This window comes from Nocardia sputi (assembly GCF_023501985.1).
Genome location: NZ_JAMFLC010000005.1, coordinates 344,602 through 401,583, shown reverse-complemented (window position 1 = coordinate 401,583; position 56,982 = coordinate 344,602). Strand labels below are relative to the sequence as shown.

Annotated in this window: 50 protein-coding genes, 2 tRNA genes and 1 rRNA gene (1 of these 53 only partly in view); 16 read left to right on the top strand and 37 right to left on the bottom strand. The window is 68.0% G+C overall.

Annotation, left to right across the window (positions count from 1 at the left end; translation table 11 throughout):
- From M8859_RS11115 to argS, 24 genes are all read right to left on the bottom strand, one after another.
- Window positions 1-100: ribosomal RNA gene (locus M8859_RS11115) — 16S ribosomal RNA — on the bottom strand; the annotation flags it as partial.
- A 503-nt stretch (window positions 101-603) separates the two neighbouring features.
- A complete protein-coding gene (gene murA, locus M8859_RS11110) occupies window positions 604-1,863 on the bottom strand; it encodes a UDP-N-acetylglucosamine 1-carboxyvinyltransferase (RefSeq protein ID WP_159930779.1) in 1,260 nt (419 codons plus the stop codon).
- 217 nt (window positions 1,864-2,080) lie between these two features.
- The gene (locus M8859_RS11105; RefSeq protein ID WP_159930780.1) at window positions 2,081-2,662 is read right to left on the bottom strand and encodes a cob(I)yrinic acid a,c-diamide adenosyltransferase; all 582 of its coding nucleotides are present in this window, start codon (window positions 2,660-2,662) and stop codon (window positions 2,081-2,083) included.
- Window positions 2,663-2,719: 57 nt separating this feature from the next.
- Window positions 2,720-3,142, bottom strand: a complete 423-nt coding sequence (locus tag M8859_RS11100) for a DUF2550 domain-containing protein (RefSeq protein ID WP_195071584.1) — start codon at window positions 3,140-3,142, stop codon at window positions 2,720-2,722.
- Between the two features lie 260 nt (window positions 3,143-3,402).
- On the bottom strand, window positions 3,403-3,780 hold the full coding sequence (locus M8859_RS11095) for a F0F1 ATP synthase subunit epsilon (RefSeq protein WP_249644177.1): 378 nt from the start codon (window positions 3,778-3,780) through the stop codon (window positions 3,403-3,405).
- A 6-nt stretch (window positions 3,781-3,786) separates the two neighbouring features.
- Complete coding sequence (gene atpD / locus M8859_RS11090; RefSeq protein ID WP_159930782.1) at window positions 3,787-5,235, bottom strand: F0F1 ATP synthase subunit beta; 1,449 nt, start codon at window positions 5,233-5,235, stop codon at window positions 3,787-3,789.
- Window positions 5,236-5,314: 79 nt separating this feature from the next.
- Window positions 5,315-6,286, bottom strand: a complete 972-nt coding sequence (locus tag M8859_RS11085) for a F0F1 ATP synthase subunit gamma (protein ID WP_159930783.1) — start codon at window positions 6,284-6,286, stop codon at window positions 5,315-5,317.
- 131 nt (window positions 6,287-6,417) lie between these two features.
- The gene (gene atpA, locus M8859_RS11080; protein WP_249644176.1) at window positions 6,418-8,055 is read right to left on the bottom strand and encodes a F0F1 ATP synthase subunit alpha; all 1,638 of its coding nucleotides are present in this window, start codon (window positions 8,053-8,055) and stop codon (window positions 6,418-6,420) included.
- Between the two features lie 54 nt (window positions 8,056-8,109).
- Window positions 8,110-8,919 carry a F0F1 ATP synthase subunit delta gene (locus M8859_RS11075; protein WP_159930785.1) on the bottom strand — a complete coding sequence of 270 codons (810 nt, stop codon included), beginning with the start codon at window positions 8,917-8,919 and terminating at the stop codon, window positions 8,110-8,112.
- Window positions 8,920-8,938: 19 nt separating this feature from the next.
- On the bottom strand, window positions 8,939-9,499 hold the full coding sequence (locus M8859_RS11070; RefSeq protein WP_159930786.1) for a F0F1 ATP synthase subunit B: 561 nt from the start codon (window positions 9,497-9,499) through the stop codon (window positions 8,939-8,941).
- A 5-nt stretch (window positions 9,500-9,504) separates the two neighbouring features.
- Window positions 9,505-9,753: an ATP synthase F0 subunit C gene (locus M8859_RS11065; protein ID WP_039796339.1), complete on the bottom strand. Its 249-nt coding sequence runs from the start codon at window positions 9,751-9,753 to the stop codon at window positions 9,505-9,507.
- 78 nt (window positions 9,754-9,831) lie between these two features.
- Window positions 9,832-10,659: a F0F1 ATP synthase subunit A gene (atpB, locus tag M8859_RS11060; protein ID WP_500797162.1), complete on the bottom strand. Its 828-nt coding sequence runs from the start codon at window positions 10,657-10,659 to the stop codon at window positions 9,832-9,834.
- A 290-nt stretch (window positions 10,660-10,949) separates the two neighbouring features.
- A complete protein-coding gene (locus tag M8859_RS11055) occupies window positions 10,950-11,405 on the bottom strand; it encodes a Cg1360 family ATP-synthase-associated protein (protein ID WP_249644175.1) in 456 nt (151 codons plus the stop codon).
- An 11-nt stretch (window positions 11,406-11,416) separates the two neighbouring features.
- Entirely contained in the window at window positions 11,417-12,574 is a 1,158-nt protein-coding gene (locus M8859_RS11050; RefSeq protein ID WP_043688213.1) for a glycosyltransferase family 4 protein, read from the bottom strand.
- Entirely contained in the window at window positions 12,571-13,242 is a 672-nt protein-coding gene (locus M8859_RS11045) for an L-threonylcarbamoyladenylate synthase (RefSeq protein ID WP_159930789.1), read from the bottom strand. Before M8859_RS11045 ends, M8859_RS11050 begins: the two co-directional genes overlap by 4 nt.
- Window positions 13,243-13,338: 96 nt before the next feature.
- Complete coding sequence (prmC, locus tag M8859_RS11040) at window positions 13,339-14,217, bottom strand: peptide chain release factor N(5)-glutamine methyltransferase (protein ID WP_249644174.1); 879 nt, start codon at window positions 14,215-14,217, stop codon at window positions 13,339-13,341.
- A gap of 25 nt (window positions 14,218-14,242) precedes the next feature.
- Window positions 14,243-15,313 carry a peptide chain release factor 1 gene (prfA, locus tag M8859_RS11035; protein WP_159930791.1) on the bottom strand — a complete coding sequence of 357 codons (1,071 nt, stop codon included), beginning with the start codon at window positions 15,311-15,313 and terminating at the stop codon, window positions 14,243-14,245.
- An 81-nt stretch (window positions 15,314-15,394) separates the two neighbouring features.
- Window positions 15,395-15,625, bottom strand: coding sequence for a 50S ribosomal protein L31 (rpmE, locus tag M8859_RS11030; protein ID WP_039796334.1), 231 nt, complete (start codon window positions 15,623-15,625; stop codon window positions 15,395-15,397).
- A 744-nt stretch (window positions 15,626-16,369) separates the two neighbouring features.
- Window positions 16,370-18,430: a transcription termination factor Rho gene (gene rho / locus M8859_RS11025; protein WP_372492900.1), complete on the bottom strand. Its 2,061-nt coding sequence runs from the start codon at window positions 18,428-18,430 to the stop codon at window positions 16,370-16,372.
- 329 nt (window positions 18,431-18,759) lie between these two features.
- On the bottom strand, window positions 18,760-19,713 hold the full coding sequence (gene thrB, locus M8859_RS11020) for a homoserine kinase (RefSeq protein WP_195071587.1): 954 nt from the start codon (window positions 19,711-19,713) through the stop codon (window positions 18,760-18,762).
- A gap of 25 nt (window positions 19,714-19,738) precedes the next feature.
- Complete coding sequence (gene thrC, locus M8859_RS11015; RefSeq protein WP_159930799.1) at window positions 19,739-20,800, bottom strand: threonine synthase; 1,062 nt, start codon at window positions 20,798-20,800, stop codon at window positions 19,739-19,741.
- An 83-nt stretch (window positions 20,801-20,883) separates the two neighbouring features.
- On the bottom strand, window positions 20,884-22,242 hold the full coding sequence (locus M8859_RS11010) for a homoserine dehydrogenase (protein ID WP_308221184.1): 1,359 nt from the start codon (window positions 22,240-22,242) through the stop codon (window positions 20,884-20,886).
- Complete coding sequence (gene lysA / locus M8859_RS11005) at window positions 22,239-23,660, bottom strand: diaminopimelate decarboxylase (RefSeq protein WP_195071588.1); 1,422 nt, start codon at window positions 23,658-23,660, stop codon at window positions 22,239-22,241. Before lysA ends, M8859_RS11010 begins: the two co-directional genes overlap by 4 nt.
- A 103-nt stretch (window positions 23,661-23,763) precedes the next feature.
- A complete protein-coding gene (gene argS / locus M8859_RS11000) occupies window positions 23,764-25,422 on the bottom strand; it encodes an arginine--tRNA ligase (protein WP_159930796.1) in 1,659 nt (552 codons plus the stop codon).
- Between the two features lie 93 nt (window positions 25,423-25,515).
- Between argS and M8859_RS10995 the strand changes: the two genes are divergently transcribed.
- The 3 genes from M8859_RS10995 to M8859_RS10985 all read left to right on the top strand — a co-directional run bounded on the left by M8859_RS10995 (window position 25,516) and on the right by M8859_RS10985 (window position 27,518).
- Window positions 25,516-26,424, top strand: a complete 909-nt coding sequence (locus M8859_RS10995) for a thioredoxin-like domain-containing protein (RefSeq protein WP_159930797.1) — start codon at window positions 25,516-25,518, stop codon at window positions 26,422-26,424.
- A 227-nt stretch (window positions 26,425-26,651) separates the two neighbouring features.
- Window positions 26,652-27,338, top strand: a complete 687-nt coding sequence (locus tag M8859_RS10990) for a DUF305 domain-containing protein (protein ID WP_159930800.1) — start codon at window positions 26,652-26,654, stop codon at window positions 27,336-27,338.
- Between the two features lie 107 nt (window positions 27,339-27,445).
- Window positions 27,446-27,518 (top strand) — tRNA-Arg (locus M8859_RS10985).
- 253 nt (window positions 27,519-27,771) lie between these two features.
- Here M8859_RS10985 and M8859_RS10980 read toward each other — a convergent pair.
- Entirely contained in the window at window positions 27,772-29,580 is a 1,809-nt protein-coding gene (locus M8859_RS10980) for an outer membrane protein assembly factor BamB family protein (RefSeq protein WP_159989360.1), read from the bottom strand.
- Window positions 29,581-30,135: 555 nt separating this feature from the next.
- Here M8859_RS10980 and M8859_RS10975 point away from each other — a divergent pair.
- Together M8859_RS10975 and M8859_RS10970 are read left to right on the top strand one after the other, a co-directional pair.
- Complete coding sequence (locus tag M8859_RS10975; protein WP_249644172.1) at window positions 30,136-30,759, top strand: L,D-transpeptidase family protein; 624 nt, start codon at window positions 30,136-30,138, stop codon at window positions 30,757-30,759.
- 1,169 nt (window positions 30,760-31,928) lie between these two features.
- A complete protein-coding gene (locus M8859_RS10970; RefSeq protein WP_159930666.1) occupies window positions 31,929-32,381 on the top strand; it encodes a hypothetical protein in 453 nt (150 codons plus the stop codon).
- A gap of 83 nt (window positions 32,382-32,464) precedes the next feature.
- Here the strand turns inward: M8859_RS10970 and M8859_RS10965 are convergent, their stop codons facing one another.
- Complete coding sequence (locus M8859_RS10965) at window positions 32,465-33,148, bottom strand: hypothetical protein (protein ID WP_159930667.1); 684 nt, start codon at window positions 33,146-33,148, stop codon at window positions 32,465-32,467.
- Between the two features lie 197 nt (window positions 33,149-33,345).
- The gene (locus tag M8859_RS10960; protein ID WP_159930668.1) at window positions 33,346-33,720 is read right to left on the bottom strand and encodes a hypothetical protein; all 375 of its coding nucleotides are present in this window, start codon (window positions 33,718-33,720) and stop codon (window positions 33,346-33,348) included.
- Between the two features lie 149 nt (window positions 33,721-33,869).
- On the opposite strand from M8859_RS10960, the gene M8859_RS10955 reads away from it, so the two are divergent.
- The 6 genes from M8859_RS10955 to M8859_RS10930 all read left to right on the top strand — a co-directional run bounded on the left by M8859_RS10955 (window position 33,870) and on the right by M8859_RS10930 (window position 40,175).
- Window positions 33,870-34,271, top strand: coding sequence for a nuclear transport factor 2 family protein (locus M8859_RS10955; protein WP_159930669.1), 402 nt, complete (start codon window positions 33,870-33,872; stop codon window positions 34,269-34,271).
- Between the two features lie 129 nt (window positions 34,272-34,400).
- The gene (locus tag M8859_RS10950) at window positions 34,401-35,015 is read left to right on the top strand and encodes a nuclear transport factor 2 family protein (RefSeq protein WP_249644171.1); all 615 of its coding nucleotides are present in this window, start codon (window positions 34,401-34,403) and stop codon (window positions 35,013-35,015) included.
- A gap of 148 nt (window positions 35,016-35,163) precedes the next feature.
- Window positions 35,164-36,441, top strand: coding sequence for a purple acid phosphatase family protein (locus tag M8859_RS10945; RefSeq protein WP_236565782.1), 1,278 nt, complete (start codon window positions 35,164-35,166; stop codon window positions 36,439-36,441).
- 106 nt (window positions 36,442-36,547) lie between these two features.
- A complete protein-coding gene (locus tag M8859_RS10940) occupies window positions 36,548-37,570 on the top strand; it encodes an iron ABC transporter substrate-binding protein (protein ID WP_159930670.1) in 1,023 nt (340 codons plus the stop codon).
- A gap of 2 nt (window positions 37,571-37,572) precedes the next feature.
- On the top strand, window positions 37,573-39,126 hold the full coding sequence (locus tag M8859_RS10935) for an ABC transporter permease (RefSeq protein ID WP_159930671.1): 1,554 nt from the start codon (window positions 37,573-37,575) through the stop codon (window positions 39,124-39,126).
- The gene (locus M8859_RS10930) at window positions 39,123-40,175 is read left to right on the top strand and encodes an ABC transporter ATP-binding protein (RefSeq protein ID WP_159930672.1); all 1,053 of its coding nucleotides are present in this window, start codon (window positions 39,123-39,125) and stop codon (window positions 40,173-40,175) included. Before M8859_RS10935 ends, M8859_RS10930 begins: the two co-directional genes overlap by 4 nt.
- A gap of 139 nt (window positions 40,176-40,314) precedes the next feature.
- On the opposite strand, the gene M8859_RS10925 is transcribed toward M8859_RS10930, so the two are convergent.
- A tRNA-Cys gene (locus M8859_RS10925) sits at window positions 40,315-40,386 on the bottom strand.
- 113 nt (window positions 40,387-40,499) lie between these two features.
- Here M8859_RS10925 and M8859_RS10920 point away from each other — a divergent pair.
- Window positions 40,500-41,051 (top strand): MarR family winged helix-turn-helix transcriptional regulator, encoded by a 552-nt coding sequence (locus M8859_RS10920; RefSeq protein WP_249644170.1) that lies wholly within the window; start codon window positions 40,500-40,502, stop codon window positions 41,049-41,051.
- A gap of 125 nt (window positions 41,052-41,176) precedes the next feature.
- Window positions 41,177-42,223 carry a DUF7159 family protein gene (locus M8859_RS10915; protein WP_159930674.1) on the top strand — a complete coding sequence of 349 codons (1,047 nt, stop codon included), beginning with the start codon at window positions 41,177-41,179 and terminating at the stop codon, window positions 42,221-42,223.
- 49 nt (window positions 42,224-42,272) lie between these two features.
- Here M8859_RS10915 and M8859_RS10910 read toward each other — a convergent pair whose 3' ends face one another.
- The 6 genes from M8859_RS10910 to M8859_RS10885 form a co-directional block, all read right to left on the bottom strand.
- Complete coding sequence (locus M8859_RS10910) at window positions 42,273-43,100, bottom strand: enoyl-CoA hydratase (RefSeq protein ID WP_159930675.1); 828 nt, start codon at window positions 43,098-43,100, stop codon at window positions 42,273-42,275.
- A gap of 3 nt (window positions 43,101-43,103) precedes the next feature.
- Window positions 43,104-43,997 carry a 3-hydroxyisobutyrate dehydrogenase gene (gene mmsB, locus M8859_RS10905; protein ID WP_249644169.1) on the bottom strand — a complete coding sequence of 298 codons (894 nt, stop codon included), beginning with the start codon at window positions 43,995-43,997 and terminating at the stop codon, window positions 43,104-43,106.
- Complete coding sequence (locus tag M8859_RS10900; protein ID WP_249644168.1) at window positions 43,997-45,061, bottom strand: enoyl-CoA hydratase/isomerase family protein; 1,065 nt, start codon at window positions 45,059-45,061, stop codon at window positions 43,997-43,999. The genes mmsB and M8859_RS10900 overlap by 1 nt, the downstream gene beginning before the upstream one ends.
- Before the next feature lie 220 nt (window positions 45,062-45,281).
- Window positions 45,282-46,421, bottom strand: a complete 1,140-nt coding sequence (locus tag M8859_RS10895) for an isobutyryl-CoA dehydrogenase (RefSeq protein ID WP_159930363.1) — start codon at window positions 46,419-46,421, stop codon at window positions 45,282-45,284.
- A 3-nt stretch (window positions 46,422-46,424) separates the two neighbouring features.
- Window positions 46,425-47,924 carry a CoA-acylating methylmalonate-semialdehyde dehydrogenase gene (locus tag M8859_RS10890; protein ID WP_159930398.1) on the bottom strand — a complete coding sequence of 500 codons (1,500 nt, stop codon included), beginning with the start codon at window positions 47,922-47,924 and terminating at the stop codon, window positions 46,425-46,427.
- A 198-nt stretch (window positions 47,925-48,122) separates the two neighbouring features.
- Entirely contained in the window at window positions 48,123-49,106 is a 984-nt protein-coding gene (locus M8859_RS10885; RefSeq protein ID WP_159930364.1) for a DUF2157 domain-containing protein, read from the bottom strand.
- 244 nt (window positions 49,107-49,350) lie between these two features.
- Between M8859_RS10885 and icmF the strand changes: the two genes are divergently transcribed.
- From icmF to M8859_RS10870, 3 genes are all read left to right on the top strand, one after another.
- Window positions 49,351-52,569, top strand: a complete 3,219-nt coding sequence (gene icmF / locus M8859_RS10880; RefSeq protein WP_249644167.1) for a fused isobutyryl-CoA mutase/GTPase IcmF — start codon at window positions 49,351-49,353, stop codon at window positions 52,567-52,569.
- A 194-nt stretch (window positions 52,570-52,763) separates the two neighbouring features.
- Entirely contained in the window at window positions 52,764-53,834 is a 1,071-nt protein-coding gene (locus tag M8859_RS10875) for an amidohydrolase family protein (protein WP_159930366.1), read from the top strand.
- Between the two features lie 58 nt (window positions 53,835-53,892).
- On the top strand, window positions 53,893-54,300 hold the full coding sequence (locus M8859_RS10870) for a DUF3224 domain-containing protein (protein ID WP_195071598.1): 408 nt from the start codon (window positions 53,893-53,895) through the stop codon (window positions 54,298-54,300).
- Here the strand turns inward: M8859_RS10870 and M8859_RS10865 are convergent.
- The 3 genes from M8859_RS10865 to M8859_RS10855 all read right to left on the bottom strand — a co-directional run.
- Window positions 54,285-55,082 carry a helical backbone metal receptor gene (locus M8859_RS10865; protein WP_249644166.1) on the bottom strand — a complete coding sequence of 266 codons (798 nt, stop codon included), beginning with the start codon at window positions 55,080-55,082 and terminating at the stop codon, window positions 54,285-54,287. The two genes, M8859_RS10870 and M8859_RS10865, sit on opposite strands and share 16 nt — an antisense overlap.
- A gap of 271 nt (window positions 55,083-55,353) precedes the next feature.
- Window positions 55,354-56,118, bottom strand: a complete 765-nt coding sequence (locus tag M8859_RS10860; protein WP_159930368.1) for an SWIM zinc finger family protein — start codon at window positions 56,116-56,118, stop codon at window positions 55,354-55,356.
- Window positions 56,115-56,982, bottom strand: partial view of a DEAD/DEAH box helicase gene (locus M8859_RS10855; protein ID WP_159930369.1) — the end only. Its footprint extends 1,964 nt past the window's final position; the window shows 868 of its 2,832 coding nt (coding positions 1,965-2,832); its start codon lies beyond the right edge, outside the window — the gene reads right to left on this strand; its stop codon occupies window positions 56,115-56,117. The genes M8859_RS10860 and M8859_RS10855 overlap by 4 nt, the downstream gene beginning before the upstream one ends.

Sequence of the window (56,982 nt, the reverse complement as noted above, 5' to 3'; positions counted from 1 at the left end):
GTTCGCCGCTCGTGTACCCCGAAGGGCCTTACCGCTCGACTTGCATGTGTTAAGCACGCCGCCAGCGTTCGTCCTGAGCCAGGATCAAACTCTCCGTTGAAGACTCACAACCACACCCCCGAAAGGGTGCAATCAGATCAAAAACTAGAGTCCGAAAACCTAGCAAAACAATCGCCAGCAAAAGCTGACAAAAAATGCCCGACCCTCCACACGGGGAGTGCAAGAGCCGGAACCAAAAAATATTTGGCACTGACATTCATCGACACACTATTGAGTTCTCAAAGAACACACGCACACACCATCGCCCGGTGTGAACCGATTGATCGGTGAAGCAACTTTTCCAGCTTAGCTCAGCCGTGAACCCAGTCGCAAACCGGGGTCGCGTTCAAGCCAGTGTGATCGTCAGGCGCTCCTCGTACTACCTCGTTTCCCTGGCCTCTCGCTCAGCGTTTCCGCTCAGCTCCTGGGCCCCGGGTCGGTGTCCGTGTCGCTCTGACTTGGAATAAGTTACGTGTCTGCGTGAACGATGTCAAATCGCCTGGTCAGTACGCATTTTCGTGAAACCGTTGCGTAACGTGCCGGCGACGAAGATCGAATCGGCGCTCAATCCCCGGCGCCGACCCGCACTACGTCGCCGCCCAACGCCTGCAGCTGCTCGACGAAGTTCGGATACCCGCGATCGATGTGGAAGACGTCGTGCACTTCGGTGGTCCCGTCGGCGACCAGTCCCGCGAGGACCAAACCCGCGCCGGCCCGAATATCCGACGACCACACCGGAGCGCTCGACAACCGCGGAATCCCGCGCACCACCGCATGGTGCCCGTCGGTACGCGCGTCGGCGCCGAGCCGGATCATTTCTTCCACGAAGCGGAAGCGGGCCTCGAAGATGTTCTCGGTGATCATCGAGGTTCCGTCCGCGATGGACGCGAGCCCGATGGCCATCGGCTGCAAGTCGGTCGGGAAACCGGGGAACGGCAGCGTCGAGAAGTTCACCGCACGCGGACGCTCGGCCTGGATCACGCGGAAGCCGTCCTGCTCGAACGAGATGCGCGCCCCCGCGGACCGCAGCTTGTCCAGTACCAGCGACAGATGCTTGGGGTTCACGCCGGTGACGCGGATGTCCCCGAGGGTCATCGCGGCGGCGATCCCCCACGTCGCGGCCACGATGCGGTCCCCGATGACGCGATGGGTGGTCGGCGACAGGCGCTCGACCCCCTCGATGGTGAGCACCGAGGTGCCCGCGCCGCTGATTCGCGCGCCCATCCGGACGAGCATGTTGCACAGGTCGACGATGTCGGGTTCGCGCGCGGCGTTGTCGATCACCGTCTCCCCTTCGGCGAGCACCGCGGCCATGAGGATGTTCTCGGTCGCGCCGACCGAAGGGAAGTCGAGGCGGATCCGGGCGCCTTGCAGTTCGTCCGCCTTGGCCACCACGCAACCGTGCTCGATCTCGCTGGTCGCGCCGAGCAAGCGCAGACCGGCCTGGTGCATGTCGAGCGGACGGGAGCCGATCGCGTCACCGCCGGGCAGCGCGACGACGGCGCGCTTGCACCGCGCCATCAACGGACCCAGTACACACACCGACGCGCGGAACTGGGTCACCGCGGGGAAGTCCGCGTGATACTTCGGTTCGGCAGGCGTCGTGATGGTGACCACCCCGCCGTCGATGGACACGTCGCAGCCGAGACCGCGCAGCACATCACCCATCAGTGGCACGTCGAGGATGTCCGGGCAGTTCGTGATCGTGGTCGTGCCCTCGGCCAGCAACGCAGCGGCCATCAGTTTGAGGACGCTGTTCTTGGCGCCCCCCACCGTGACCTCACCGACGAGTCTGTTTCCGCCGGTAACCAAAAACCGTTCCATGCCGCCTCTCCGCGTATTCGGCGCACTGTTGGTGCAAGGATAGTTGGGGCGGCGCACTACGGTGCCGCCTCTCCACGACTCCCCTCGCCTCCGAACGTTTTCGCTGTTCGAGCGAGTGCCGCGGGATGGGCGTTCTGCGGCCGACGGGGTGGAGGCCCCGTTGCCTTGCTGGCCATACCCGGTGATCGCTCGGCTAGTCGCCTCCGGTGCCACGCGATCAGTCGCTCGGCCGTTCTCCGCCGGGTTTCCACAGGATATCGCCGCCGGGATTGGCCACCCGACTCAGGATGAACAGCAGGTCGGACAGGCGATTGAGGTACTTGGCCGGCAGGATGTTCGTGTCCTCCGGATGGGCCTCGATCGCGGCCCACGCCGAGCGCTCCGCACGCCGGGCGACCGTACGGGCGGTGTGCAGCAGGGCCGCGAGCGGAGTACCGCCGGGCAGGATGAACGAATTCAGCGCGGGCAGTTCGGCGTTGAACTCGTCGCACCATGCTTCGAGCCGGTCGATGTAGGGCTGGGTGACTCGCAACGGCGGGTACTTCGGCTCCGCGACCACGGGTGTGGAGAGGTCTGCCCCGGCATCGAACAGGTCGTTCTGTACCCGGCGCAGCACCGCGAGCATTGTTCCTTCCGCTCCGCCGAGGGCGATCGCCACACCGATCGCGGCGTTGGTCTCATCGCAGTCGGCGTAGGCGACCAACCGGGGGTCGGTCTTCGCGACCCGGGAGAAGTCGCTCAATCCCGTGGTCCCGTCATCGCCGGTCCGGGTGTAGATCCGCGTCAGATGCACGCTCACAGCACCACCCTAACGGGCGCGGCGGGAAGCAGTCCGCCAAGCGGCCGAGCGCGGGTGTTACAGGCCCGGCATCCGCCGGGTGCGGTCGGACGGGCGGGACTCCACCCAGGAGAGGAAGGCGGTCAGGGAGTCGCGATCCAGCGCCAGCTCGAAATCGCCCGCGCGGTCCGCTACCGCGATCACAGCGATGTCGTCGGTCATGATGTCGAATTCGTCGCCGCGCGGGCCGCGGCGGTCACCGATCTCGATACCCTGACGCCCGATGGTGGAATCCGGGCCGAGTTTCAGGCTGGTGAGTTTGAAGAAGACGAGACGATCCTCGTCGTAACGGATCAGTCCGTGCCGCCACCCTTGCCCCCCACGAGCGGGGAGGACGCGCAGAATCGCGGCGGTTCCGCCGCGGCGCAACATGATCAGGCGGTAAGTCGAGGCGAGCGCGAGGAACACGAGCGTGAGCACCAGAATGATCAGCAGAACCATCCCGGTGTGCAATGCCGTTCGTCCCTTCGCTCGCGCCACCATGTCTTCGACACGGCATTCGATTGGCGGTGATCACAGGCTCTTCGTTGGTGCGCAGGCTTCCGCCTCCGACCCTGATGCTCACACCGCGTGCGGCCATTCAACCACGGCCGCGAGTTTACAAATGGCCCGGCCGTGTCCGACTCGCCTGAAAGACGCTGTCGGCGGTGAAGGAACCCTTCACCGCCGACAGCGATTGCTCTCGATGACAGGTTGTTCGCTTACACGTTCGCGTTCTGTTCGACCGCGCGCACCCGGGCCTGAGCGGCCTTCTGCTGCTCGTCGCTGGCCTCCGAGTCGGCCAGTACCCGGCGGGCCGCCTCGAGGTCCACCTCGTCGGCGAATTCCGCCGACTCGGCGAGTACCCGAACCGAGTTCGCGGTCACCGAGAAGAAGCCCCCGTGGACCGCGGCGACGATGCGCCGACCGTCGGTGTCCACGATCGTCACGGTGCCGCCCTCGACCAGCTGGCCGAGCAACGGCTCGTGCCCGGCCATGATGCCGATCTGGCCCTCGGTGGTCTGCGCGCTGACGAACGACGCCTGGCCGGACCAGAGCAGTCGCTCGACCGCGACGAGATCCACTGACATTTCCGCCATCGGTGACTACTTTCCGAGGATCTTCTTCGCGGCCTTCTCGACATCGTCGAGACCACCGCAGCTGTTGAAGGCCTGCTCCGGGTAGCTGTCGAACTCGCCCTTGCAGACCCGATCGAAGTCATCGATGGTCTGCTCCAGCGGCACGACCGAACCCGGCTGACCGGTGAACTTCTCGGCCACGATGAAGTTCTGGCCGAGGAACTTCTCCAGACGACGGGCACGACCGACGAGGACCTTGTCCTCTTCCGACAGCTCGTCCATACCGAGGATGGCGATGATGTCCTGCAGTTCCTTGTACTTCTGCAGGATCCGCTTGACCTCGTTGGCCACCCGGAAGTGCCGGTCGCCGACGATCGAGGCCTCCAGGATGCGGGAGGTCGAGGTCAGCGGGTCGACGGCCGGGTAGATGCCCTTCTGCGAGATCGGGCGGGAGAGCTCGGTCGTCGCGTCCAGGTGGGCGAAGGTGGTCGCCGGCGCCGGGTCGGTGTAGTCGTCGGCGGGCACGTAGATGGCCTGCAGCGAGGTGATGGACCGACCACGGGTCGAGGTGATGCGCTCTTGCAGCTCACCCATCTCGTCGGCCAGCGTGGGCTGGTAACCGACGGCGGAGGGCATGCGGCCGAGCAGGGTCGACACCTCGGAACCGGCCTGGGTGAACCGGAAGATGTTGTCGATGAACAGCAGCACGTCCTGGTGCTGCACGTCGCGGAAGTACTCGGCCATGGTGAGGGCCGAGAGGGCGACGCGCATACGGGTGCCCGGCGGCTCGTCCATCTGACCGAAGACGAGGGCGGTGTCCTGGAGGACGCCCATCTCCTCCATCTCCAGGTGCAGGTCGGTGCCCTCACGGGTGCGCTCGCCGACGCCGGCGAACACGGAGGTACCGGAGAACTCCCGTGCGATACGGGTGATCATCTCCTGGATCAGAACGGTCTTGCCGACACCGGCGCCACCGAACAGACCGATCTTGCCGCCCTTCACGTACGGGGTGAGCAGGTCGATGACCTTGATGCCCGTCTCGAGCAGCTCGGTCTTGCCCTCGAGCTGGTCGAACGACGGCGGCTTGCGGTGGATGCCCCACTGCTCGCCGTCGCGGCCGAGGCCGGGGGTGTCCAGGCAGTCGCCCAGCGCGTTGAAGACGTGGCCCTTGACCACGTCACCGACCGGCACCGAGATCGGCTTGCCGGTGTCGGTGACGGTGGCGCCGCGGACCAGACCGTCGGTCGGCTGCATCGAGATGGTGCGCACGATGCCGTCGCCGAGGTGCTGGGCGACCTCGAGGGTCAGGGTCTTGGCCACCGAGGTCAGGGCGATCTCGGCGTGCAGAGCGTTGAACAGCTCGGGAATGGCTCCGCGCGGGAACTCCACGTCCACGACGGGGCCGATGACCCGGACGACGCGGCCTGCGGCGCCGCCGGTCCGGCTCGTGTTGTCTTGAGTGACAGCTGCGGTCATTGGTGTTGGTTCTCTCCGTGTCGATGTGCGGCCTTCGGGGGCCTTACTACGTGCCCGTCGCTCAGGCCGCGTATGGCGCTCAGTCGCGGTCCGAGCTCGACGCCAGCGCGTTCACGCCGCCGACGATTTCGCTGATTTCCTGCGTGATCTGGGCCTGACGCACCGAGTTCGCCTCGCGCTGTAGCACGCTCGCGAGTTCGTTGGCGTTGTCGGTGGCGGCCTTCATTGCGGTGCGCCGAGCCGCGGACTCGGATGCCGCTGCCTCGAGCAACGACGCGTAGATACGCGTATTGACGTACTTCGGCAGCAGCGCCGCCAGCAGCACATCGGCGTCGGGCTCGAATTCGTACTGGGCGTGGACGTCGGCGGTCGGCGAATCCGACACCATGTCCTCACCCAGGTCGAAGTTCTCGTCGACGTAGCTCACCTGGATGGGCGCCAGCCGGCGCACCTCCGGGGTCTGCGTCAGCATCGACACGAAGCGCGTGTAAACGACGTGCAGCTCATCGACACCTGCGATGTCACCCGTCCCGTTCGGAGCGGGAACCGCCCCGTCGGAGCCGACCATGAAGGCGTCCACCAAGTGGTTGCAGGCGGCCGAGGCATCGGTGTACTTCGGCTGCTGCGAGAACCCGGTCCACGCCGACACGTACGGGCGGTCGCGGAAGGCGTAGTACGTCAGGCCTTTGTTGCCCATGACGTAGAGCACCGGCTCCTTGCCTTCGTCGCGCAGGGTGGTCATCAGCTCTTCGGCGCGCTTGAGCACGTTCGAGTTGTAGCCACCGCACATGCCGCTGTCGCTGGTGATGACCAGCACGGCGGCCCGACGCGGGTTGGGGCGCTCGGTCAGCAGCGGGTGCGAGAGGTTCTTCGACGCGCTCGCCAGCTCGCTGAGGACCTTGGTGATCTCCTCCGCGTACGGCTTCGCCGCCGCGACCCTGGCTTGCGCCTTGGAGATTCGCGAGGTCGCGATCAGCTCTTGGGCCTTGGTGATCTTCTTGATCGAATTCACACCACGAATGCGGGAGCGCAATTCACGCAAACTTGCCATCAGCGGTTCACACTCCCTTCATTCCCTGCGTTGGATTGGCGGCATTCGCGGGGCACCAGGTGGTCGCGTACGCGTCCTCCTTCGTGCCCCTCGCTCCTGCCGCGGATCGAATAGCGCATTGCGAGCTCGCGTTACTTCTCGACGTGCTTGCGGGTGACCGACAGCGACTCGACCTCTTCGTGGTCGAGCTGGCCCGCGTCGGCCTCGTTCACCACGGGAGTGCCGTCGGAGGTGAGGAAGGTCCCAAGGAACTTCTTGGTGGCCGCCTCGATCTGCTCGGCAGCCTCGCCGTCGAGCACCTTGCCGCCCTCGATCGCCTTGAACGCGTCGGCGGCGCTGCGGTGCAGCTCCTCGAGCAGTTCGGCGTTGAAGCGGCGGATGTCGCCGACCGGGATCGCGTCGTAGTGGCCACGGTCGACCAGGTAGATCGAGATGATCTGGTCCTCCACCGGCACCGGCGAGTACTGGTCCTGCTTGAGCAGCTCGACCCAGCGGGCGCCGCGCTCGAGCTGAGCCAGCGAGGCCGCGTCGAGGTCGGAGGCGAACGCGGAGAACGCCTCCAGCTCGCGGTACTGCGCCAGCTCCAGGCGCAGCGAGCCCGCCACCTTCTTCATGCCCTTGGTCTGGGCGGCGCCACCGACGCGGGAGACCGAGGTACCGACGTTGATCGCCGGGCGGACGCCCTTGTTGAACAGGTCGGACTCGAGGAAGACCTGACCGTCGGTGATAGAGATGACGTTGGTGGGGATGAACGCCGAGATGTCGTTGGCCTTGGTCTCGATGATCGGCAGACCGGTCATCGATCCCGCACCCAGCTCGTCGGACAGCTTCGCGCAACGCTCCAGCAGCCGGGAGTGCAGGTAGAAGACGTCACCCGGGTAGGCCTCGCGGCCCGGCGGGCGACGCAGCAGCAGCGAGATGGCGCGGTAGGCCTCGGCCTGCTTGGTCAGGTCGTCGAACACGATGAGCACGTGCTTGCCCTGGTACATCCAGTGCTGGCCGATGGCCGAACCGGTGTAGGGGGCCAGCCACTTGAAGCCGGCGGAGTCGGAGGCCGGGGCGGCGACGATGGTGGTGTACTCCAGCGCGCCGTGCTGCTCCAGCGCGGCCTTCACGCCCGCGATGGTGGAGCCCTTCTGGCCGATGGCGACGTAGATGCAGCGCACCTGCTTCTTGGGGTCGCCGGACTCCCAGTTGGCCTTCTGGTTCAGGATCGCGTCGATGCAGACCGCGGTCTTACCGGTCTTGCGGTCGCCGATGATCAGCTGACGCTGGCCGCGGCCGATGGCGGTCAGCGCGTCGATCGCGGTGATGCCGGTGGCCAGCGGCTCCTCGACCGGCTGGCGCTCCAGCACGGTCGCGGCCTGCAGCTCGAGCACGCGTTGTTCCTCGGACTCGATCTCGCCGAGACCGTCGATCGGCTGGCCGAGCGGGTTCACCACGCGACCGAGGAAGTTGTCGCCGACCGGAACCGAGAGCACGTCACCGGTCCGGCGGACCTCCTGGCCCTCCTCGATCTCGGCGAACTCGCCGAGGATGACCGCACCGATCTCACGGTCCTCGAGGTTCAGCGCGACGCCGAGCACGCCGCCCGGGAACTCGAGCAGCTCGTTGGCCATCGCCGAAGGCAGGCCGCTGACGTGCGCGATGCCGTCACTGGTGTCGGTGACCACACCGACTTCTTCGATGGAGGTCTCGGGGGTGTAGCTCCGGGTGTAGCTCTCGATCGCGCTACGGATCTCGTCGGAGGAGATCGTCAGCTCCGCCATGTTCTTCCTGCTCTCGCTGTCTGGGTCTGGAATGTCGGGGGTGGTGGAAGCGCGCTAGGCGAGTGCCCGGCGCAGCTTCTCCAGTCGGCCGATGGCGCTGCCGTCGATCACGTCGTCACCGACGCGCACCACGACTCCGCTCAGCAAACTCGGGTCGACCTCGATGTGCACCGTGGTCGCCTTGCCGTAGATGCGCCGCAGGGAGGCGGCCAGCCGGTCACGCTGCTGTTCGGTGAGCCCGATGGCGGCGCGCACATGCGCGACGATCTGATCGCGGCGAGCCGCCGCGAGGTCGGCCAGTTCGTCGAAGGCGGCGCCGATACTCGTCCGCTGCCTGGTCACCACCTGCTCCGCCAGGGTCAGGGTGATGGCCTCCGTCTTGCCCGCGAGCAGCCCGTTGAGCAGCTCGCGCTTGGCCGAAGCCTGCTGCGACCGATCCGACAGCGCCTGATCCAACGCCGAGTTGTCGCTGATGATCCGGCCGAGCCGGAACAGCTCGTCCTCGACCGCTTCGAGCCGGCCACGCTGGGCCGCCGACTCCAGCAACGCCTCCTGGCCGAGCAGCACCAGAGTGGCCACCAGGTCGGAGGTGCGCGACCAGTTCTGGGCCACGGCGGTGGTCAGCACTGCCAGCGTGGCAGCGCTGACCTTGCCGCTGAAGACCCGCTCGCAGAGTTCCGCGCGCGCGGAACCCGGCACCGACACGTCCGCGAGCGCCACACGCAGCGAACGCTGGTCGTCCAGCACGGCGACAACGGCGAACAGTTCCGACCCCGTCGTGGCCGCGGCACTGTCGCTTCCGGTCAGAGCGGCCCGAAGCGCCTCCCGAGACCGGGCACTGGCCTCGCGGCTCGCTGCGTACATGCTTCTCACTTTCGCGTCGTTACCTTCCGACCCCGATGCCTGCGTCCGTCTGGTCGAGCTCATCGAGGAACCGGTCGATCGAGGAGGCCTGCTTGGCCTCGTCCGAAACCGACTGTCCGATGATCTTCTCGGCCAGATCGACGGCCGTGCGGCCGACTTCCGAGCGCAGCTCGGTCAGGATCTGCTGGCGCTGGGCTTCCAGCTGGGTGTGGCCCGCCGCGATGATGCGGTCGGCTTCGGCCTGGGCCTCCGAGCGCATCTGCGCGAGGATCTCCTGGCCCTGGGTGCGCGCGTCCTCACGGATGCGAGCGGCCTCGAGCCGGGCGTCGGCCAGTTGCTGCTGGTACTGCTGCAGGGTGAGCTGAGCTTCTTCCTGCGCGGCTTCGGCGCGTGCGATGCCGCCTTCGATCTTCTCGGAACGCTCGTCGAGTGTCTTCATCAGGCGCGGAACCACGTACTTGTAGAACAGGATTCCGATGATGACGACGCAGACGATCGACCAGACGATGTCGTACGTTTCGGGGACGAGAGGATTCACTTCCTCTCCCTCCGCCGCGGCGAGCAAAACTGACTCGTACATCGGAATCAGAAAATGAAGCCGGCGACGAGACCGATGAGGGCCAGGGCTTCGGTGAACGCGATACCGAGGAACATGTTGGTACGGATGGTGCCCTGCAGCTCAGGCTGGCGCGCGATGCCCTCGATGGCCTTGCCGACGACGATGCCGACGCCGATGCCGGGGCCGATGGCGGCGAGACCGTAGCCGACGGCGCCCAGGCCCTTGAAGGTGCTCTCGTTCGTCGCGGCTTCCTGGGCCAGGTAAGCGAGGCTCATGAGTCTTCCATTCCCTTTCTGTTGCTCACCCGCCGGTCGGCGTGGTGCAGCAGGTTTCCGGTATTAGTGTCGGTCAGGTCAGTGATCGGCCGCGTGCTGTGCGAGTCCGATGTATACGGCGGTCAGCAGCGCAAACACGTAAGCCTGCAGGAAGATGACCAACAGTTCGAAGAGCGTGAATCCGAGTCCCGCGATCAGCGAGAACGGCGAGAACACCTTCATCCACGCGGCGGCGTCGAACAGGAAGAACCAGGTCGCGCTGAAGAACAGCACCAGCATGATGTGGCCGGCCAGCATGTTCGCCATGAGTCGGACGGTCAGCGTGAACGGTCGCAGGATGAAGGTCGAGACGAACTCGATCGGAATCAGCAGCACGTGCAGCGCGGGGGGAACATTCGGAACGACGATGCTGCTGCGCATGTAGGTCAGGAAGCCGTACTTCTTGATACCGACGTAGTTGAACGCCAGGTACGCGACGACGGCCAGCACCAGCGGCATGCCGATTCGGGCGTTCGACGAGATGTTCAACCCCGGGACGACGCCGGAGAAGTTCAGGAAGAGGACCGTGAAGAAGATCGTCGCGATCAACGGGAAGTACTTGCGCCCGGTTTCCTTGCCGAGGACCTCTTCGCAGATCTGCTCCTTGACGAAGACCAAACCGATTTCGGCGACATTCTGCAGGCCGCGCGGCACGATCCTCGGCGAGCGGAAGGCCAGCAGCATCACGCCGACCAGAACGAACGACATCAGAATGCGGATCAGCATCAATCGATCGAGTTCGAACGGTGTTCCCTCGAACAGCACAGCTGGAGGGAAGAAGTCGGTAAGCGACGGCGCGTGGAACTCGGCCGCCAGAGTGGTGACGCTCAGCGTTCTCTCCCGTGTTCGGGCCGCGGGTACGGTCATTCCCGCGGTTCGATCGGACATTGACGATCAATTTGGTCGACTCAGGTCGGCTCGAAGTTCGTCAGCAGCTGGGCGGTGGTTTCATTTCCACCAGGCGTCTGTACGTGTGTCGGCGACATTCGTCGACATGCAGAACCGGAACAACCCCTGGGAGCCCGGCACGGCAGTAAGCATAGCGGCCCAGGCGGTGGATCTCGGCGGTGACCCCTCATCGATCCTCGACTTGGTCGCTTGCTTACCAACACTTTACCAAGTCATCTACGACAGCGTGTAGGGGGTGGGTGTTTTCGTTACTCCCGAGTATCTGGAGCGCTCTGGGCGTCGGTCGTCGTCACGTACGGAACCTTCTGCCGCACAACCCCGTACGTCTCCGCGCCGAGCACGATGACCAGGGCTCCGACGACCGTGAGGAACAGGACGACCCGGTCGTAGAAGTCGAACCGCTGCAGGATCGCGACGACGATCAACGCCACCAGCACCTTGCCCACCCAGCTGACCAGCATGATCAGTCCGGCCGTGCTGGGCGGCAGTTTCGCGCCGAACAGCACGACGGCCGCGGTGGTGAGGATGAAGCCGCCGCCGATCGCGGCGCCCAGCAGCGCACCCCACACTCCGGGAATGCCCGCGACGGCCGCGCCGAGCGCGACGGCCAGGACCACCAGCACCCCCAGGCCGATCAGTCCGTAGCGCAGCGCGGACCGCAGCGGCGCATCGGGGCCGGGGACGGGTTCGGGTGTGAAACTCACAGCCGCCGACTTTACCCGGACGCCGATCCGTCCCCCGCCGGGTCCCCACGCCGCAGCCCCGGAATCGCGGTGATCACCAACGCGAAAACCAACCCGCCCGCCATCAGCAACACCACGAGCGTGCGATCCATCAGCGAGGTGCCGACCGCGCCGAACGCGAGCACACCGACCCACAAATAGATCAACAGCACGACGCGGCGGTGGGAATGGCCGATCTGCAGCAAGCGATGATGCAAGTGCATCTTGTCCGGCGTCGAGAAACTCACGCCCGCCCGGACCCGGCGCACGATAGCGAGCAACAAATCGAGCACCGGAATGAACATCACCGCACCGACCAGCAACAACGGGGAAAGCAGACCGACGATGTCGCGCGGGCCGTAACCCTGCAGGGGGATTCGGCCCGAAGCGCCGGTCGAGACCGCGGCGAGCATCAATCCGATCAGCATCGAGCCGGAGTCACCCATGAATATGCGGGCGGGCTGGAAATTGTGCGGCAGGAATCCCAGGCATCCGCCCGCCAGCGCGGCGGCCAGCAGCGCGGGCGGGTAGGTGTCGACCGAGCCGCCCTGCTCGTTCATCAGGCCCAGGCAGAACACGAAGACCGCCAGCGCCGCGATCAGGCCGAGGCCCGCCGCCAGACCGTCCAGCCCATCGACGAAGTTCATGGCGTTGACCAGCGTGACAGTGACCGCGACGGTGACCAGGCCGCCCTGCAATCCGTCCAGCACGACCGTGGTGTTGCTGAACGGGTTGTAGACGACGTACCAGCCCAACCCCATGACCGCCATCACGCCCGCCGCCGTGACCTGCCCCGCGAACTTCGTCAGCGCGTCGAGGCCCCAGCGGTCGTCGACGATGCCGACCAGCACGATGACGGTGCTCGCCACCAGCACGGCGATCGGGATGTTGGGTTTGTAGTCGAACCCACTGCGCAGCGCGGGTAGCTGGTGGGCGAACAGCACCGCGGCGACCACACCGATGTACATGCCGACGCCACCCATGCGCGGAATCGGCTTGACGTGCACATCGCGGTCACGCGGCACGGCGACCGCGCCGAAGCCGATCGCCAGCACCCGCACTCCGCCGGTGGCCAGGAACGTCACCACCGCCGAGATCAGCAGGACGACGAGCAGCTCGCGCAGGGGGACGACAGCGCTCGAACCCATCATCCGAGCTGCTGCGCGGCGCCGCTGAGCGCTTCCGGCGACATCCCGAGCACCTCGGCGATGTCGGCGACGGACACCGCGCCCACGCGCAGGACCCGCGGCTGATCGGCGGTCAGATCGACGATCGTGGAGGCGACCGCGTGCTCGGCGGGCCCTCCGTCCAGGTAGACACCGACCAGCTCGCCGAGCTGGTCGCGTGCCTCGGCCGCGGTCGTCGCCGGCGGCCGGCCGGACACGTTCGCGCTGGACACCGCCAGCGGGCCCACCTCACGCAACAGTTCGAGAGCGACCGGGTGCAGCGGCATACGCAGCATCACCGTCCCACGCGTGTCACCGAGATCCCACGCGAGCGAAGGAGCTTGCTGCACAACCAGACTGAGACCGCCGGGCCAGAACGCCCGGATCAGCTCGCGCGCCTGGGGACGCACCGAGAACACCAGTCCGTCGATCGTGTGCCAGGAGCCGACCAGCACCGGCACCGGCATGTCCCGGCCGCGGCGCTTGGCCGCGAGCAGCGAGCTCACCGCCGTGGAATCGAACGCGTCGGCGGCCAGGCCGTACAGAGTGTCGGTGGGCAGCACGACCAGCCGTCCGGATTTCAGGGCGCTGGTGGCCGCGGACAGTCCGGCGGCGCGCGAGTCGGGATCCGCGCAGTCGTAGACGGTACTCACGCCGACCATCCTGGCATCTGTGCCGCCTCTCCGGGTATTCAGGCCGTACTAGTGGGGTGACGCGGGATACACGTTCAGTGCGGAGCAGCCCGCGGGTCAGGTGTGGATGGCGGCTACGAAGCGGGGTTTGCCTGCCAGGTCGGGGTGCTCGACGACGTCGGTGAAGACGCCGGTGGCGGTGAGGAGAGCGGCTACGCCGGAGCCGTTGGTGTCGTCGTGCTCGATGGCGGTGGCACCGCCCGGCCGCAGCAGTCTGGTGATGTTCGGGATCATCCCGCGGATGACGTTCAGCCCGTCGGGGCCACCGAACAGGGCGACGGACGGATCGTGCTCGGCCACCTCGGGGTCGAGGTGCGCGCCCTCCGGGATGTAGGGCGGATTGGACACCACGATGTCGACCCGGCCGTCCAGGTCGGTGAGCAGTCCCGGATCGGTGGCGTCGTCGGCGTAGAGCGTGATCGGGGTGTCGCCCGCGGCGATGCGGTCGTCGGCGTTGCGCCTGGCCCACACCAGTGCGGCGGGATCGAGTTCGACGGCGCGCACGTCCGCGTCGGGGCGCGCGTGCGCGACGGCCAGCGCGAGCGCTCCCGATCCGGTGCACAGGTCGACGAGGATCGGCGCGTGATCGTGCGGCAGGGCCTCCAGTTGCGCCAGCGCCCACGCGTACAGCAATTCGGTCTCGGGACGCGGCACGAAGACACCGGGGCCGACCGCGAGGTCCAGCGCACCCATCACGGCGGTGCCGGTCAAGTGCTGCAACGGGATTCGCCGCGCCCGGCGGGCCACCAACGCACGGAACTCGTCCAGCTTGTCCGGCGGCACGAGCGGGGTCAGCGCCAGCCTGGTCCGTTCCACGCCCAACACGTGCGCCGCCAAGTGCTCGGCGTCGGCCTGCGGACTGTGCACCCCGGCGGTCCGTAACGTCTCGATGGCATCGTTGATGGCGGGGCGCAACGCGACTCGGGTGGTAGACATGGCACCGACTCTGCCGGAAAGACGATCATTCCGCCGCCATACGCGCTTCGCGATCCGCCTTTCCCAGAGCATCCAGCAGCGCGTCGAGGTCGCCGTCGAGCACGGAGTCGAGGTTGTGCGCCTTGAAACCGATCCGGTGATCGGTGATCCGGTTCTCCGGGAAGTTGTAGGTGCGGATCCGCTCGGAGCGGTCCACGGTGCGGATCTGGCTGGCCCGGCCCGCCGCCGCCTCCTGGTCGGCCTGTTCTTCCGCCAGCGCCTGCAACCGCGCCGCGAGCACCTGCATGGCGCGCGCCTTGTTCTGCAGCTGGGAACGCTCGTTCTGGCAGGTGACGACGATGCCGGAGGGCAGATGGGTGATGCGCACCGCGGAGTCGGTGGTGTTGACGCCCTGTCCGCCCTTACCGGAGGAGCGGTAGACGTCGATGCGCAGGTCCGACTCATCGATCTGCACCTCTTCGATCTCGTCGGGCTCCGGATAGATCAGCACGCCCGCGGCCGAGGTGTGGATGCGGCCCTGCGATTCGGTGACCGGGACGCGCTGCACCCGGTGCACGCCGCCTTCGAACTTGAAGCGCGACCAGACACCGTCGCGGGCGGCGTCGCGGCTCTTGATCGACAGCGTCGCCTCTTTGTAACCGCCCAGGTCGGACAGGTTGACGTCGAGAATCTCGACCTTCCAGCCGTGCCGCTCGGCATATCGCACGTACATGCGGGCCAGGTCGGCGGCGAACAGCGCGGACTCCTCACCGCCTTCGCCGGATTTCACCTCGAGCACGACGTCGTCCCCGTCGTGCGGGTCGCGCGGGGCCAGGAGGTCGGCGAGGGCCTGTTCCAGTTCCTCCACCTGCCGTTCCAGATCCGGGATCTCCGCGGCGAACGCCGAGTCGTCGGCGGCGAGTTCCCGGGCGGCGGACAGGTCGTCACGCGCCGTCTCGAGTTTGCGGTAGGTTGCCATGACCGGCGCCAGCTCGGCGAACCTTTTGCCGACCCGGCGCGCGGCGCCCGCATCGTTGTGCAGCGACGGATCGGCCAGCTGCGTCTCCAGGCCCGCGTACTCGGCCAGAATGTCGTCGATGGCGGACGGTTGCGTCACAGTGCTTCCTTCTCCTGGTACCAGTCCATACAAAACACCGACGCCCGGCCTGCGCAGCAGGACCGGGCGTCGGCGAGGAAGCTACTTGGCGTCGGCCTTCTTGCCGGCACGCTTGCCGTAGCGGGCCTCGAAGCGGGCCACGCGACCACCGGTGTCGAGGATCTTCTGCTTGCCGGTGTAGAACGGGTGGCACTGCGAGCAGACCTCGACGGTGATGTGTCCCGACTCCTTGGTGCTGCGAGTCTGGAAGGTGTTGCCGCAACCACAGACGACCGTGGTGTCGACATACGTCGGGTGAATTCCTGCCTTCATGGGTGTCCTCTCGAGTTTGGTCGCCGGGTCGCCCACGCGAATTCGCGCGGAGCGTGAACCGGAACCGACTAGGCGGGAGCTCTGCTCACCTGAGCAGACGCAACGACCGTTCAGTATGCCAGAACTGCCGTTACGCTCCCAAAACGCCCCCGGCGAGTGGTTTGTTCCCGCCCTGCGTACTCCCCCGCCGTTCGCGCCCCTGGAAGTCCTGGCACGCGAATCCCCACCGACTCCGGGACCCTGAAGTCGGGTAGTCCGCTACTCAGGAATGCGAACAGATTCGTTCATAGAGTTGCGTACCTGGTGCACATCGGCGTGCCGAGACAGGAAGGAGACCCCGTGAACATCCGAATCGCGTCCGCGATTTTCGTTCTACTGACTCTCGCGGTCGCCATCGGTTTGTACGCACTTCCCGATCCGCACTATCCGGCACCGGAGAATGCCGTACACAGTCAGACTTCGGATTCCACCGCGCCCGACCCCGGCGACGAGCCCTGCGCACTGATCCTCGGTCTCCTGATCAGTGGCGCGGCCACGATCGGAATCGCTTTCTTCGCCCCGGCAACGCCGAGAGGGTCCCGCTTGTGCGGGACCCTCTCGGCCGTTGTCATGGCGACAACTGATTTGGTAACTCGTCGGGCACGCCCAGAACCCGCCGAGATGCTTTTGGTCGGCCCCGCACGCGAACTCCGCGGCACCCGACCAGTACGGCCTGAATACTCGAAGGGGCGGACGAGCCCGAGCCTATTCGTCGAGCGCGCCCGGCGCGGTCTTGCTCACCGACATCAAGAATTCGAGGTTGGTCTTCGACTTCTTCAGACGGTCGATCAGCAGATCGATCGCCTGGTGGGAGTCCAGGCCGGACAGTACGCGGCGCAGCTTGTGCAGTACCGCCGCCTCGTCGGGGCTGAGCAGTAACTCGTCCTTGCGGGTACCGGACGGGTTGACGTCCACCGCGGGGAACACGCGCCGCTCCGCGATCTTGCGGTCCAGCTTGAGCTCGGCATTGCCGGTGCCCTTGAACTCCTCGAAGATCACCGTGTCACCGGTCGAACCGGTCTCCACCATCGCGGTGGCGATGATCGTCAGCGAGCCGCCGTTCTCGATGTTGCGCGCCGCGCCGAGGAACCGCTTGGGCGGGTACAGCGCGGTGGAATCGACACCACCCGAGAGAATCCGGCCCGAGGCGGGCGAGGAGTTGTTGTACGCGCGCCCGAGCCGGGTGATCGAGTCGAGCAGCACGACGACGTCCTTACCCATCTCCACCAGGCGCTTGGCGCGCTCGATGGCGAGTTCGGCGACCGAGGTGTGGTCCGACGGCGGACGGTCGAAGGTCGAGGAGATGACCTCGCCCCGGACCGAACGCTGCATGTCGGTGACCTCTTCGGGACGCTCGTCGACCAGCACCACCATGAGGTAGACCTCGGGGTTGTTGGTCGCGATCGCGTTCGCGATGTCCTGCAGGATCGTGGTCTTACCGGCCTTCGGCGGCGACACGATCAGGGCGCGCTGGCCCTTGCCGATCGGCATGATCAGGTCGATCACGCGGGTGGTCAGCTTGTTCGGCTGGGTCTCCAGCCGCAGGCGCTGATTCGGGTACAGCGGGGTGAGCTTGCCGAACTCCGGCCTGCGCTTGGCCGCTTCGACTTCGCCGCCGTTGACCGTGTCCAGCCGCACCAGCGGGTCGAACTTCTGGCGCTGGTTGGCCTGTTCGCCGTCGCGCGGAGCGCGCACCGCGCCGGTGATCGCGTCACCGCGGCGCAGGCCGTTCTTGCGGACCAGGTTCATCGACACGTAGACGTCGTTCGGCCCGGCCAGGTAACCCGACGTGCGGACGAAGGCGTAGTTGTCCAGCACGTCGAGGATGCCCGCGACCGGCTGCAGGACGTCGTCCTCGCGGATCTCGAGCTCGCGGGCCTCGCCGCCGCCACTCTCGCGGTCACGCCCACGACGACGCTCACGGAAGCGGCGTCCGCGCCGTCCGCGACCGCCCTCTTCGTCGTCGCCGCCACGGCCGCCCGCGCTGCCGTTCTGGCTCTGGCCGCGCTCGTCCTGGCCACGCTCGCTCTGACGCTCACCTTGGCCACGGTCACTCTGACGGTCGCCCTGGCCACGGTCACTCTGACGCTCGCCTTGGCCACGCCCGCTCTGACGCTCGCCCTGGCCACGCTCGCGGCGACGCTCGCCGCCCTGTTCGGCGTCCCGCTTCGGCTCGTCGGCACGCGTTTCGGCGGGCGCGGTGTCGGCGGCGGATCGCGCCTGGTCACGGCCACGCCGCTGCCTGCCGCGGCCACGCTGGCCGCTCTCCCTGCCGGACTCCTCGGAGGTCTCGGTCGCCGTGGACGACGCCGACGCGGCGGCGGGCGCGGAATCGGCGGGGGCCGTCTTCGCCGGGGCGGGAGCCTCGGTGGGCGCAGCCGAAGCCGCGGGCGTCACGTCGAGGGTCGCCTGCTCGGCCTTGGCCGGCGCCGGCGCAGCGGGAGCGGCGGTCTTGGCGGGGGCATCGGCCTTGGCTGTTGCCGCGGACTTGGCCTCGCTCTTGGCGGGCTTTTCCGCCTTCGCTGCTTTTCCGGCCTGATTTTCCTTGATGGCGGCGATCAAATCGCCCTTGCGCATTCCGGAGGTGCCTCGGATACCGAGCTCCCCCGCAAGCGCGCGCAACTGCGGCAACAACATTCCAGTCAGCCCCGATCGTGCGACGTCGGTGTGTTCGCTCATCTTCGAAATCTGTCCGGATTCACTTTCGCGGTCGCCCGTCGGGTTCGATTCCACGCCGGGTGTCGCGAGCAGGTCCGTATCTGTCACGGAAATCCTTTCCTTCCCTCGATTGCCGTGTGCTGTGTCGAGGGTTCGTCCCGCAGCCCGGGCATTCTGCCGGACTGGGATGCGTCCGTCCGGGCGCTGTGTGCCGTATCACCTGCCCCGCCGGCCCGGCGGCTTCTCCACCATTGGTGAAAGGTGGGGGAGAGATCATTCCAGTTGCGCAGCTACGCAGCACCCCCATGGCCTGGAGGCTCGAGCCTGGAGCCTGCTGGAGCGATTGCCCTGATGAAGCACCGGCGTCTGATGCGCACGATGTACGGACTTGCCCAGGATAGCTGTCCATTGCGAATCTCGGCAAGACAGACTCGCCGTCAGTCGACCAGGACGCCCTCGGCGATTCCCGGCTCCACCACGCGCAGGCCGTCGGCCGCCGCCAGTTCGCGAAGTTCCGCTGGAAATTCGCTGGTCGCCAGAGCCAGGATGGTGGGGCCCGCGCCGGAGACCGTGGCCGCGATCCCCGCCGCGCGCAGGCGGGTGATCCAAGCGGTGGTCAACGGCAGCGCGGGAGCACGCTGAGCCTGGTGCAGGCGGTCGGCGGTGGCCGGCATCAGCAGGTCGGGTCGCTGGGTGAGTGCTACCACCGCCAGCGCGGCGCGGCTGACGTTGAACGCGGCATCGCCGTGCGCCACGATCTCGGGCAGCAGGCCGCGGGTGTGTGCGGTGGACGAGCGCTCCTCGGGGATCAGTACGACCGGGCGCAGCGCGGGATGGGCCTCGAGCCGCACCGCGCGGTAGGCACGGCCGTGGTACTCCGTCACCGGAGCCTCGTCGGCGTTGCGTTCGCTCTCGGTCCAGGAGACCACGATTCCGCCGAGCACGCTGGCCGCCGCGTTGTCCGGGTGACCCTCGAATTCCGCGGCCAGCTGGACCATTCGGTCGGCCGACGTGGCCAGCGCCGGGTCCAGCTTGCCCGCCAGGGCACAGCCCGCGGCGAGTCCGCCGACGACCGCGGAGGCCGACGAGCCGAGCCCGCGCGAATGCGGAATCACGTTGCGGCACACCACATCGAGGCCATCGGCCCACACCCCCGCCGACTCGAGGCCGCGCTCGATCGCGCGGACCACGAGATGCGAAGGGCCCCAAGGTACATCGTCGGCGCCCTCGCCCTCGACCCGGATGGTGAGCCCGGAATCCGTAGTGCGCACCTGGATCTCGTCGTAGATACCCAATGCCATGCCGAGCGAGTCGAACCCTGGGCCGAGGTTCGCGGTGGACGCCGGTACCCGCGCGGTCACGGTGAGACCTGCGGGCAGGGTCGCGGTCATGAGCTGGCTGTCGCGGGAATCCAACTCAGGCCAGCTCTAGTTCGGCGGCGACCGCGACCGGGTCGACCGAGATCGGCTGCACCTGGGGCATGCCCGACAGCGCGGTGTCGGGGTCCTTCAGACCGTTGCCGGTCACCGTGCACACCACGGTGAGTCCGGAATCCAGCCAGCCCTCCTTGCGGGCGGCCAGCACACCGGCCACGCTTGCCGCCGACGCGGGCTCGACGAACACCCCTTCGGTGGCCGCGACCAGGCGGTAGGCGTCGAGGATCTCCTCGTCGGTGGCGGCGCGGAACGCTCCACCGGACTGCTCCTTGGCCTCGACCGCGCTGTTCCAGGAGGCAGGCGCGCCGATCCGGATCGCGGTGGCGATGGTCTCGGGATCCTTCACCGGGGCGCCGTTGACCAGCGGGGCCGCCCCCGCGGCCTGCACCCCGAGCATGCGGGGCAGACCGCCGGTGATGCCGTCGGCGTGGTACTCCCGGTAGCCGCGCCAGTACGCGGTGATGTTGCCCGCGTTCCCGACCGGGAGCGCGTGCACGTCGGGAGCCTTGCCGAGCACGTCGCAGATCTCGAAGGCCGCGGTCTTCTGGCCCTCGATACGCGCCGGGTTGACCGAGTTCACCAGGCCGATGCTGGGGAAGTCGGCGGTCACCTTGCGAGCGAGCTCCAGGCAGTCGTCGAAGTTGCCCTGCACCTGGATGATCTTCGCGCCGAGCATGACGGCCTGGGCCAGCTTGCCCATCGCGATCTTGCCCTGGGGGATCAGCACGGCGCAGCTCATGCCGGCGCGCGTGGCGTACGCCGCGGCGGATGCCGAGGTGTTGCCGGTGGACGCGCACAGCACCGCTTGCTGGCCGCGGTACTTGGCGTCGGTCATCGCCACCGTCATGCCGCGGTCCTTGAACGAGCCGGTCGGGTTCAGGCCCTCGACCTTCAGGTACACCTCGCACCCGGTCACCTCGGACAGGTGCGGCGCGGGCACCAGCGGCGTACCGCCCTCATACAGCGTGACCGGCTCCCAGTCGGCCGCGCCCGCGATCCGGTCGCGGTAGGCCGCGATCAGGCCCGGCCAGCGGGAGTGCACTCCTGCCTGGGGCGCGACGCCGGTCGTAGGCCCACCCGTCTCCCGGCCGCCGCCCCTTATGGCGTCGCTGCGCGACACTGTGGTCATTCTTCGGTGCCTTCCAATCTCAGAACGCTGGTCACGGATGTGACGGTTGCCATTTCCGCCAGGGCGGCCACGGTGTCCGCGAGCGCCGACTCCACGGCGTGGTGGGTCACCACGACCAGGCGCGCACCCGAGCCGTGCCCTTCTTGACGGACGGTCGAGATGCTCACCCCATGTGCGGCGAATTCGCCCGCCACCGCGGCCAGGACCCCAGGACGGTCTTCGACCTGGAGGTTCACGTGATAGCGGGTGGGCGTATCGCCGATCGGCGCGATCGGTAGCTCAGCATAAACCGATTCGCCAGGAGCGCGACCCCCGAAGAACTTGTTCCGTGCCGCCATCACCAGATCGCCGAGCACGGCCGACGCGGTCGGGGCCCCGCCCGCTCCCTGTCCGTAGAACATCAACCGCCCGGCGTTCTCCGCCTCGACGACGACCGCGTTGAACGCGCCGGTCACCGCGGCAAGGGGGTGCTTGCGGGGAATGAGCGCCGGGTAGACGCGTACCGAGACGCGCTCCTTGCCGCCGTCTTCCGGCCCCGGCTCGCCGGGGCCCGCGTCCACACGCTCGCAGATCGCCAGCAGCTTCACCGTGCAGTCCAGCGCCGAGGCGGTCTCGAAATCCTCAGCGGAGATCCGCGAGATGCCCTCGCGGTACACGTCGGCGGCGGTGACCCGGGTGTGGAACGCCAGCGAGGCGAGTATCGCGGCCTTCGCCGCGGCGTCGTAACCCTCCACGTCGGCGGTCGGATCGGCCTCCGCGTAGCCGAGCCGGGTCGCTTCGGCCAGCGTCTCCGAGTAGTCGGCGCCGGTCTCGTCCATCCCGGAGAGGATGAAGTTGGTGGTTCCGTTGACGATGCCGACGATCCGGTTCACCCGGTCGCCCGCGAGCGACTGGATCAGCGGCCGCACCACGGGGATGGCGCCCGCGACCGCGGCTTCGAAGTACAGGTCGGCGCGGCTGCGTTCGGCGGCCGCGGCGAGTTCGCCGGTGTAGTCGGCCAGCAGCGCCTTGTTCGCGGTCACCACGGATTTGCCCGCGTTCAGCGCGGCCAGGATCAACCGCCGCGGCGGATCGATGCCGCCGATCACCTCGACCACCAGGTCGACGTCGTCGCGGGCGACGAGTGCGTCGGCGTCGGTGGTCAGCAGGTCCGCGGGGATGCCGCGGTCGGCGGCGAGATCGCGCACGGCCACGCCGCGTAGCACCACCGGGGCGCCGACGCGAGACCGCAGGTCCTCGACGTGCTCACGCAGGATGCGCACGACCTCGGTGCCGACATTGCCCATGCCCAGGACCGCGACCCCGATCGGGCGATCGGGCCCCCAGACGCCGTTCTTCGCGTTCGCCGTCGTCACGCTTCCACCTCCAAGCTGAGCAGGTCCGCCACCGTCTCCCGGCGCAGGATCAGGCGCGACTGTCCGTCCCGCACCGCGACGACCGCGGGGCGGGTCAACTGGTTGTACCGGCTGGACATCGAGTAACAGTACGCGCCGGTGGCGGCGACGGCGACCAGGTCGCCGGGGCCGACGTCGGCGGGCATCCAGGTGTCGCGAATGACGATATCGCCGCTCTCGCAATGCTTTCCGACGACGCGCGCGACCACCGGCCCGGCCTGCGACGACCGCGAGACCAGGCGGCAATCGTAGTCGGCCTGATACAGCGCGGGCCGGATGTTGTCACTCATACCGCCGTCGACGCTCACGTAGCGGCGGCGCAGACCGCCGTCCAGCGAGACGTCCTTGATGGTGCCCACTTCGTAGAGCGTCACCGTGCCGGGACCGGCGATGGCGCGTCCGGGCTCCACCGCGATCACCGGCGTGGGCAGGCCCGCGCGTTCGGCTTCGGCGGCGACCAGTTCGCGCAGGTTCGCGGCGAAGCGGTCCAGCGGCGGCGGGTCGTCCGACGGCAGATACGAAATCCCCAGTCCGCCCCCGAGGTCCAGCGTCGCGATCTGCGCGGTGCGCTCGACGCCGAACTTGTCGACGGCCTCGCGCAGCAGGCCGAGCATGCGCCGCGCGGCGATCTCGAAGCCGTCGATCTCGAAGATCTGCGAGCCGATGTGGCTGTGCAGGCCGACCAAGCGCAGATTGTCGGCATCGAAGACGCGCGCGAGCGCCTCCATCGCGTCGCCGCCCGCGATCGAGAAGCCGAACTTCTGATCCTCGTGCGCGGTCGAGATGTACTCGTGGGTATGGGCTTCCACACCGACGGTGACCCGGACCAGTACGTCCTGCACCACGCCCGCGCGGCCCGCGACGGCTTCCAGGCGCTCGATCTCGATCAGCGAGTCGACCACGACGTGACCGACCCCCGCGGACACCGCGGTTTCCAGTTCCGAGACCGATTTGTTGTTGCCGTGCAAGGCGATTCGCTCCGCGGGGAAGCCCGCGTGCAGTGCGACGGCGAGTTCGCCGCCGGAGCACACGTCCAGCGAGAGACCCTCGTCCCGGATCCAGCGGGCGACCTCGCCGCACAGGAATGCCTTGGAGGCGTAGTGGACTCGCGCGTTCGACCCGAAGGCGCGCACCATATCGCGGCAACGGGAACGGAAGTCGTCCTCGTCGACCACGAACAGCGGGGTGCCGAACTGCGCGGCCAGCTCGTGCACCGGCACGCCCGCCAAGCGGACGACGCCGTCTTCGTCACGGACGCAGTTGCGCGGCCAGACGTTCGCGGGCAGGTCGATCATCTGCTTCGGATCGCTCGGACGCTCCGGCAGGTTCGGCGCGTGCGGGATCTCGGCATGCCGGGGACCGGCCGGGTGCGCGCTCATTTCCGCCTCTCGCTGACACTCGGCTCCGGCGCTGTCGCGCAGGCGGTAGCGATGGTTCGCTCGCTCACTGATGCTTCCTTCCTCGCTCTGGTCGACAGGCCGGTCACATGCGCTCCGGCGCGCTGACGCCGAGCAGGCCCAAGCCGTTGGCCAAGACCTGGCGCGTAGCGGTGACCAAAGCGAGCCGGGCGGCGTTCGTCGGTGAGACGGGGTCGTCACCCAGCGGCAGGACGCGCAGGTTCTTGTTGGTCTGGAAACGGTGGTACGCGCCGGCCAGCTCCTCGAGGTAGCGGGCCACCCGGTGCGGTTCACGCAGGCTCGCCGCACTGGCCACCACGCGCGGGTACTCGCCGAGGGTGCGGATCAGCTCGCCCTCTTCCTCCGCCGAGAGCAGCGCGAGGTCAGGGGTGACGGAGGCGTAGTCGAACTCGGCGGCGTTGCGCGCGATGGAGGCGGTGCGCGCGTGTGCGTACTGCACGTAGTAGACCGGGTTCTCGTTGCTCTGGCTGGCCCACAGGTTCAGGTCGATGTCGATGCTCGAGTTCACCGACGAACGCACCAGCGAGTACCGGGCCGCGTCCACACCGATCGCCTCGACCAGGTCGTCGAGCGTCACCACGGTGCCCGCCCGCTTGCTCATCTTCACCGCGACGCCGTCGCGCAGCAGATTCACCATCTGCCCGATCAGCACCTCGACGGTCGCCGGGTCGTCGCCGAACGCGGCCGCGGCGGCCTTCAGCCTGCCGATGTAGCCGTGGTGGTCGGCGCCGAGCATGTAGATGCACAGGTCGAAGCCGCGTGAGCGCTTGTCCTGGAAGTAGGCGATGTCACCTGCGATGTAGGCGGCCTTGCCGTCGCTCTTGATGACCACCCGGTCCTGGTCGTCACCGTATTCCGAGCTGGCGATCCACCAGGCCCCGTCCTTCTCGTACAGGTCGCCGGAGTTCTTCAGCCGCTCCACGGCCTTCTCGACCGCGCCGGAGGCGAACAGCGAGCTCTCGTTGAAGTAGACGTCGAAGTCGGTGCCGAACTCGTGCAGCGATTCCCTGATGTGCGCGAACATCAACTCGACGCCCTCGGCGCGGAACAGCTCCAGGCGCTCGGCCTCCGGCTTGCTCAGCACGTCGGGGTGGGCGGCGACGATCTTGTCGGCGATCTCGGCGATGTAGGCGCCCGCGTAACCGTTCTCCGGAGTCGGCGCGCCGGTGGCGGCCGCGACCAGCGAGGCGGCGAACCGATCGATCTGCGCGCCGTGGTCGTTGAAGTAGTACTCGCGCACCACGTCGGCGCCCTGCGCGGCCAGGATCCGGCCCAGCGCGTCACCGACCGAGGCCCAGCGGGTGCCGCCCAGATGTACCGGGCCGGTCGGGTTGGCGGAGACGAACTCCAGGTTGATCCGGGTGCCCTTCAGCGCCTCGGCGGTGCCGTACGCGGCACCCGCGGCGAGCACCCGCTCGATGATCGCACCCTGCGCGGAAGCCGCGAGGCGGATGTTGAGAAAGCCGGGTCCGGCGACCTGGGCGGCGGCGACGCCGTCCGCGTCGGACAGTGCGTCGGCCAGCCAGGTGGCCAGGTCACGCGGCTTGGTTCCGGCGCGCTTGGCCACCTGCATCGCGACATTCGTGGCATAGTCGCCGTGTTCCGGATTACGGGGACGCTCCACCGTGACCTCGTCGGGCAGGACCGCAGGGTCCAGTCCACGTTCGACGAGCACCTTCGCCGCGGTGGAGCGAAGGAGATCTGCAAGGTCAGCTGGAGTCACGAGTCTCTATCCTATGGTCTTGGCGGGTGTACACCACGGGGTGGGCACTGCGCAGCCAGCGGATCCATCCACGTCGAAAGAGCACACTGAGCGATGCCTAGCAGTCCCAGCGCCAAATCGGCCAAGGCCGCCAAGGCCGCGGCGAAGTTGTCGGGTCCCCGCAAGCGGGGCAGACAAGGACAGCTTCCGAAGAAGACGCGCCACATCCCCTGGCCGGCCATCGGCGCGGCCGTAGTAATCATCGCATTGATCGGCGCACTGGCTTACAACCTGGTCCCCAAGTACCGGGAAAAGGCCGACCTGGACAAGTACACGCCCAGCGCGCAGAAGAAGGACCCGTCCGAGGGGATCGCGGGCGTGGTGAAGAAGGAATACCCCGCCGGGCTGCACATCGGCGCGAACCAGCGCGTGGCCTACGACCAGGCGCCGCCCTTCGGCGGCCCACACGACCAGTCGTGGGCGACCTGCACCGGCGTGGTCTACAGCAAGCCGATCCGGGTGGAGAACGCGGTGCACTCGCTCGAGCACGGCGCGGTGTGGATCACCTACAACCCGGACAAGGTGAACGCCGACGGCATCGAGAAGCTGAAGTCGAAGGTCGAGGGCAAGCCGTACACGATGATGTCGCCCTACCCCGGTCAAGACACCGCGGTGTCGCTGCAGTCCTGGGGCCACCAGTTGAAACTCGACAGCGCGGACGACAAGCGCGTCGGCCAGTTCATCACCGCGCTGCGGCTGAACAACTACACCTACCCCGAAGTTGGTGCGGACTGCTCGACCATCGTCTTCGACACCGACAACCCGCCGCCGTTCGATCCGACGCCGCCCGGGCCGGACGCGGTGCCGATGGACGGCAGAGGTCTGCAGCCGGATCCGTCCGAGGTCGGCGGTCTGCCTGGTGTGCCCGGTGTGCCCGGTCTCCCCGGTGTGCCCGGTGTCCCCAGCGCTCCGGCGCCGACGCAGCCGGCGCCCGGCCAGCCCGCACCTGGCGCGGGGCAGTAGTGTCCGACGATCGCGAAGTGCCCGGGTCCGGCAAGCGCGAAACGCCTGCCGGGTCCGATGTGGGTGCGGCTCCTGCCGGGTCCGAGAACCGCGAACCCGCAGCCGACCCCGGGGACGGCAAAGTTTCCGCCAGGCCGGACGGCCCCGAAGCAGCCGAGTCCAACGACCCCGAAGCCGCAGCCAAGTCCGACGGAGCCGAAGCGACAGCCAGGCCCCACGACCGCGATATGACGGCCGAGTCCGGCCTGGGCGGCCAGTTCCGCCGTCAGCGCACCGCACTGCTGATCCTCGGCATCATCGGCGCCATCCTGATCGGCTTCGCGATCGGTGTGCTGGCGCGGATTCCGCTGGACGGTGCCACGGAGCCGGATCCGGGCCCGGTCGACGTCGGATTCAGCCAGGACATGTCGGCGCACCACGCCCAAGCCGTCGAAATGGCGGGCGTGGTGCTGGTGCGATCCACCGACACCGACGTCCGCCGCCTCGCCTACGACATCCTGACCACCCAGCAGAGCCAGATCGGGCGCATGCAGGGCTGGTTGCAGCTGTGGAACGAGCCCGCGCAGGGTGTGGACGGTTTCATGGGCTGGATGACCGAGCCGATGGGCGGACACGACCACACCGGGACGAACGAGCCGCACCACTCCGGCCCGATGGCCGCCATGCCGGGCATGGCGACCCCTGCCGAACTCGCCGCGCTGCGCCAGGCCACCAGCCCCACCCTCGACACCATGTTCCTGCAGCTCATGCTGCGCCACCACGAGGGCGGACTGCCGATGATCGACTACGCCGCCCAGCACGCCGCCACCACGGCGGTGCGCACGCTCGCGGAAACCATGGCCACAACCCAACGCGGTGAATCCGAGCTGATGACCACCATGCTCAGAACCCGCGGTGCCACCCCCCTTCGCTGACACGAAAACCCCGCCGCCGTCCGCGCTTTTTGGCGGACGGCGGCCGATACGATAGGCTGACCCAGCCCGATCGGACCGCCTTCCCGGCCCCGACCGAGTCCTATCCCGCCCTCGTAGCTCAGGGGATAGAGCGTCTGCCTCCGGAGCAGAAGGCCGCAGGTTCGAATCCTGCCGAGGGCACGCAGAAGAACGGCCCCTGACCAGCTAGCCTCTGGCCAGGGGCCGTTCTCGTCAACCAGTTCAGCCGCGTCGATGACACGAGATGACACAGCCTCACCCAAGTCTTCGTCACCTCCCGCAGCGCTTCGTCCTGAGACCGTGTCTTACGTGGTTGTGATTCGTATGCGTGGTAGCGGAATCGGCTGTGCTGCACGATGACTGGTCGTGGTCGACGAGTTGTCCAGGCGTCTGGTGCCTGGCGGCGGGTGGATGTTCAGCGGGTGGGGATGAGCAGGTGATGGTTGTAGCCGGTGACCAGCGTGCCCCAGGGAGCGATCGAGAGTTGTGCGGAGATGGAGGGCGGTGGGTCCGGCCGCGTGACGAGCGTGGCTGTGACCGGAACATCGATCAGCGGTCGGTCTCCCGCGGGCGTGGGAGCGGGCCCGGCCAGCACGGTGGGTTGACCGCTGGCGAGGTCGTAGGCGACGATCCAGTTCCGATCCGCGGCACCGACGGTGACGAGTAGCGCGTTGCCACTGATCCAGGCCGGGCCGGACGGCGGAATTGTCCCGGAGATCCGCGGCGGCGCCGGCAGCGGCGCCGTCCACAGCTCGTGCCCGTCAGGCCCGGTCAGATGGGCGGTGTTGCCGGTGACCGTCAAAAGATAGCCGCGCGTCAGCGGATACCCGCCCGGGGCGTCGGCTCCGGTGTTGTCGCCGAGTTTCTGGGCGCCGAGCGGTCGGCCGGTGCGTGCATCCAGAATGTCGAGGTTGCGGGTTCGAGAGCTGGACCCGGCATCCCTTCGCAGGACCGTAGCGACGGGGTCGGTGGGATCGTCGGGGACGTTCGGGAGAGTCAGATGTTCGTGGGGAACCGATGTGCGGGTCCACAGCACCCGTCCCGATTCGGGGTCCAACGCGCCGACGATCCTCGGCTCATAGATCTCGGCGGTCTTCGATGTCGCGCAGCTGAACTGCACCGCGCCGGCTCGCACGGTCCACACGAGTTTTCCGTAGATGACCAGGCCGGGTGTGCAACCGAGGTCTTCGGCTTGGACCGTCCACATCGGGGCCCCGGTGCGGGGGTTGTTGCGCGTCAATCGTTCCGGACTGGGCTGGTTCGGGTCGGAATATTCCGACCAGCCCTGCTGCTGGTCCGGCACCTTTCCGATGTCGCGGCTCCATAGTTCCTGCCCGGTGTCGGCGGCATAGGCGTGCACCCGGCTCTCAGCGCAGGAGTCGTTGTCGCAGTATGGGTTGGTCCACCGGACCACAAGGACGCGGCTCGCGTCGGCGGTGCTCACAACGGGCTGCAGCGCTGGACGGCGGACGTACCAGCGAGTCGCTCCGGTACGCGGATCCATAACGGTCAACTGGCCGACGTGCGTGGTGTACAGACCGTAGGCGGTCACGCCGATGCTGTCGGGACCGCCGACATGGTGGGCGAGGGTGATCCGGGTGAGATCCAGCACCGGGGCCGCCGATGTGGGCTCGGGCAGCGCGGCCGCGGTGACCGTGGAGCCGACCACTCCGGCGGGTTTCGCGCTGACGACAGCGACCACCACGCACACCAGTGCCGCCGCCACCGCGAACGCTCCCGTGCCGACCGCATGAGCAACGCCGGACCGCTCGTCGTCCTTCACGTCTGCGCGAATGGCCTCCGACAGCGTGATGACGGTCGTCAGCGCCGCGACGCCGAGCAGCACTCCGGCGACCAGCCACAGCATCAGCAATCCGTATCGGGGCGAGGATGGCAACTCCTCGAACGGGATATAACCGCTGCTGTCCAGCACGCCCCACACAACCAGCAGCACTGTGATCGCCGCCGCCCACACCACGACACCGACGATCACCGCGGCCGCCGAATTCTGCCAGCCCCGCCGGCGCGAGCTTTCCACCACACGCCACAGCCGCCAACCGCCGATCGCCGCCGCGATCGCGATGATCAGGAATAGCGTTGCGGTGCTGCGAAACCGGGTGCCGTCCCACACGTGCCGGAAGTGCACGACTCCCTGGATCCTGGTGGGGACATCCATGACCTCGACCTTGGCGACGAGCCACCCCAAGGCTGCCAGCAACAACAAGCCGTCGCGTGCTCGCGCTGCTAACCATAGAGTCCTGGACTGCATCTCACTCCCCGTTGATTCTGCGTCCTGTCGTCATGCCAAGACCCCACCGACCTCAGCAGCCGGGAGGGTCGAGACACCCGGCAGCATCGCACATGCCACCCCACCATGCACCAGCTCCGTTCGACGGTCCACTCGCGGTGAGGGCTCAATACTGGGAAGCCGTAGCCCGACGACGACAAATGGCGAGTGGCACACCTCGAGCGGGCTACCTCACGCTTGCCTCAGCCATGTACCACTCGCCTACGTATCCGGTTCGAATTCCTTGCGATTGCCGCTGATCGAACCCCTACTGCGAACCTCGGACACCCGGCATCCGCCAGCGCATACGATATCCACCGCGTGGCACACTGCGTCCCGACACCGGCGCGGCCGGTACCGCAGCGGGCATACGCCTACTTCCTGAGCACGGGAGCGTGAACAGTTTTGGCTGATGGCGGGGCTCGACGTGGGACGGTACGGCGATGGGCCACGGCAGGGGTTCTCGCCACCGTCGTCGCGGTACTCGGGATCATGTTGCTGCCCGAGATCACCGGGGATCGGCCACCGTTCGATCCGGGCTCGGTTCCGGGGACTCAAGTCGTCTGGGTGAGGGCGGCGGCGGGCGCGGACCGTGGGACGTTGGAACTGTGGCAGCGGGATCGATTTCGGCGCTGGGGGCGCACCTTGGCGGTACCGGCCTGGGTCGGGGCGGCCGGGATCTCACGGGAGGCCAGAGAAGGCGCCGCGTACACGCCGGAGGGGACCTTCGCGTTGACCGAAGGTTTCGGCCGCTTGCCCGGCGTGGGCGCGCAGCTTCCCTATCTGTCGGTGGATGCGTCCAATACCTGGTGGTGGGTCTCCGACACCGAAAGCCCGCTCTACAACCAGAAATTCCAGTGCACCGAAGGCGAATGCCCGTTCGATACCACCCGCAGCGAGAATCTCGGGCGAACCGATCCGCAGTACAACTATGCGCTGGTCATCGACTACAACCGGTTTCCTGTGGTGCCGAATCAAGGCTCGGCCTTCTTCGTCCACGTCGAGGTCGGCAGGCCGACCGCGGGCTGTGTCGCGGTGAGCGACGAGATCATGCGGACGTTGCTGGCCACCCTCGAACCATCGAGGAAACCGGTCATCGGCATCTACGCGAGCTGAATCCAGCTGAGCCGGAACACTTCCCGGTATGGGGAACAAGGGCGGGCAGTCGTACCCGGCATGGCCGACACTTGCTCGGGTGGGAGTGCCGCAGTCTCGGTTCACGGTGCCCGCGAGCGCCGATGCGATTGTTGCTGTTCGCGTGTGACCGGCACCCGGTTTCGAACACGATGGTTTTGCTCGCTCGACGCTCGAGAGGGTAAGTGAGTCCGCGTCGCCGTATAACCGAAGAAGTCACCGAACAGCTCACAGAGCTCATCGGACGGACGGCGACCGCCGCTTCGCTTCCTGAGAGGCGGGTGGCCGGTCACCTCCGTACCGGGAATATCGAGAAGCTGCAAGCAGACCGCGAGTATTCCGATGTCATACGACGCTCCACGCCCTCGGCTGCGGCGCCGGGCGCTTCGAATGCCGGATCGGACTCTTCGGGCAGCGGTACGAATACTCCGCGCGGCCCTCGTCCCGACACCGGCTTGGGTCCGGAGGTCGATGAACTGGTAGCGGCCTCCCCCTCGATACTCGTCCCGAAACTCGACGACATCCAGCGAAAGGGATGGCAGATACGTCACGGCCCACCCGGAGAAAAAGGAAGTTATACGGATAGAACCAATAGAGTCATCACTATAAATCACCACTACAAGGGCAAGGCAGAGACGACAACCGCGACCCTCGCTCACGAGCTGGGGCATGCCCATGGCCCACGGCCACAAACGGTGCCCTATGACGACCAGACCTCACCCCTCCGGTGGATAGACGACAACAAGCACTTGCGCCTACGAGACGAAGGTCGTGCCCAATTCACTGCCGTCGGCGGGTTGCGAGAAATATCGCAGAATCACCCGGATCATCCTCGGATAGCCGTGCCGGGCCGGCAAGGTGGACTCTACGAGTATATGTACGATATGCACCTCAACGGTGTCTCCGAGGACGAGACCATCGACCTCATGGCTCTGGGTTTCGAGAGGGAGATCATGAGTACGACCAGGGAAGAATACGGAACATTCTGGAGGCGATATTTCGAAGACGAATTCGTCGGACAGTATTTGCATTCCCGATTTCGAATGATGCTGGATCACGGGTTCATGAGTCCACGGCAGGCACTGGCGGAACAAGAGGCATTGTGGCACGCAACCCGCAGATCATAAAGGAGGATCGTCATCGACGACGACATGTTCTCGATCAGCCGGATTCGTTTTCTCATCGAAAGGGTGGCCTCTTCCGATATCACTCCGGAGACGGTATCGGAGATATTCGCGGTATCGCTACGCGAAGTCGACAGCACGAATACTCACGTTCGCGAATTCGAAGGACGCCCTGACGCCGGACCGTTCTCCACCGTGTCGCTCCGCGTCACCGGGGCGTCCGCGGTTGATGTCGCCGCGCTCTTGACTCTCATTCCCAGAAAAGAGGTTCGACTCACCCAAGCCGACTTAGCCGGTTCTTTCGCATTCTCCCGGGAAGACGTGGACGTCAATCCACATATACCCCCTGAAGGTACGATTTCGTATCGAGAAATGCTCGATGACAGGAGGATGGTGATCCTCGAGCTCACCTACCGGACGCGGTTGCTTCGTACGATCGCCATCCACGAGAAAGTCTCGACCGAGCCGGGCGGCGGGTGAGGACCGGCGCGGACCACCCGCAAGAAGGGCTCCCAGAATGGGAGCCCCTTTCGCTCGAATGGCGGGGTATGGCGTCTCGGCGGTTACGGCAGGGGTTCGGTGGGTTTGTCGGTGGCGGTCAGGACGCCTGCGTCGGCGAGATACGTGAAGACAGGGGCGGTGAGGCCCGGCGGGAGGAAGTAGAAGTGGGTTTTGGTCACGGTGCCGTTCTCGGTGGCATCGCACAGCGCGTGCAGGGCAGTCGGGTCGACGGTGAGCGCGGTCAGTTTGCCCGCCTCGTAGTCCATCTCCACCCACTTCGCGTGGATGGCGGCGCTCATGACGCTGCCGGTGAAGCTCTCCCGGTCGGAGGCGGCGCTGAGGCTCAGCTCCAAGCCGTCGTCCAGGTCGGTCGGCGTGTGCTGCCAGCGGCCGAATTCCCACCAGCGCACGAAGCTGACCGGGCCTTGCACGCCGCCGGGCAGCTTCGCGGTCGGTTCCACCGAGCGCACCCATGCGGGGGCCGCGGCCAGCGGATCGTAGGAGGTCCCGGTGACCTCGTTGTCCTCGTCCCTCCCGAATAGCAGCGCGCGCTCGCCGGGATATCTGACCAGCGAGTACCAATTGCCCTCGCCGTCGTCGCTGATCAGCCGGCCGCCCTCCACTGCGGCCGTCTGCCCGATCTCCTGTCCGCCCGCGACCCCATCGGTGTGCGTGGCGAAGGTGATCACGTCCAAGACGGTCACACGTGCCCACAGCACCTCGGGATGCGGCAACTGAAATCCCATGCCGGGCAACGTATCACCGGCCCCTTACTGCGACAACTGGATCGGCGACCGGCCGGACGACCCATTCCGGCCGGGGATTCCGTTCCGGCAAACCGGGGCGAGTAGGGCACTCACAGCGGTCTCACGAAAACAGGCGCGACAGGCAAATCCATGGCAATGAACCCGGCCCCGTTCACATCGCATTCTCGCGCAGCCGATCAGATGGAATCCGGTCCGGATTGTCCGGTGCGACGCGGGCGCAGCGCGTAGGCCGGGACCAACTGGTCGCGCACGTGCAGATCCGGACGGCCGTCGGCGAACTGGATGCTGTAGGTCACCCGGCCGATCCAGTCCCCGTCGACGGTGGGCAGCCAGTGCGTCAGGGTTCCGGGGCGCTCGCCGCGCATGATGACACCGGCGCCGTTCACGTGCCGCGGGATCCCCGGGTCACGGACCAGGATCGCGTCCAGCCGCACCCAGACCGGCCGCGGCGGGTAGGTCAGGGTCCGGTAGTAGTGGCCGGTCCTGCTCGGGTAGACCAGCTCCGGTTCCGTGCCTTCGGTTCGCGGCGTTTCATCGCTAGTCGAACCCATGTTCGAATATTAGCCAGAGGTGTGCGGCGAGCACCAGGCAACCCGGGTCTCGAATCGGGCATATGACCAAGGCCACCTGAGCCTGTCGCCCGCGCTCGCGGCGATCTAATATGAATGTTCTAGAATGATCATATTAGAAGGAGTCGGAAATGTCGGCGAAGTTCGAAGTTGTCAAGGGTTTCTACGCCGCGACACAGACCGGTGACGGACCGGCGATCCTTGCCCTGCTGCATCCGGAGTTCGAAGCGCGAACCGCCCCAGGCATGCCGTGCGGGGCGGGCGGAGCCTTCCACGGGCCGCTCGCGACGATGACGCGGGTCTGGGGCGCGGTCGACCGGGATTTCGACACCGCGCCGTACGACGAGACGTGGCAGGAGACAACGGACGGCACCGTCGTGGTGACGGGTCACTATCGCGGCACGGCCCGCGCCACCGGCCGCGAGTACGAGGCCGAGTTCGTGCACCTGTGGCAGGTCGACGACGAAGGCCGCATCACGCGACTGCACCAGTACACCGACACCGCACGCTGGCACGCCGCGTTGAACGCCTGACCACGGGACCCGGCCGTCCGCCACCAGGTCGCGGCGACCTTGCGAACGGTCCGGCCGGTTTGGTTTCCGGTCGCCCGGGCACGCCTTTGCCGTAACGATCCTGGCACCGGGGGTAGACCGGAGGACGACATGGCGTATCCGCCGGGCGGGCAACCGCCGGACGATCGACCGCACTACCCGCAACAGCCGTCGCCTGGGTACGGACCACCCGGACCGGGGGTGCCTCCACCCGGCCCGGGTCAGCCGCCACCGGGCTACCCGCCCTGGGGTTATCCCCCGCCACCGCCGAAGAAGAGCAACACCGGATTGATCGCAGGCTTGGTGGTGATAGTCGTGCTGGTGATCACGGGCGCGGTGATCGCGGGTGTGTTGTTGACCTCGCAGGGCAAAGGTCCGCTCGCCTCGAACGAGAAACGGGTCGAGCTGGCGATCCGCGACTTCTACGAGACCCTGGACTCGCGTGGCTTCCGAGCGGCGGCCGAGCTGGCGTGTACGCACGAACGCGCCGCGTTCGAGGCGATGACCGAGAGCGAGAAGATGGAGATCGACAGCACCTCGGTTGCGGTGTCCATCGATAGGATCGAGGACATCGTCGTCTCCGGGGACACCGCGACCGCGAAGGTAACCGGCAAGCTCGCCGTCGCGGTGCCCGGCGAGCAGCCCGATACCGAAACCAGCACGACCGAGCACCTGAAGAAGGAAGACGGCAAGTGGAAGGTCTGCTCCGCGGAGGGCACGCGCTGATCGAATGCACGCACGCATGACTTGCTGCGGACCCAACCGCAGAACCGTTCTCGGAGCACTGGGCCTCGCCGCACTGCTCCCCTTCGCCGGTCGCACGAAAAATGCTCGGGCACAGTCGAATTCAGCGATCGCCACGGATCTGGAAGTGGTGACGATCACCGACACCTCGGTGATCCTCACGTGGACCACGCTCGCGCCCGGCGCGGACGGCCGGCTGATCCCCGTCGATGCCGACACCCACGTGCGGATCGGTCCCGCCGACTCACCGCGCACCCCGGCGCCGGTCTTCGCCGACGATCGCCGCACACCGTTCCACCATGCCGAGATCGACGGGCTCGAACCGGGCCGCGCCTACCGTTTCGAAGCCTGGTCGGCGGGCCTGCGCGCCGCGCCCGCGCTTTCGCTCACCACGGCCGACCCCGCCGCGCCGGAAGCGCGCGGCGAGTTCACCACACTGGTGCCCCCACCCGGCCGCAGGCTGCGCACCCTGGCACTGGCCAACGACGTGCACTACGGCGAGCAGGTCAGCGGGCTGCTCGTCGGCGAGCTGCCGCCCGGCTTCCGCCAGGGCCCCGGGCTCGCTCCCTATCCCGAGGTGATGCTGGCCGCGGTACTGGAGGATCTACGCCGCCCGGACCGCGGAGCCGAACGACTGCTGCTCGCGGGCGACCTGACCGCCGAAGCCTCCGAGCACGACACCCGCTCCGTGCGGGCCCGCCTCGACGCGTGGGGAGCGCTCGGGCGGGACTACCTGGCCGTGCGCGGCAACCACGACCGGCCGCACGTCGGCGCCGAATACGCCGGTTGCACGCCCGCGCCCACCGACCACCGCGACTGCTGGGCCGACGTCTTCTCCGCACGGCAGCAACTGGTCGAACACGAGGTCGGTGGACTGCGGATACTCGGACTGGACACCAGCATGCTCGACGGGGCGGGCGGGTCCATCGAACGGCCCCAGTTCGATCGCCTCGCCGAACGCCTGCGCGCCGACCCGGACCGGCCGACGCTGCTGTTCGGCCATCACCCGGTCACCGCCGAGTCCGGACTGACCAACCTCGCCGGGCCGGGATTCGTGCTCGATCGACGCGACAGCGACGAGTTGCAGGCGCTCTACGCCCGGTGCCCGGGCGTCTTCCTGCACCACAGCGGCCACACCCACCGCAACCGCCGCACCAGGCCGGACGCGCCGTGCGCGGTGGAGTTCCTCGAAGTCGCCGCGGTCAAGGAGTATCCGGGCGGCTACAGCCTGCTGCGCCTCTACGAAGGCGGCTACATGGTCAATTTCTACAAGACGCGCACCGAGGAAGCGCGGCGCTGGAGCGCGCTCACCCGCGGTGAGTACTTCGGGCTGCTCCCGGATTACACGCTTGGCACCTGCGCCGACCGCAATCACGTTGTGCTGCGCGATTTCTCGGGACTGGCGTAGCGGGCGGGAGACTTCGCCACATCCGGGAACGTTTGCGCACGTAAGACGCGGTATCTTCCTTAGGCAAGCCTCAGCATGCACGAGGGACGCGGTCGGAAGGACGAGAATGAAGTCGGTCAGATGGAAGACGATTGCCGCCGCATCGGCCCTCATGCTGACAGCCCTCGGCCTCACGGCTTGCTCCGATTCCTCCGGCGACGCGAACGAGATCACCGTCTACAACGCGCAGCACGAATCGCTCACCAAGGAGTGGGCCGACGCGTTCACCAAGGAAACCGGCATCAAGGTGACCTTGCGCCAGGGCGGCGACACGGCACTGGGCAATCAACTGGTGGCCGAGGGCGCGGCGTCCCCCGCCGACGTCTTCCTCACCGAGAACTCGCCCGCCATGGCGCTGGTGGAGAACGCGGGCCTGTTCGCCGACGTGGACGCGAAGACCCTGGACCAGGTGCCCGCGCAGTTCCGCCCGTCCACCGGCAAGTGGACCGGCGTGGCGGCGCGCTCAACGGTTTTCGTCTACAACAAGAACAAGGTCCAGCCCGGACAGCTGCCTGCCTCGCTGCTCGATCTGGCACAACCGCAGTGGAAGGGCCGCTGGGGCGCGGGCGTGTCCGGCGCCGACTTCCAGGCGATCGTGGCCGCTCTGCTCGCGCAGAAGGGTGAGGACGTCACTCGTGCCTGGCTGAAGGGCATGAAGGAGAACGCGACACCCTTCCCGAACAATGTCGCCACCATGAAGGCGGTCAACTCCGGCGGCCCGGACGGCGGCGTCATCTACCACTACTACTGGTACCGCGACCAGGCGAAGACGAAGGAGAGCAGCGCCGATACCGCCTTGCACTACTTCAAGAACCAGGACCCCGGGGCGTTCGTCAGCGTCTCCGGCGGCGGCGTGCTGAAGGCGAGCAAGAAGCAGGAGGCGGCGCAGAGGTTCCTGGCGTTCATCGTGGGCAAGGCCGGGCAAGAGGTGCTGCGCGACGGCACGTCGATGGAATACCCCGTCGCCGGCGGCGTGGCCGCGAACCCGGCTCTGCCGCCGCTGGCCGAGTTGCAGGCTCCCGCGATCGATCCGTCGAAGCTCGATTCGAAGAAGGTCTCGGCGCTGATGACCGAAGCGGGTCTGCTGTAACCGTGACACTCCGGACCGTTGTCGCCGCGCCCCGGATCGGCAGGCCAGGGCCGGTGGTCACGGGGATCGCGCTGTTGCTGGTGGCGGCGACGTTCGTGCCGCTGGGATACATCGTTTCGACGGTCTGGTCCACCGGCCTCGATCAGGCGGCCGAGCTGGTGTTCCGGCCGAGAGTCGGTGAGTTGCTGGGCAATACGGCGGCCCTGGTGGTGTGCACTGTACCGGCCTGTGTGGCGCTCGGGGTCGGGCTGGCCTGGGTGGTCGAGCGCACCGACGTTCCGGGGAAGTCGTGGTGGGGGCCGGTTTTCGCGGCGCCGCTCGCGGTGCCCGCCTTCGTCAACAGCTACGCCTGGGTCAGCGTCTTCCCGACCATGCACGGCCTGTGGGCCGGCGTGGTGATCTCCACGATGTCCTACTTCCCGCTGGCCTACCTGCCCGCGGCCGCCACGCTGCGCCGCTTGGACCCGGCGGTGGAGGAGTCGGCGCGAGCGCTGGGCTCGGGGCCGGTCGCGGTGTTCGCGCGGGTCGTGCTGCCGCAGTTGCGCTTGGCCGTCCTCGGTGGCGGGTTGCTCATCGCGCTGCATCTGCTCGCCGAGTACGGCGCCTTCGTGATGATCCGGTTCGACACGTTCACCACGGCCATCTTCGAGCAGTACCAGTCCAGCTTCGCCGGTCCGGCGGGCAGCATGCTCGCCGGTGTGCTCGTGCTGTGCTGCCTGGCACTACTCGGGGCCGAGGCCGGGCTGCGCGGCCGGGCCCGCTACGCCCGGATCGGCGGCGGTGCGCCGCGCGCCGCCCCCCGGATCCGATTGGGGCTCGGCACGTTGCCGGTGCTGGTCGCGCTCGTCGCCGTGACGGCGGGCGCCCTCGGCGTGCCGCTGTGGACCATCGGGCGCTGGTTGCGCATCGGCGGAGCGGCGGTGTGGGATCTCACCGACCTCGGCGACGCGCTCGGGCAGACGGTCGGCCTCGCGGCCGTCGCCGCGCTGCTCACCACCCTGTGCGCGTTCCCGGTCGCGTGGATCGCGGTGCGCTCCACCTCGACGTTCGCCCGGCTGGTCGAGGGCGCCAACTACATCACCAGTTCGTTGCCCGGCATCGTGATCGCACTGGCCATGGTGACCGTGACCATCCGATGGACGCCCGCGCTCTATCAGACGGTGGGCATGGTGATCGCCGCCTATCTGCTGTTGTTCCTTCCCCGCGCGCTGGTCGGTGTGCGCGCCGGGCTCGCCCAGGTGCCGGTCGGTCTGGAGGAGGCTTCCCGGTCGCTGGGTAAGTCGGGCCCGGCGACGTTCTTCCTCGTCACGCTGCGGCTGACCGCGCCCGCCGCGGCCGCCGCCGCCGCGCTGGTGTTCGTCGCCGTGGCGACCGAACTCACCGCGACGCTGCTGCTGGCGCCCAACGGCACTCGCACGCTGGCGATGCGGTTCTGGGGCCTGTCCGGTGAATTGGACTACGCGGCCGCCGCACCGTACGCCCTGATCATGATCGTCACCGCCGTGCCGGTCACGTACCTGCTGTTCACCAACTCGCGGAAGGCGGCCGGGATATGAGTCGCGTCGCCGTCACCGATGTGTCGAAGACGTTCGGCCACACCCGGGTTCTCGACGGGATCACCCTCGACGTGCCGGACCACACGGCGACCGCCGTGGTCGGGGCGTCCGGGTGCGGCAAGACCACTCTGCTGCGGGTGATCGCCGGATTCGAGTCGCCGGACGCGGGTTCGGTGTCGATCGGAGCGCAGACCGTCGTCGGCGAGCGCGTCGCGGTGCCGCCGCAGCGCCGCAACGTCGGCTACGTCGCCCAGGACGGGGCGCTGTTCCCGCACCTGACCGTCGGCCAGAACATCGCCTACGGACTGCCCGGCCCGCGCCGCCGCAGCCGCGGGCGGGTGCACGAACTGCTGGAGATGGTGTCGCTCGACGCGTCCTACGCCGACCGGCGGCCGCATCAGCTCTCCGGCGGCCAGCAGCAGCGCGTCGCCCTGGCCCGCGCGCTGGCGCGCAAGCCGTCGGTGATGCTGCTGGACGAGCCGTTCAGCGCGCTCGACGCGGGCCTGCGCGCGACGACCAGGCAGGCCGTGGCCGAGACGCTGCGCGAAGCGGGCATGACCAGCATCCTGGTGACCCACGACCAGGAGGAGGCGCTGAGTTTCGCCGAGCAGGTCGCGGTGATGCGCGAGGGACGCTTCACCCAGGTGGGAAAGCCCCAGGAGGTCTACGCCACGCCGAAGGACCTGTTCACCGCCCGATTCCTCGGCGACTGCGTACTACTGGAAGCGGTGGTCGAAGCCGGCGTGGCCAAGTGCGCGCTGGGGCGGATCCCGGTGCAGCGCGATGCCCCGACCGGGACGGTGACCATCATGATGCGGCCGGAACAGATCGTGGCCCAGCCTGTTTCGGAAGGACAGCCGGACAGCGGCCGGGTCCGCGCCGTCGAGTTCCGCGGCGCCGACGTGATCCTGTCGATCGATCTGGACGGCGCCGCCACCCCGGTCCACGTGCGCCGGGCCAGCGTCGACGCCCCGGCCGTCGGCCGGCGCGTGCGCCTGGAAGTGCTCGGCTCGGCAGTGGCGTACGCCGAGCCGACAAAGAAAGACTGATCGAAGACACCGTCGGCACAGATGCATCCCTGGCGGCATCACGTCCGCTCGGATCAGACCACGCGCCGGCCGGACAGTACGCCTCGAAGTGTTCGGCTCGGCGGTGACGTGTACCGAGCCGAACACCGAGGACATCCGGAGCGAGCGGCGGGAATTGAACCCGCGTAAACGGCTTTGCAGACCGTTGCCTAAACCACTCAGCCACGCCCGCCTCGCTCTAGATAGTGCCCGCGGCGGTTCGCCCTGCCCAGCGTTACGCTCACCGTGATCCGAAGCCTGGTCGGATGTCCCCGTCCGCGTGCGGCGACATGGAATGATCGGGACATGTCTCGGCCACGCCCGCTTCCGAACGACCCGATCGAGGAGGCCCACCGTCAGTGGGTCGGCCACGGCTGGGGCGATGTCGCCGACGGCATGGCCGCGGTGACGTCGCTGGTGCGGGCGCAGCAGATCGTGATGGCGCGGGTGGACGAGGCGCTCAAACCCACCGGATTGACCTTCTCCCGCTACGAACTGCTCAGGCTGCTCAGTTTCAGCAAGACCGGGGCGTTGCCGATGGCGAAGGCCAGCGCGCGGTTGCAGGTGCACCCCACCAGCGTGACCAACACCGTGGATCGGCTGGAGGCGGCGCAGCTCGTCGGGCGCGTACCGCATCCCAGCGACCGGCGCGCCACCCTGATCGAGATCACCGACGCCGGGCGGGAATTGGTGGCGAAGGCGACCGAGGAACTCAACGCGAAAGTCTTCGCGCGGCCCGGGCTCGCGCCGGAACGGCTGCATACTCTCCTGCAATTGCTCGCCGAATTCCGACACGCAGCGGGCGACTTCGACACGGCGGAGGGAACAGCGCGCTGGTCGGCAACGGCCCCAGAGTGATTCGACGTACCGGTCGGTCGCATACTCGATCGAGCGGAGCATGCGGTGACCTCCGGGCACACCACCGGCGAATTGCCTGGCATGCCGTCTTGGCAGCGGAGGGGAAAGGGTCCACCATGTAAACCATGGTGCTGGTCTTGGGGGTATCGGCGGGCGCTGGCGGCGCCCACGCGATGCTGACACACTCCGATCAGCCACACCTACCCCCGATCGATCGCTGCGAAGTGCCGCGACGAGCCGGCGGTGGTGTCGAGGAACCGGTCTTCCAGGCGATCCACCGGATGAACGGCGCCGCCGACCGGCGCGACGAGCTGATCTCGGGAACGGCGGTGACCTGCCGCTGTCCGCTTCACGCCGACGCCATCCGCGCCGGCGTGGGCGGACGCGGCGTGACCATCGTCGACGAACCGCTCGCCCAGCTGCGCTATCTGCGCTTCACCGGCCGGCTTCCGGACAGCGGCTCGGTGATCCTCTACGACCTCGGCAGCTCGGGGCTGACCATCACCCATGCCGATTGCCGCACCGACACGATCCTGTCCAGCAAGCGCAGCACAGTACTCGGTGGCGACGGCTACGACGCGTTGTTGCGATGGCGGCTGGCCCGCGACGGCGTACTGGCCGACACGCAGGCCATTCGGCGGCACCGGGAAGAACTGAGCGAGGCCAGGGTGGTCACCGCGATCGACAACGACACCGGAGAACGGGCCGTCGTCACCCGAAGCGACCTGGCCGAGCTGTGCGCGGCGGGCATCCACCACTCCGCGTCGTTCGTGCGCCAGATTATCGACGAGACCGGCGTGCGACCGGAGGCTCTCGTGCTGCTCGGCGGCTGCACCCGAAACCCCGATATTCGCGCCGAACTCACCGAACTTATCGACCTGCCGGTCATCTACGACCCCGAACCCGACTTCGTCTCCGCGCGCGGCGCCTTGCTGCTGGCCGCCGAACGACGGGGCGGCGACGTCCGGATGGCGCGGATGCGAGCCGGAGCCACGCTGGTCCCGGTCACCGTCGACCGGCGCAAGCTCTTCGCGGCGGCCGCGGTCACCGTCGCGCTCGGAGCCACCATCGCAGGCCTGCTCGCAACGGAGAAGGACGCACCCCCGCCGGAAGGAGACAGGGTGTCCACGCCCGCGCAGATCGTCGCGCCCACACCGGGGCCCTTCGGCTGACCCGCGACGGGTGCGCCCGGCCGAACGGATCGGCCGGGCGGTACCGACGTCAGCGGTTGGTGAACTTCGCGGGACGCTTCTCGACGAAGGCGCTCATGCCTTCCTTCTGGTCCTCGATCGCGAACAGCGAGTGGAAGACCCGGCGTTCGAATCGCAGGCCCTCGGCGAGGGTCGTCTCGAACGAGCGGTTCACCGCCTCCTTGGCGATCATCGCGACCGGCAGCGACATCGACGCGATGGTCTCGGCCACCTCGAGGGCGGTGTCGAGCAGTTGCGCGGCGGGCACGATGCGCGAGACCAGCCCCGCCCGCTCGGCCTCCTCGGCATCCATGTTGCGGCCGGTGAGCACCAGGTCCATGGCCTTGGCCTTGCCGATCGCGCGGGTCAGGCGCTGCGAGCCGCCGATGCCGGGGATGACGCCCAGCTTGATTTCCGGCTGCCCGAACTTCGCGGTGTCGGCCGCGATCAGGATGTCACAGATCATGGCCAGCTCACAGCCGCCACCCAGCGCGTAGCCCGCGACGGCGGCGATGGTGGGCTTGCGGAACTGCGCCAGCCGATCCCAGCGGGCGAAGAAGTCGTCCATGAACATGTCCATGTACGACTTGGGCTGCATCTCCTTGATGTCGGCGCCCGCCGCGAAAGCCCGCTCCGAGCCGGTGATCACGATGGCCCCGATCTCGTCGTCGTGCTCGAGCTCGTCGAGCGCGGCGATGACGTCATCGAGGACCTGTGCGTTCAGTGCGTTCAGCGCCTTCGGGCGGTTCAGCGTGATCCAGCCGACCCGGCCCTTGCGTTCCAGCAGAATCGTCTCGAACTCACGCCCGCCCGTCGCCCGGCCGTCGCCCCCCACGGAATCGCTCTGCGATGCGTTCATCCCTCATGCACCCTCTTGGTCGGAACGGTTACGGATATCGGTGACGATAGCCGAGAAGTCCCGTCCGGCATCCGTCTGGTTGAAGCGGTCGTAGATCACGGCGGCGAGCAGACCGAGCTGCCCGTCGACGTTGTTCTCGCGCAGTGCGTTCGCGGCCAGACCCAGGTCTTTCGACATCAGCGCCGTTGCGAAACCGGGCTGGTAGTCGTTGTTGGCGGGACTGGCCGGTACCGGGCCGGGCACCGGGCAATAGCTGGTCAGCGCCCAGCTCTGGCCGGAGGCGGTGGAGACCACGTCGAAGAACGACTGATGACTCAGCCCCAGCTTCTCACCCAGCACCAGCGACTCCGACAGCGCGATCATCGAGATGCCGAGCAGCATGTTGTTGCAGATCTTCGCCGCCTGCCCGACACCGGAGCCGCCGCAGTGCACGACCTTGCCGCCCATCACCTCGAGCACTCCGAGCGCGTCGGCGAAGTCCTCGGCGGCGCCGCCGACCATGAAGGTCAGCGTGCCCGCCGCCGCGCCCGCCACGCCGCCGGAAACCGGGGCGTCCAGCGCACGGTGGCCCGCGGCGGTGGCGCGTTCGGCCGCGGCCTTGGCATCGGCCACGTCGATGGTGGAGCAGTCGACGAACAGCGTGCCCGGCGCGGCGACCGGGAGCAGCTCGGCGTACACGTCGAGGACGAGTTTGCCGTTGGGCAGCATGGTGATCACGGTGTCGGCGGCGGCGGCCTCGGTGGCCGAGCCGACCACGATCGCGCCGTCCCGCTCGGCCTGCTCCCGCGCCGCGGGCACCGGGTCGAAGGCGAGCACCTCGTAGCCCGCCCGCACCAGGTTGGCCGCCATCGGCCCGCCCATGTGGCCGAGGCCGAGGAAACCGATTCGCTTGCTCATCACGACACCTCCGGGGTCACCAGACCCAGCTCTCGATCGCCCAACTCGGCGAAGTATGCGTCCACCTGCGCGTCCGTGACCGCCTCCAGGGTCGCGGGCGACCACCGCGGGTCGCGGTCCTTGTCGATGACTTGGGCGCGGATGCCCTCGACCAGATCGTGCGAGGCCAGCGCCGCGATGGACACCCGGTACTCCTCGTTCAGCACCGCCTCCAGGCTCGGCGCGGTGCGCGCCGATCGCAGCGAGCGCAACGTGACCTTCAACGCGACCGGCGATTTCGCCAGGATCTCGGCGGCCGCCGCCTGTGCCCGCGCGGCTTCGTGCGCCTGGAGCCGAGCCACGATCTCCTCGACGGAGTCGGCGCGATAGCAGGCGTCGATCCAGCCCTGCCCGGCCACCAACTCCGATTCCGGTGCGTCCGTGGCGAACTTGGCGATCGCGATGTCGGCGCTCTCCGAGCGCAGCGTCTCCAGCAGCGCGGGCAGATCATCGGAGGCGACGAAGTAGTCCGCGAAGCCCGCCGCGATGGCGTCCCCCGCGTTCATGCGCGCGGTGGTCAGCGCCACGTGCGTGCCGATCTCACCCGGGGTGCGGGCGAGCAGGTAGGTGCCGCCGACGTCCGGGACGAAGCCGATGCCGACCTCGGGCATGCCGATTCTCGACCGCTCGGTGACGATGCGGTGGCTGCCGTGCCCGGAAAGCCCGACGCCGCCGCCCATCACGATGCCGTCCATGATCACCACGTAGGGCTTCGGGTAGCGGCCGATCAGGGCGTTGAGGACGTACTCGTCGCGCCAGAACCGTCCGGTCGCCGAATCCGCGGTGGTGGCACCGCTTTTCGCGTCGGCGTGAATGGCGACGATGTCGCCGCCCGCGCACAGGCCGCGCTCACCCGCGCCGGTGACGACCACGGTGCGCACCGCGTCGTCGTCGGCCCACGTGCGCAGCGCGTCGGTGATGGCAAGGGCCATCGAGTGATTCAGCGCGTTGATGGCCTTGGGCCGGTTCAGCGTGATCAGGCCGAGCCCGTCGCGCTGTTCGAGCAAAATCTCTGGTTCGCTCATGCTGTGTCCTTTCTCGCACGAGCGGGGCCCTGCGTGGTCACGCTGCGCTGCCGCCTCCGGGCCTGACCGCTCATGCCGTAACTTCCGGCGGCACGAGCGGGGCCCTGCGTGGTCACGCTGCGCTGCCGCCTCCAGGCCTGACCGCTCATGCCGTAACTTCCGGCGGCACGAGCGGGGCCCTGCGTGGTCACGCTGCGCTGCCGCCTCCAGGCCTGACCGCTCATGCCGCTCCTACCAGTGCGCGGGCGACGACTACCCGCATGATTTCGTTGGTGCCCTCGAGGATCTGGTGCACGCGCAGATCCCGGACGATCTTCTCCAAGCCGTACTCCGACAGGTAGCCGTAGCCGCCGTGCAGTTGCAGGGCCTTGTTGGCCACCTCGAAGCCCGCGTCGGTGGCGAAGCGCTTCGCCATCGCGCACAGCTCCACCTTGTCCGGCGCGTCGGCGTCCAGCGCCGACGCGGCGCGCCACAGCAGCGTGCGGGCGGCCTCCAATTCCGTTCGCATATCGGCGAGTTCGAATTGCAGCGCCTGATTGCGCAGCAGCGGTTTGCCGAACGCGTTGCGCTCGGCGAGGTAGGGCACCGTCTTGTCCAGCGCCGCCTGCGCGCCGCCGACCGAGCACGCGGCGATGTTGAGCCTGCCGCCGTTGAGGCCGTTCATCGCGATGCGGAAACCGTCGCCCTCCGCGCCGAGCCGGTTGGCCGCCGGGATGCGCGCGTCGGAGAAGATCACCTGACGGGTCGGTTGCGCGTTCCAGCCCATCTTCTTCTCGTTGGCCCCCACGGAGACGCCGGGCGTGTCGGCGGGCACGATGAACGCCGAGATCCCGCGTGCCCCCGCGTCACCGGTCCGCGCCATGACGACGTAGACATCGGTGGCGCCGGCTCCGGAGATGAACTGCTTGACGCCGTTGAAGACGTAGTCGTCGCCGTCGCGAACGGCCCTGGTGCTCAATGCCGCCGCGTCGGAGCCGACACCCGGCTCGGTCAGCGCGTAGCTGGACAGCAGTTCCATCGCGGTCAGCCGCGGCAGCCAGCGGTTGCGCTGGTCGTCGTCGCCGTAGCGGTCGATCATCCACGTCGCCATGTTGTGGATGGAGATGTAGGCGGCGATGGCCGGGCAGCCGGTGGCCAGTTGCTCGAAGATGCGCACGGCGTCGAGCCTGCGCAGCCCCGAACCGCCCACGTCCTCGCGCACGTAGATGCCGCCGAGGCCGAGCGGGCCCGCCTTGCGCAGCACGTCCACGGGGAAATGCTTCTGCTCGTCCCATTCCAGCGCGTTCGGGGCGAGGAATTCGTCGGCGAAGCCGCGCGCGGTGTCGCGGATCGCCTTCTCGTCATCGTCGAGTGTGAACATCGCTCAGTCCATCGTCGGGATGACGAAGGCGTTGCTCTCCTTCAGGCCGGAAGGCCAGCGCTGCGTCACCGTCTTGGTCTTGGTGTAGAAGCGGATGGAATCCGGGCCGTGCTGGTTCAGGTCGCCGAAGCCGGAACGCTTCCAGCCGCCGAAGGTGTAGTAGGCGATCGGCACCGGGATCGGCACGTTGATGCCGACCATGCCGACCTGCACGCGCGCGGCGAAGTCGCGGGCGGTGTCGCCGTCGCGGGTGAAGATCGCGACGCCGTTGCCGTACTCGTGCTCGTTGGCCAGCCGCAAACCCTCTTCGTAGTCCTTGGCGCGCACCACGCTGAGCACCGGGCCGAAGATCTCCTCGCGATAGATCCGCATCTGCGGCGTCACCTTGTCGAACAGCGTCGCGCCGACGAAGTAGCCGTCCTCTGCGCCTTCCACGACCAGGCCGCGGCCGTCCACCACCAGCTCGGCCCCCTCATCGATGCCGATCTGGACGTAGTTGTTCACCCGGTTCACGCCGTCCTGGCCGACCAGCGGCCCGTAGTCGGCGCCGGGGTCGTCGGAACGGCCGACGTTGAGCTTGTGCACCCGCTCGGTCAGCTTCGCCACCAGGCGGTCGGCGGTCTCCTCGCCGACCGGGACGGCCACCGAGATCGCCATGCAGCGCTCGCCGGCCGAACCGTAGCCCGCGCCGATCAGCTGGTCGGCGACGTCGTCGAGGTCGGCGTCCGGCATGACGATCGCGTGGTTCTTCGCGCCGCCGAAGCACTGGGCGCGCTTGCCGTTGGCGGTCGCGGTCTCGTAGATGTACTGCGCGATGGGCGTCGAACCGACGAAGCCGACGGCCTTGACGCGCGGATCGTGCAGCAGTGTGTCGACGGCTTCTTTGTCGCCGTTGACCACGTTGAACACACCGGCGGGCAGACCCGCCTCGAGGAACAGCTCGGCCAGCCGCAGCGGCACCGAGGGGTCGCGCTCGGAGGGCTTGAGCACGAACGCGTTGCCGGTGGCCAGCGCGGGACCGGCCTTCCACAGCGGGATCATGGCCGGAAAGTTGAACGGGGTGATGCCCGCGACCACGCCGAGCGGCTGGCGCATCGAGTACACGTCGATGCCGGTGCCCGCGCCCTCGGTGTACTCGCCCTTGAGCAGGTGCGGGATGCCGGTGGCGAATTCGATGACCTCCAGGCCGCGCTGGATGTCACCCTTCGCGTCGGGGATGGTCTTGCCGTGCTCGGAGGACAGCAGGGCGGCCAGCGAATCCATCTCGTCCTGCACCAGGGTCAGGAACTTCATCAGTACGCGCGCCCGCTTCTGCGGGTTGAACGCGGCCCACACCGGCTGCGCCGCCTCGGCGTTCGCGATCACCGCCTCGACCTCGGATTTGCTCGCCAGCGGCACCCGCGCCTGCACCTGACCGAGGTTGGGATCGAAGACGTCGCCGAAGTTGCCGGACTTGCCCGGCACATGCTGTCCGCCGATGAAATGGGTGAGTTCGCGAACCATGCCAGTCCTGTTCTCGTAGCCGATGGGGACACCGCCGAAGCGGTATGCGGTCATCCTATAGTTGGATGTCCAAGTATTCGTACAGCCGCGAGCGTGATGTGATTCATCCCACGCCTCCACGGCCCGCCTGGTCCGACACGCCGAGCCGTTCCCCCGCCCATTCGGCGGACGCGCGCGGCAATCCACGTCGCTCGCGGGCTATGCCTTCGATAGCGGAACAGCCGGATCGTCGCCCTTTGCCCGCCGCGGTCGTGCGAGGCGGAACGCGCCCGAAGCGAGCGTGATCGCGCCGATCGCGACGACCACCGCCGCCGCGCCGAGCGAGTCGTCGGTCCAATCCGAGACCGCCTGACCTGCCGCCAGCGCGATGGCCGCACCGCCCCCGAGAACCAGCACCGCCGTCCGCTGGGTCGCGTACAGCGCGAAGCAGACCAGCGCCACCAGCGCTGTGGTCGAGTAGGCCGAGGTCCGGCCATCGATCTCGAGACTCTGCGCGGCGGCGACCGAAGTGACGATCGCGACCAGGTATCCGACCCGGATGTCGACCACGGCGCCCATCCGCGTCAACGCGAACCACGCGGCACCGAGCAACAACACCGCCGCGCTACCCCAGATGTCATCGAGACCGATCAGCTCGGTCAGGACCCCCGCGACGGCCGCGGGCACGAAGCAGGCACAAACGAGCAGTCCCACGACCGAGGGCAGCGCGAGGTAACCGAGTACCGCGATCACCGCTCCCGCCGCGCACGCGAAAACCCAGGCGGCGTCGGATTGTCCACCCTCGAGCGCCGTGCCGACAGACCCGGCGAGCGCGACGGCGCCCAGCGCGAAGAGCACGGCCGCCAGCCTGGCGCGCGCACTGTTCGCGCTCGCGCGGCTGGACGACAACCCCGTGAGCAGAACGCCTCCCAGGAGCAGGCCCGCCGCCACGACGGCGAGCACGCCCACCCGGACCGGCCGCCCGAGATCATCCCAGGACGAGGCCGCCACCAGGAAGATCCCTCCGAACAACAGGCCGGCGCCGACGTAGGCCGCGATCTCGGCGAGCACCTTTCCGCGCGCGGCCGCCGCCGCCTGCTCGGCGGCGAGCGCCGCGACCACGGCATCGGCCTGGTCCCGGGTCAGCACGCCCTCGGCGACCAGCCGCCCTACCGCGGTCCTCGTCCTGTCGTCGCTCGCCATGCGCCCAGTATGTCCGAGTCGGCCGCCCGGACAACACAATCGCCCTCGGCGCGAATGGGCGAACCCGCACGCCGGTCGGATGTTCGAGCTACCGCCGGGCGATACGACGCAGGCGCGCGCACGTCGCACGACCGGCAGCCGAAGCGCCTCGGCCGTCCGCGCTGCTGGCGATGTGATCACAGTCACCGTACGATTAGTTTGACGTCCTAGTATCGGGCGACAATGGAATCCCCGGAGGAATCCCGTGGCCGACAGCAGCGCGCTCTACGCACCCACTCATCCCGTTCGCTTCGTCACCTCGGCGGCCCTGTTCGACGGGCACGACGCGGCGATCAACATCATGCGCCGCATCCTGCAGAGCCAGGGCGCCGAAGTGATCCACCTAGGCCACAACCGCTCGGTCACCGAGGTCGTCGACGCCGTGCTCACCGAGGACGTCCAGGGTGTCGCGGTCAGCTCCTATCAGGGCGGCCACGTCGAGTACTTCGAATACCTGGCGGACGCCTTACGGAAGGCCGGAGCCGGGCACGTGCGGATCTTCGGCGGCGGCGGTGGCGTGATCGTCGCGGAGGAGATCGCGCGACTGGCCGGATCCGGCGTGACCATCTTCTCCCCCGAGGACGGACAGCGACTCGGCCTGCCGGGCATGATCAACCAACTGATCCGCGCCTGCGATATCGACCTCGCGGCCGAGCCGCCGGTGGCGGACGCGGTGCTCGCCGGCGAGCGCGCCGCCTTGGCTCGCGCCATCACCTGCCTGCAAGCGAACACCCTGCCGGAGACCGACCGGCAGAAGCTGGCCGACGCCGCGGCGGCGCGGACCGTGCCGGTGCTCGGCATCACCGGTACGGGCGGGTCCGGAAAGTCGTCGCTCACCGACGAATTGGTCCGCAGGCTGCGTTCCGACCAGCAGGACAAGCCGCGGGTCGCGATCCTCGCGGTGGACCCGACCCGCCGCCGCGGGGGCGGCGCGCTGCTCGGTGACCGCATCCGGATGAACGTCCTCGACGGCGACCACGTCTTCTTCCGCTCGCTGGCCACCCGCGGTGGACGGGAGCTGCCCGACAACATCGACCTCATCCTGACCGCCTGCAAGGCCGCCGGATACGACCTGGTGATCCTGGAGACACCCGGCATCGGCCAGGGCGACGCCGCGGTGACCGACCACGTCGACGTGTCGATGTACGTGATGACGCCCGAGTTCGGCGCCGCCTCCCAGCTGGAGAAGATCGACATGCTGGACTACGCGGACGTCGTGGCGATCAACAAGTTCGAGCGCCGCGGCGCCGCGGACGCGCTGCGCGACGTGGCCCGGCAGCTGATCCGCAACCGGGAGGAGTTCCACGCCGCCCCGGAGGACATGCCGGTCTTCGGCACCAGCGCGGCGACGTTCAACGACGACGGGGTGACGGCGCTCTACCAGCACCTGACCGGGTTGCTCGCCGACCACGGCCTGCGACTGGAGCCCGGCGCGCTGCCCCGTGTGGATACCCGCACGTCCACGCGCTTCGCCCAGCTCATACCGCCCGCGCGGGTGCGCTACCTGGCCGAGATCGCCGAGACGGTGCGCGGCTACCACGCCGAGACCGCCGCCCAAGTCGTCGCCGGGGGGCGGCTGCAACGCCTGGAGCAAGTGGCAGCCGAGCTACCCCACGACACCGCCGTCGCCGAACTGGCCGAACGCGCCCGCGCCGACCTGACCCCCGCGAACGCCGCGCTGCTGGCCGAGTGGCCCGCGCTCGCCGAGTCCTATCGCGGCGACGAGCAGGTAGTACGGGTGCGCGATCGGGAGATCCACACTCCGCTGCGCCGGGAGACGCTGTCCGGCAACTCGATTCCGCGCGTCGCCCTGCCCCGTTACACCGATCACGGTGAACTGCTTCGCTTCCTGCGCGCCGAGAACCTACCCGGCCGATTCCCGTTCACGGCGGGCGTGTTCGCGTTCAAACGCGACAACGAGGACCCGGCGCGGATGTTCGCTGGCGAAGGCGATCCGTTCCGCACCAACCGCCGGTTCAAGGTGCTCAGCGAGCATTCCGACGCGAAAAGGCTGTCCACCGCGTTCGATTCGGTGACGCTCTACGGGCACGATCCGGCCGAGCGTCCCGACATCTACGGAAAGGTCGGCACGTCCGGGGTGTCGATCGCCTCGCTCGACGACATGAAGGTGCTCTACGACGGTTTCGATCTCGCCGCGCCCACCACGTCGGTGTCGATGACCATCAACGGCCCCGCGCCGACCATCCTGGCCTACTTCCTCAACACCGCCATCGATCAGGCGCTGGACCGCTTCACGGCGGAGCAGGGGCGGCCGCCCACCGACGCCGAGGCATCCGAGTTGCGCGCCCGGACGCTGGCCACGGTGCGCGGCACGGTGCAGGCCGACATCCTCAAGGAGGATCAGGGCCAGAACACCTGCATCTTCTCCACCGAATTCAGTCTGCGCATGATGGCCGACATCCAGGAATGGTTCGTGCGCAACGGCGTCCGCAATTTCTACTCGGTGTCGATCTCCGGCTACCACATCGCCGAGGCGGGCGCGAACCCGATCAGCCAGCTGGCCTTCACCCTGGCCAATGGATTCACCTACGTGGAGGCGTATCTCGCGCGCGGCATGCACATCGATGACTTCGCGCCGAACCTGTCGTTCTTCTTCTCCAACGGAATGGACCCGGAGTACTCGGTGATCGGCCGGGTGGCCCGCCGTATCTGGGCGGTCGCCATGCGCGACCGCTACGGCGCCAACGAACGGTCGCAGAAGCTGAAGTACCACATCCAGACCTCCGGCCGGTCGCTGCACGCCCAAGAGATGAACTTCAACGACATCCGCACCACGCTGCAAGCTCTGATCGCGATCTACGACAACTGCAACAGCCTGCACACCAACGCCTACGACGAAGCGGTCACCACCCCGACCGAGGATTCGGTGCGCCGCGCGCTGGCCATCCAGCTCATCATCAACCGGGAGTGGGGGGTGGCGATGAACGAGAATCCGCTCCAGGGCAGCTTCCTGGTCGACGAGCTCACCGATCTGGTCGAAGAGGCCGTGCTGGCCGAGTTCGACCGGATCAGCGAACGCGGCGGCGTGCTCGGCGCGATGGAGACCGGCTACCAGCGCGGCAAGATCCAGGACGAATCGATGCGCTACGAGCAGCGCAAACACGACGGTTCGCTGCCGATCATCGGGGTGAACACCTTCCGCAACTCCCACGACGAACCCCAGCGGGTGCTGGAGCTGGCGCGTGGCACCGAAGCGGAGAAACAGTCCCAATTGCGGCGGGTCCGCGAGTTCCAGCAGCGCAACCGCGATGCCGCCCATGCCGCCCTGGCCCGGCTCGAAGCGGTCGCCCGCACCGACGACAACATCTTCGAGGTCCTGATGGACGCCGCCCGCGTGTGCACGCTGCAGCAGATCACCGACACGTTCTTCACCGTCGGCGGTCAGTACCGCCGCAATGTGTGAGCGGTCGCTCGCGCATCTTCGAGCACCCGATACGGCGTCGCCCGGTGGCCCGGCTCGCGCTCGCGGGCAGGGGCCCGCGACCGAGGATTGGGCCGAACTCGCCGAGCGATCCCGCTCCGGGTGTTTTCGAGCCCACCGCGCGCGGGCATGTGACAATCGCCGAGCAAACCTTCGGCGCGGTTGGGACGGCAGACATGGATCTCTCGGGCATTCGGATCATCGACGCACACATCCACCAGTGGGATCCGTTCACCACACCGCGAGATTTCAGCGTCCTGGCGAAGATGTTCCGCCTGCTGCCGGTGCCGGTGGACGCGGCGAAGCGCCTCGCACCGCGGCGGGACCGGCAGTTCGTCGGTGATCCGGCCGCCTACCTGCGGCCCTACTTGCCGTTCGACTACCGCGCCGACGCGGGGAACGCACCGGTCGAGGTGGTCGCGCACATCGAGGTCGAATGGTCACAGCCGGGCCCGCTCGGGAAGGCCGGGGAGACCGCGTGGGTGGCAGGCCTGCCGCTGGAGACGGCGCCACGACTCGGGGCGATCCTCGCAGGCGGCGACCCGGCCGACCCGGGGTTCGCCGAGTTGCTCGACGCGCACGCGGCCGCGTCGCCGCTGCTGCGCGGCATCCGCACCATGGTCGCCCACCATCCCGATCCCGGCGTGCGGTCGTTCACCGACGCGCCCGGCAAACTGACCACCAAGGAGTTCCTCGACGGATTCGCGCGCCTGGCCGAGCGCGGCCTGTCCTTCGAAGCGTGGGTGTACTCGCACGCCATTCCCGACGTCACCGCGCTGGCCGAACGCTATCCCGAGGTGCCGATAGTGCTGGACCACCTGGGCACGCCCGCGGGGATCTTCGGCGGCGTCGGCAAACACACCGGCACCAATCCCGGACTGCGCAGGCAGCTGTTGGTGCGGTGGCGCGACGATCTCGCCGCACTCGCCGCGCGCCCGAACGTGGTCGCGAAGGTGAGCGGGCTGATGATGCCGATCCTCGGCCACCCGATTCCACCGCGGGGCACCTCGACGCCCGTGCCGCAGCTGCTCGACCGGATCGGCCCACTGGTCGAGCACGCCTTGGAAGTCTTCGGCGCGGACCGACTCATCTGGGGTTCGAATTTCCCCGTGGACAAGCCGGTCACCAGCATCGCGAACAGTATCGAGGCGATCGCGACGGCTGTCACCGGCCACGGCGGCGGGCGCGCGGAACTCGAGCGGGTCTTCCGCACCACCGCGCAGCGGGTGTACCGGATCGCGGACTGAGACGGTCCCACTTCGGGGCCGGGCGATCATGTCGGTGCCCGTGGCTAGGATCTGCCGCGTGAAAGCGACCGGCACCTTCTCCGTGAGTTCCTTCGTCCCGGCCGAAGTGGCCCCCGATTCGACGATCACCACCGCGCTACCGGTGGGCGTCGCCATCATCGCCAAGCAGTTCCACGGCGGGATCGAGGGCCGCTCGTCGACGGTCTTCACCTCCGCGTTCGACCAGGCCACCGGCGTGGGCAGCTACGTGGCCATGGAGTCGTTCGATGGCGCCCTCGGCGGCGTCTCGGGCGCCTTCAACTTCCTGCATGTCGCGAGCACCACCGGCTCCGACCGGACCAACGAGTTCTGCGCAATCGTCCCCAGCAGCGGCACCGGCGGCCTCGCGGGGATCACGGGCACCGGCGGGCTCAGCGTGGACGCCGACGGCACCCACCGCATCTGGTTCGACTACGAACTCGGCTGAGCCGCGCGAGCCAGTCGCGCGGTGAGCGTGCCGCGAGCGGTCGCCAGTGACGGCCCGTACCAGGTGAGAGCGCGACCCTCCACCAACGCGACCGGAATCCCCGCGAACGCGTCCGGCCCGTCGGATTCGGTGAAGACGTACGGCTCGTCGGGAAGCACTGCCAACTCGACACCCGCGGTCAACTCTTCCTCGCTGACGCGCGGATAGCGATCGGGGCGATCGGCGTGCACCAGCCGCAGGCCCAGGCGATGGGCGATGTCGCCGGTGAACGTGTCCCGCCCGACGACCATCCACGGGTTGCGCCAGATCGGGATCACGGCGGCACGAGGCGGTGCCGGTGGCGGTGGCTTCCAGGCGGTTTCGGCCTCGGCCAGCCACGCCGGGACCTCGACACCCAGCGCTTCCACGCAGAGCCGGGCGAGCGAGGCGATGGCGTCGTCGACCGTCTCTATTTCGGTGACCCACACCGGGATCCCCGCCGCGCGCAGGCGTTCGACATCGATGCGGCGGTTCTCCTCTTTGTTGCACAGCACCAAGTCGGGAGCGAGTTCGACGATGCGCCGCACGTCAGGGTTCTTCGTGCCGCGAACCCGCTCGACCGCCAAATCGGCCGGGTGCGTGCACCATCGCGTGGCGGCAACCAGGACCTCGGGACAGGTGAGTGCCACCGCCTCGGTCAGTGACGGAACGAGCGACACCACCCGGCGCGGCGGTGTGCGCACGTCCACGGGAGTTGCGAGGTCGTCGCGAGGCAATCCGGCCCACGGACTATTCCCTGCCACGCTGTCAGCCTATAACAGAACATCCGCGCTGCTCGGTGCCCTTTTCGAGCACGAAGAGGGGCTGTGTGGCAGTCGGCGGTTCACCGCCGAGTTCGGCGCAAGGGCAGTGCCAAGGCGCTCCTGGGGCAGTTCCGTGCCGGGTTGCGCGGCAGGAGAATTGATATCGGCACCCGGCGTCGGGAAGTCTCCGGTCCCTTCGCTCCGCCGGAATCGATCCCGCCCCGACAGACCGGCGGTAACCGACAGCCTCGATGCTGGGTGCCAACCAACGTCAGCGGTCGAACAGCCGATAGACAGCGGTGAGTTCACGCAGACCGGTCGCGGCGACCGTCTCGTCGGCCGAGGTCATCCGCAAGGCTTTGCGCAGCAGCACGGGATCCAGATCCTCCGGCGCCGGGCGGAATTCGACGGCGGGCAGGTCGGGCAGAGCAGCGTGCTCGCCGTACGGGTCGTCGGAAACGGGTGATCGCGGCTCGCGCTCGATGCCGCCGATGAGTGTGTCCAGGTCGAGTCCCCGCAGGGTGAGGATCTCTCGCGGGCGTTCGTCGAGTCGCTCGGCCAGTAGGTAGCAGACCGCGGCCACGTGCTTGCACGGCCAGCCCGGGTCGGGGCAGGTGCAGGAGAAATCCAGGTCCGCCGCCGTGCTCGGCAGCAGCAGCGGCCCCAACCCCGTCGGCAACGCGCCCGAGGCGATCTCGGCGAGCATGCCCGGAGCCGAACGAATGGTCTCGATGAGCAACTCGAGTTCGTCCTCGCGCAGCGGGCGCACAGTGAACACCGCTGTGAACGGGCGCGGTTGACTGCCTTGAACTTCCGCGGTCACCGCGCCCGGCTCGATCCGGTAGTTCACGACCTGGCCGGACCTGGCGTAATTGCGGCCGCGCGCCAGCCGGCCCGGCTCCGCCATCCGCTCGACCGCTTCCACCAGCGCCTTACCCCACCAGGTGCGACCGAAGCCGCCGCGCAGGCTGCGTGCTGGGACTCCGCCGCGCACCGGCAGCTTCTTCCCGTACTCGGAGTAGTCGACGAAACTCATTCACCCACCGCCGCCGCGCCGAGGGTGAACAGGTCGCGCAGTTCGTCGGTGCTCAGTTCGGTGATCCAATTCTCCCCCGCACCGACGGCCAGATCGGCGAGTTGCCGCTTTCCGTTGATCATCTCGTCGATCCGCTCCTCGATCGTGTCTACACAGACCAGCTTGCGTACCTGCACGTTGCGTCGCTGACCGATACGGAAGGCGCGGTCGGTGGCCTGGTTCTCCACCGCGGGATTCCACCAGCGGTCCAAGTGGATCACGTGGTTGGCGGCGGTGAGATTGATTCCGGTGCCACCCGCTTTGAGCGATAACAACATCAGCGGCGGTCCGTCCGGCGCCTGGAATCCGGCGACCATCGCGTCGCGCTTCTTCTTCGGCACGCCACCGTGCAGAAACGGGATCTGCGCTCCGAACCGCTCCGCCAGATAGGGCGCGACCAGCTCCCCGAACTCCCGGAATTGCGTGAACAGCAGAGCCTTCTCGCCGTCGGCCAGCACCGCGTCCACTACGTCTTCGACGAGGGCGAGCTTGCCGGAGCGGTGCGCCCCTCGGTGCAGCACACCCGACCCGTCGCCCAGGAAATGCGCCGGATGGTTGCACACCTGCTTGAGCCGGGTGAGCGCACCGAGCACGGCGCCTTTGCGCGCCATCCCTTCGGCATCCTTGATCTTGGCCAGCATGTCGTCCACCACCGCCTGATAGAGCGCGGCCTGCTCGACGGTGAGATTGGCCCGCACCGTCATCTCGAGTTTGTCCGGCAGGTCGCTGATCACCGTGGGGTCGGTCTTCACGCGCCGCAGCACGAACGGCTGGGTGAGCCAGCGCAGGCGGCTGATCGCGTTCTGGTCGCGTTCTCGTTCGATG

Coding starts and splice junctions, on each gene's coding strand:
- murA (WP_159930779.1), bottom strand. CDS start 1,863: ATGGAACGGTTTTTGGTTACCGGCGGAAACAGACTCGTCGGTGAGGTC.
- M8859_RS11100 (WP_195071584.1), bottom strand. CDS start 3,142: ATGGTTCTGCTGATCATTCTGGTGCTCACGCTCGTGTTCCTCGCGCTC.
- M8859_RS11095 (WP_249644177.1), bottom strand. CDS start 3,780: ATGGCGGAAATGTCAGTGGATCTCGTCGCGGTCGAGCGACTGCTCTGG.
- atpD (WP_159930782.1), bottom strand. CDS start 5,235: ATGACCGCAGCTGTCACTCAAGACAACACGAGCCGGACCGGCGGCGCC.
- M8859_RS11085 (WP_159930783.1), bottom strand. CDS start 6,286: ATGGCAAGTTTGCGTGAATTGCGCTCCCGCATTCGTGGTGTGAATTCG.
- atpA (WP_249644176.1), bottom strand. CDS start 8,055: ATGGCGGAGCTGACGATCTCCTCCGACGAGATCCGTAGCGCGATCGAG.
- M8859_RS11075 (WP_159930785.1), bottom strand. CDS start 8,919: ATGTACGCAGCGAGCCGCGAGGCCAGTGCCCGGTCTCGGGAGGCGCTT.
- M8859_RS11070 (WP_159930786.1), bottom strand. CDS start 9,499: ATGTACGAGTCAGTTTTGCTCGCCGCGGCGGAGGGAGAGGAAGTGAAT.
- M8859_RS11065 (WP_039796339.1), bottom strand. CDS start 9,753: ATGAGCCTCGCTTACCTGGCCCAGGAAGCCGCGACGAACGAGAGCACC.
- atpB (WP_500797162.1), bottom strand. CDS start 10,659: ATGACCGTACCCGCGGCCCGAACACGGGAGAGAACGCTGAGCGTCACC.
- M8859_RS11050 (WP_043688213.1), bottom strand. CDS start 12,574: ATGATGGGTTCGAGCGCTGTCGTCCCCCTGCGCGAGCTGCTCGTCGTC.
- prmC (WP_249644174.1), bottom strand. CDS start 14,217: ATGTCTACCACCCGAGTCGCGTTGCGCCCCGCCATCAACGATGCCATC.
- rpmE (WP_039796334.1), bottom strand. CDS start 15,625: ATGAAGGCAGGAATTCACCCGACGTATGTCGACACCACGGTCGTCTGT.
- thrB (WP_195071587.1), bottom strand. CDS start 19,713: ATGACCGCGACCCTGCCCGCAGGTCTCACCGTGACCGCGCGGGTACCG.
- lysA (WP_195071588.1), bottom strand. CDS start 23,660: ATGAGCGCGCACCCGGCCGGTCCCCGGCATGCCGAGATCCCGCACGCG.
- M8859_RS10995 (WP_159930797.1), top strand. CDS start 25,516: ATGCCTAGCAGTCCCAGCGCCAAATCGGCCAAGGCCGCCAAGGCCGCG.
- M8859_RS10990 (WP_159930800.1), top strand. CDS start 26,652: ATGACGGCCGAGTCCGGCCTGGGCGGCCAGTTCCGCCGTCAGCGCACC.
- M8859_RS10975 (WP_249644172.1), top strand. CDS start 30,136: ATGTTGCTGCCCGAGATCACCGGGGATCGGCCACCGTTCGATCCGGGC.
- M8859_RS10970 (WP_159930666.1), top strand. CDS start 31,929: ATGTTCTCGATCAGCCGGATTCGTTTTCTCATCGAAAGGGTGGCCTCT.
- M8859_RS10965 (WP_159930667.1), bottom strand. CDS start 33,148: ATGGGATTTCAGTTGCCGCATCCCGAGGTGCTGTGGGCACGTGTGACC.
- M8859_RS10960 (WP_159930668.1), bottom strand. CDS start 33,720: ATGGGTTCGACTAGCGATGAAACGCCGCGAACCGAAGGCACGGAACCG.
- M8859_RS10955 (WP_159930669.1), top strand. CDS start 33,870: ATGTCGGCGAAGTTCGAAGTTGTCAAGGGTTTCTACGCCGCGACACAG.
- M8859_RS10950 (WP_249644171.1), top strand. CDS start 34,401: ATGGCGTATCCGCCGGGCGGGCAACCGCCGGACGATCGACCGCACTAC.
- M8859_RS10940 (WP_159930670.1), top strand. CDS start 36,548: ATGAAGTCGGTCAGATGGAAGACGATTGCCGCCGCATCGGCCCTCATG.
- M8859_RS10930 (WP_159930672.1), top strand. CDS start 39,123: ATGAGTCGCGTCGCCGTCACCGATGTGTCGAAGACGTTCGGCCACACC.
- M8859_RS10920 (WP_249644170.1), top strand. CDS start 40,500: ATGTCTCGGCCACGCCCGCTTCCGAACGACCCGATCGAGGAGGCCCAC.
- M8859_RS10915 (WP_159930674.1), top strand. CDS start 41,177: ATGGTGCTGGTCTTGGGGGTATCGGCGGGCGCTGGCGGCGCCCACGCG.
- M8859_RS10910 (WP_159930675.1), bottom strand. CDS start 43,100: ATGAACGCATCGCAGAGCGATTCCGTGGGGGGCGACGGCCGGGCGACG.
- mmsB (WP_249644169.1), bottom strand. CDS start 43,997: ATGAGCAAGCGAATCGGTTTCCTCGGCCTCGGCCACATGGGCGGGCCG.
- M8859_RS10900 (WP_249644168.1), bottom strand. CDS start 45,061: ATGAGCGAACCAGAGATTTTGCTCGAACAGCGCGACGGGCTCGGCCTG.
- M8859_RS10895 (WP_159930363.1), bottom strand. CDS start 46,421: ATGTTCACACTCGACGATGACGAGAAGGCGATCCGCGACACCGCGCGC.
- M8859_RS10890 (WP_159930398.1), bottom strand. CDS start 47,924: ATGGTTCGCGAACTCACCCATTTCATCGGCGGACAGCATGTGCCGGGC.
- M8859_RS10885 (WP_159930364.1), bottom strand. CDS start 49,106: ATGGCGAGCGACGACAGGACGAGGACCGCGGTAGGGCGGCTGGTCGCC.
- M8859_RS10875 (WP_159930366.1), top strand. CDS start 52,764: ATGGATCTCTCGGGCATTCGGATCATCGACGCACACATCCACCAGTGG.
- M8859_RS10860 (WP_159930368.1), bottom strand. CDS start 56,118: ATGAGTTTCGTCGACTACTCCGAGTACGGGAAGAAGCTGCCGGTGCGC.